The organism is Streptomyces sp. ADMS, assembly GCF_033441795.1.
GTDB lineage: Bacteria > Actinomycetota > Actinomycetes > Streptomycetales > Streptomycetaceae > Streptomyces.
The window spans coordinates 1-55,580 of record NZ_JAVFVX010000047.1 but is presented as its reverse complement, the minus strand read 5'-3'; the positions used below and the strand labels follow the sequence as shown (position 1 = coordinate 55,580).

The window sequence follows — 55,580 nt, the reverse complement described above, 5'->3', positions numbered from 1 at the left end:
GTCGTACCGGCCTACCAGCTCCGGGTGGACGATCAGCTGCGTGAACCGGTCGAAGGCCGCCACCTCCACGGTGCACTCGCCGGCAAGCTGCTCTTCGATGGCGTGCAGTTCCTCCGTAGGGACCGCACCCCGGTACGGGGCCATCACACGCTCGCGGTAGGCGGCCGCCGCTGCGTCGGGGTCGAGGTTCATCGCCTCCAGCCCAGGCACACCCGGCACCGGGCCTGGCGCCGGACCCACCGCCGTGCCGAACAGGTCACCCAGATTCGAAGCTGGATCGGTGCTCACCACCAGCACGCGCCGGCCGGCATCGGCCAGCGCCACGGACACGGCGCTGGCCACCGTCGTCTTGCCCACACCGCCCTTGCCGGTGAAGAAGACGAACGGTGTGTGCCACGAACCCCACTCCAGCATCGGCAGCGCGGGCACGCGCGCCGCCAGGCCGCGCGGCAGGTGCGGGCTGCCGTTGGGTTCCCTCATGGGTAGCGTCTCCGTTCGCCTGTCCGGCGCGGCGAACCCGCCGGTGGGTGTCTCAGCTCGCGGGCGAGGGCCGGTGACGGCCTGCCGTGCCTAGACTGGGACTTGACGAGTCTTCCGGCGACACTCGACTGCCGTCGTCCGGTTCTCACTGCGGGGTGGGGACGATCACGACGGGGCAGCGAGCATGGTGGGCGACGCGCTGGCTGACCGAGCCCAGCAGGGTCCCCGCGAAGCTGCCGTGGCCGTGGGAGCCCACAACGATCAGGGCGGCACCTTCCGACGCCTCGATCAGCACAGCGGACGGATGGCCCTTTGCCGCCCTCCTGTCGATGCCCGCCTCTTCCGGCCCGGCCTCGAGATCGGCCACCGCATGGTCGACGACAGCTCTGGCAGCGGGCTCGAACATCTCATCCGGGTAGGGCGGGGATACGCCTGGCAGACCCAATGAGGGGATCTGCCAGGCATGGATGACCTCCAGACGGGCGCTGCGGAGACGTGCCTCCTGTGCCGCCCAACGCAGGGCCCGGGTCGAGGAATCCGATCCGTGGACGCCCACGACGATGCGGGCCGCGCCCTTGTTGCCGACAGGAACCGTGCTCACGTTTCCTCCCCTGATGGCCGGCTCTGTGCCTCCGAGGCACCCGGTGCCGGCTCAGTCACGATGTGCCCTTGGACGTCGCAGACTGCGGCGATGTTGTAGATGGTGCCGAAGTTGCGCAGGTTGCGGCGAAGCAGGTCCACCCTGTGCTGCGGTTCGTCGGTCACCAGCCGTAGCTCGTAGTTGATCGCGATGAACCGGGACGGGCTGTTCTGCCGCTCGGCTCGCACTTCGACCTTCTGGTAGCGGAAGGGCAGCAGCCGGCCGGATCGTTCGACGTTCTTGAGCAAGCAGGCGGCGAACGCCGAGACCAGCAGATCGGCAGGCCCCGGCAGCCCGGACGGGACGGCGGCGGCCCAGGAGGCGTCGAAGGCGATGGTCTCGGTCCCGGCGTCGATCCGTGCCTCACCGCCCGGGGTGCTGTGGGCCTGCACCCGGTAGGTGGTGGGAGCGCTCATCATGTACTCCGTTCGGGAGGGCCGCCGGCGGTGATGGGGTGGCCGCTCATGGCACGCACAGGGCAAGACCGGCCGGTGGAGGCCGCCTCACCCATTCCACACTCCCGCTGGCGTTCCCGCAGCAGCACGGAATTTGATTCGAGAAGCAGCCGCTCGGCGGAGGCGCAACAGGGCAGCACGTCCCGTTTGCGGGACCGGCCGGGTACCAACCAGTGCAGCGCACCCGGCGATGGGCGTCGGGTCCGGCCAGCGCGCTGTCAGTGTGCGGCGAGGTCGTCGGCGATGGTACGGGCGGATCGCAGGCGACGGCCGACGCCGATAAGGCTGGCGGAGGCGAGGTCGGTCCCGCAGCCGGGGAGGAACTGCCGCCGTTCGGCCCGTGTGCGGGTGCCGGGTTCGCCGGTTTCCGCGTCGGCGGATACGACCGGGATGCCGCCGCCGACTCTGGCCCCCTCGACGAGGGCGAGCCCCTTCCCGATCTTCTCGGCCGGATACCGGCGTCCACGGCACGGCGAGGAGAACGCCATGACCGCCGCCGTAGCCATCGGGATCGGAGCGCTGATCCTGGCCGCCATGGCCTATGACATCGCACGCCTGATCACGTCGGCAGAGAGCCGCTGCCCACCCCTGGCACGCCTTCGGGGTCGGCGCGCGGCCCTGGAACACGCTGAACAGTGGTGTGTCGGCCCGCGCCTGCACGACCTGCTCGACACGGCCACCTATCAGCACTGGATGAACAGCCTGGCCCACGGCCGGCGTCGGCCGACCGAGAAGCCTCAAGGAGTACGTGATGGCTGACGCCGCATACGGCCTGTGGCCACTGGTGGTGCTCAACACCCTGCTGTTCATCGTGTTCGCCGCTTCTGTACAGGAGCGCGGAGGCCCCAACGTGCGGCATGCATCCACCCTTGAGGGTGCGCGGGTTCGCTGTGAGTGGCCGGGTGGCCGGGTGGCCGGGTGGCCGAAACGCCGATGCTGATACGCGTGTGACAGATGAGGTTTCGCGGCGATCCAGTCCTCGCCGCTGCTCAAATGGCTCAGCAGATGATCAGCGCGTCGGCATCAACTCGGGTCGGGCGGCGACGGCATCGCGCAGGAAGCTGAGCTTGGAGTAGAAGGTGCGTTCCTTCGCCAGGCCACGGGCCGCGAGGTAGGAGAGGAGCCAGCGGTCGATGCGCTCCATCTCCCGCAGCATCGCTTCCTCGTCGTGGTCGAGGAGGCTGCGCGACCGCCGATACTCCATCTCGCACTGCGAGAGCACGACGTCCGGTGCGGCCAGGAGCGAGCAGCGGTCGAAGAAGATGCCGAAGACGTGGCCGGTGCGCATCGATTCGCACTGGCTGTCGTAGCGGACGCGCCGGAACGGCGGCAGCGCCTGCACTTGGAGGCCCAGCTCGGAGCGTAGGTACGCACCGAAGCTGTCCGGGGAGATCTCGATGTCGGTGGAGATCTGCTCGCGGCGGGCGAAGGTGTCCTCCGCGAACCACTTGCGCTTGAGCACATGGGTTCCGTTGACCGTGGGGATGAAGGAGGCGTAGCCGCGCTCCTCGTCGGGACCGACGACGTCGAACATGTGGTTGTCGAAGTAGTGGATCTCGAATTCGTTCCGGTATTCCGGGCGGCAGTCGGCCAGTTCGCCGTGGCGAAGGGCTTTGAGCAGCTCCATGGAGACGGGCCAGATATCGGGGGCGGGCTGGAGGTTGTACTTGTACTCCAGCTCTGTCCCGGCGAAGTGGGTGCGGAAGTACCGCAAGTGGTTGTTGAGCCGCAGCGCCGACTCGGCGTGCGCGGTCAGCACCGGGTTCAGCCAGCGCAGCGCCTCCACCGGGCCGCTTCCGACAGGTTCGCGGGTGGTGCGGAGGAAGCAGGCGTCGTCGGCGTAGAACCGGATCTGCGCGTACGCGTGGTAGCCGCCGCCGGGGTGCTCGGCCAGGTAGCACAGCGGTACGAGTCCAGAGGTCGCGGCCGTCCCGACCATCTCGCGCAGCGCGGTGCCGGCGGTGGCGTCGGGGAACAGGTCGCTGCCCTCGATCCGGGTATCCGCGAGCCGGCCGCCTGCTGCGGTTAAGGCGGTGGTGAGGCACGTGCCGAGCGTGTCCCACCGTACGACGACGGTAGTGCTGGGGAGACTGACCTCCTGCGGAGTCACCCGGACCAGCACGATCGGGTCGTCCGGGCGGCGACTTACGGTCTGGTTGAGCAGGTGGATTCCGCCCAGGACGATCCAGGCGGCTGCTGCTGTGTCGCTGCTCATGGCTGGTACCCCTCTTCGGAAGCGGACACCGCGACCGTGCCCTCGCTGCTGACCGCCCCCACACCGCCGTCCGCGACACGCCGCCTGCTGGTCAGAATTGACAAGGCTGGGGGGCGTGTTCGGGAGGCAGTGCGCCCTTCCCGGGGCGCCTTCGGCATAGGGTGAGTCAGGTGATCGACCAGGTGACCTTGGAAGCGGCACTCGCCGATGCTCGCCTTGCCGCGCTGGAGTTCGACGGGGCGCGGGCATGGCTGGAGGACGCCCGGCAAGGGCCGATGGAACCGCTCGCGGCCGAGGTCTGGGTTACCGACCCGACCTTCAGTCACGTCCTGCTCGTGGAGCACCGGGTGCGTGGATGGGTACCGCCGGGCGGCAAAGTCGAGTTGGGCGAGACACCGCGGGAGGCCGCTGCCCGCGAGCTGTGGGAGGAGACCGGCCTGCGCGGTGAGCTGCTGCCCGCTCCTGCGGCTGTAGCCGTGCGTTCCTATCGGGCCGACTGGTCGGCGACGCTGGGCTTGTCGTACGCCGCGGTCATCGGCCGCGACGTGCCACTCGGTGGGGAGAGCGGGCAGTCGCCGAGGTGGGTCGTCCTGGACGAGGAGTGGGAGAGCGTCTTCCCCGAGGACCGCGACCGCATCCGCGCGCACGTGCGCCGGCTGGCGTCTGGGCAGTCGGTCGGGGCGTACTGAGCCTCGCTCCAGGCTTGCCCTCAGATGACCCTGTCGATCAGGTTCAGGGCCTCGGGGGTCAGCGTCACGAGCTGCAGGTCGTGCAGGAAGCGGACCCACACCGGCGCAAGACCGGGCTTCGCCGTGAACTCCGATTCGCTGATCCGGCCTTCGGCGTAGGCCGCGGTGCGGCGCGCGTGCTGCTGGAGCTGGTCGGGGTGTATCCATCGGGGGTCGCGCACCTCTCGGTCGGACGGTCTGATCGGCCCGGACACTTGGGCCTGGTAGATCCACCAGCGGTGGCCCGCGGTCTCGTCGGTCGGGCGGCGGCACCGGTTGGGCCGCCACCGCTCCAGCAGCAGATGCAGGTGCGTGACGGCCAGGCCGACTTCCTCAGCGACCTCCGCGCGGGCGGCATGCTCAGGGCCGCCGTGCTGGTCGACATGGCCGGCCACCGGGGCGATGCCGGCCGGGGGCGTCGCACGCTCGAAGACGAGCAGTCCGGCCGGTGAGGAGATGAGCACCCCGACGCTGGTGTGGTCGCAGCACACCGTGCCGCTGTCGTGGCTGGTGGGTGGAGGAAGCGCGGTCAACGCTCGCCCCAGGGCCGCTCGGCGACCACCACGAGCCAGCTCGTCACGGTCGGCGCGTCGGGTGAGGTTAGGGCGTACGCCTTGGACAGGATGTCCATCCGCTGGGTGTGGGTGAAGTCGCCGTCGGGTCGGGCGAAGACGGGAATCGACAGCCACGCTGCCTTCTCCGCCACTGTGCCGTGCTGGGCGACGATCTCGGTGTCCAGCACGGACAGTCCGGCGGCGGACATGTGCTCGGCGACCGCTTCCAGCGGTAGCTTGGGCCCCGTTTCATCGGACGGGGGCGGGGTGTAGCCATAATCCCGGGCGGCGACCTGTTGGATCAAGCTGTTCAGCGACGGCTTGGTGCGCCCGGCCTTCTCGTCGTCGAGACGGACTCCTGCGAACCCCCCGCCCACGTTGAACACGAAGAGCCCGCCCGGCCGCAGGACCTGGCGAACAGCGGCGAACACGTCCGGCACGTGGGTCTTCCAGATTGCGGAGTTGCACACCACGGCGTCGACGCCACCGGCAGGGACATGGTCGGCCAGGTCCTCGGCCGACGCCGTGACCCAGGTCAGACGCGCGTCACTCACGGTGCGGCGGCCGACGCGCTGCATGGCGGCTGCGCTGTCCAGGGAGACGACTCGAGCTTGGGCCGGGGCAAGGGCGAGGATCGCCTCGGCGGTCGCGCCCGCACCGCCGCACAGATCGACCACCAGGCGGCTGCCCGCGAGGTGGGCGCGCTCGGCGAGGTCACGGCTGGTGGCGCTGTACATGGGGTAGTCGCGGGTGAAGGCGGCGTACGCCTCGGCGGTGGAGCCCTCGTCCCAGCCGAGGACGGCGTCATGGGGTGCCATGGTCGGATGCCTCGCTTCGCAGAAGGCCCCGGCCCCGGCCCCGGCCGACCGGGCCAGGGCCGGTCAGGAGTCAGAACAACGCTGATTGGACGGCCGTACCCGGGGAGCTGAACGAGCCGAGCACGATGCTGCGGCCCTTCAGCACGCCGAGGTCGAGCAGGTAGCCCACGTCGTCGCTGTCCAGGGCGGTGAGGACCTGGGAACCGACGCACGAGACGGGCGTGAATCCGTGCTCACCCTCGCGCAGGTCGTGCGGGTACAGCACCCGCTCGGCACTGGGGGCGCGCAGCCGGGCGCCTTGAGCGGGCGGCGTCCACGACTCCAGTACCGAGGGGATGTTCATGTCGGCCAGGGCCTCGGCGGCGCGGGCGATGTCCTTCTCGTGCGCGACGCGGGCCGTGGACAGGTCCGGCAGGGTGGCGAGCGATTGGAGCTTGGCCGCAGCCCGCACGGTCTGCGGCAGATCAAGACGCCTGGTCAAGGCATCTTCGAGATGGCGCACAGCGCGCCCGTCGTCGGCCTTGGCCAGGTAGGTGGCGAACAGGGCGCCCTGTTCATCGAGGCGGGAACGCTTGCGCGGTTCGGCCGCGGTGCCGACCTTGGTGGTTCCGTCCGCGAACGTGGCCGCGTACAGCCAGTGGGGCTGGGCCATGTACTGCACGAGGGCCGCGGGAGCGTGGCCGCCCTGGTGCACCTGGTGGGCGAAGCGGAAGTCGTCCCGGCCGGCGCAGTGGGCGCACTGGCCGCTCTGTTCGGCGGGCGCGCGGTTGGGGCAGGCGACGGCTTCGACGCGGACGGTGTCGGCAAACTCGTACCGGCCGGTGCACCACCGGCCCGTACCAGCCTGGTATCCGAGCCGCCAGTTCATGATCTCGGCGTAGGCCAGCGGCCCGCCGGACAGCGGCGCTAGCAACAGCCGGGGGTCTCCGGTCGCCCAGGTGACGCCGTGGCACACGTACTCGCCATCGCAGGGTGGGGTCACTGGCATGGTGCGTTCCTCGAAGTGGTTGGGGCGGTCAGATGCTGAGCTGGAGACGGTCGGCCAGTGCCTCGACGGCGGCCTTGTAGACCGTGTCGCGGTCCATGTCGGTCACGTCCAGGGACAGCCATCCGCCGCGCTGCTCCTGCTCGCGCAGCTGGACCAGGACGCTGTCCTGGTAGCGAATGAAGTCATCGTCACCGGTGCCGGAGTGGCCGGTCTCCAAGGATGTGAACGAGTCTTTGCGGCGCAGGGCTTCACGGGCTCCGATACGCAGGAAGATCACCAGGTCGGGTTCGGTGAGGTGGGCGAAGACCTGTTCAGCGAGGCGGGTGGGCACATCCGGATTGACCGCGTAACGGGCGAGGATCTTGTGGTGCGCGTTGTCGAGGATCACGTGCGTGCCGGTGGCGAGCGCGGGTTGGATCACGAGCTTGTCCTGGAGCGTGTACCAGGCGGCCAGCGCCAGCAGCCAGTAGTGGTCGCCGCACGCCTGGGCGACGCGGGCGTCTCGCCGGTAGACGAGCGCGTTGAGGCCGTCGACGTAGGCGGACAGATCCTCGTCCATGGGGACGGCGGTGCTGTGCTTGCCGATCAGGATGGCCGGGTGGCCGGCGTCGTTCAGGGCCTGGTGCAGGTGGGTGGCAAGGGTGGACTTGCCGGCCCCGTCGATGCCCGTAACCGTGATTTCCAGGCCCCGCGCGGGGGCGTCTGTGTGTGCTGCGACCGTCATGGTCGTGTTCCTCCGAGGATGTTCAGGTCGGGCGGGTCGCCAGGCGGTTCGCGATGATGTCGCGGATGTGGCCGACCAGGACGGCTCGCCGTCGGATGACGTCACCGTGCCGCTCATTCGACAGGTCAGCGGGGTAGTGGCGGGCGAGGTTGTTGGAAATGACGTGGAGGTAGCCGAATCTGATGCCCGCCTGGCGCGCAGCCGCCCCCATGGGGCCGATCTCCGGATCGACGAAGGCGTGCTCGGCGTGCTCGGCCAGCCAGTCCCGGTCTTCCAGGAGGATTGAGGGCGAGGTGACGTGGACGCCGGTGCGCACAACGAATTGGGCGGCGGCGAAGTCTCCGAAGAAGTCCTCCCACTCCACGGGAGCCCCGCCGACGAGGCTCTCGTTGCCGGTGGCGAGCCAGGCGTTGGGCTCGACCTCGGGGGACAACGCCCCGACCTTGCCGACGTAGACGACTTCTCGGGCGCCGAGTTCGGCCAGGCGCGCGACGACGCGGCCGGCGACGTCACCCCAGATACTGTGCCGGAAGCCGAGGTACACCACCCGGCGGCCGTGTATGACGGCACGCTGCCATGCGTAGCCTGGGCCGCGCCTCCACATGTCGCCAGCAGGGGCGAGGTACTGCAGGCCCCAGCCGACGATCACGAGGTCGCCGTCGAGGCCGAGGTCGATCGGTTCCAAAGCCGCGCGGCACAGCGCTGTCTCCGGCAGCTGGTAGGTGACGGTGTCGGCCGGGCGGCCGGTCATGGCCAGATAGGTGGCGATGATCAGGGCGTAGTGATGGACGTAGTCGTTGCCGGGGAACGCCTTGATCAGCAGGTCATGGCCGTGGACTTCGGCGGTGGGGCGCTCGTAGTTGAACGGTTTGCCGGTCTTCTCGTGCTGGGAGATCGCGGCCCGGCGGTCGTAGCCGCCGACGACGCGGATGCTGTTCCAGCTCCGTTCCTGGATGAGGTGGTGGACCTTGATCTGCAGGTATCGCAGCAGACTGGCCGGGCCCATGGTGTGTCCGGCCACCGCGATCGGAGCCGCACGCAGTGCCGTGCCAGCGCCCTGCGCGAGGACGAGATCGGGTCGCAGGCTCACGCGCGGGCCTCCGGGATCCGCACGCTGCTGCCTGCCGCCTCGCGTACGACCGTGATGTTGCGCCGGATCAGGTCGAACCGGTCCTCGGGGATGGGGCCCAGGTTCTCGATGCGGGGCGTGCTGGGCTTCTCGTACGGGCCGCCGGGCAGCATCGCGATGCCCATGGCGCCGAGGATGACCGGGGCGGCGCCGTCGACGGAGGCGATCCACTCGTGCTCGCGCTGCTCCAGCAGCTCCAGGTGCCCGGTCCGGCCCAGTCCGAGGAGTCGATAGACGATCCGCTCCTCGACCATGCCGTTCCCTTCCAGGTAACGGGTGGCCGTCCAGCGGGTACGACACAGCTGCTCCTCGGGCGCGGGGCGCCGAGAAGCGGGCAGGGCTATCGCGCCGACGTAGTCGCTGGAGGCGAAGTGGTCATAGCAGCGCAGCCACTCCTCGTCGTCCGCGGCGTGCACCACGGCGCACAGGCGGAAGTCGTCGCTCAGGTCGTGGATCTCACGGGCGGCCTCGTCGCTGGCCTTCATGGTGGCGGGTCCGTCCCCCATGACGTCCGGCAGGATGATCTCCCGGGCGCCGACCGCGCGGGCCGCCTCGATCAGATCGGGGGCCGACAAGGCATGGCCGAGGTCGAAGACGCCGTTGTCGACGATGATCTCCGCGCCGCGCTGCGCCTCGTGTCGGAAGAACGACCTGTAGGCCGGGTCGGACAGGACGTGCTGCGCGGCCACGTGGTGGATGAGGGCAGATTCCTGGGCGACGAAGGCATCCAGGTAGGCGGGCGGGGCGATCACGGAGACATCGATGCTCTTGGCCATCACGCGGTCCTCCACTGGTTGGTGACGAGGGTGAGGAACTGCTGGGAGAGGACCGGGTCGCTCTCGAATCGGCCGCCGGCCTGGAGCGTGGAGGTTCGGGCGGGCTCCATGCGCACGCCGCGCATGCTCATGCACAGGTGAGTGCCGCGCACGGCGACAGCCACGTCCTGACTGCCGATCACCCGGGAGATCTCCTCGGCGACCTCCCGGGTGAACCGCTCCTGCACTTGGAGACGACCGGCGTATCGCTGCGCGATCCGCCCGAACTTGGACAGGCCCACGACCTCGCCGTCCGGGACGTACCCGGCGGCGACCTCCAGGTTCATCGGCAGCATGTGGTGCTCGCAGAGCGCCCAGACGCTCATGCCGCCGACCACGACCAGCTGCCCGCTCAGGGGCTTCTCGGCGAAGCACGTCGGCGCGGCTGCCGAGGCCGGAGACTGGAAGTCGCGGTACCAAGCCGCGACGCGGGCCGGAGTGCCTGCCAGTCCCTCCCGGTCGGGGTCCTCGCCGAGCGCGGACAGGAGCTGACGGACCAGGTCTGCGACGCGTTCGGTGTCGACCGGCGTCGGTTGGGCGGGGCTGGGCTGCTCGGGCAGGGCAGGGCTCTCGCCGGCGGCCGGGCTGCAGAGGGCGTGGGTCATGGACTTCGCCTCGCTTCCAGGGACTTGGGAAACATGGGGGGTAAGCAAGGAAGGCATCGGTCAGCGTCCGCGGGCTTCGGCAAACGCGAGGACGTGTAGACGCTGGGTGAAGTGCCAGCGGCGGATCGCGACGGCGTCCGCGAGTGTTCGGGTGGTCTCGATCAGGCCCTCCGGCGTAGTGCCCTCGGGCATCACCCAGACCGGGTCCAGGCCGTACCGGTCCGCCAAGGCGCCGATCTCGTCCAGCTCGGCCACCATGCGGGTGACGAACTTGAACGCCGCCCGGCCGCTCGCCGCGAATGTTTCCAGCGCGGACGGGACGATGCGTTTGGCCTCAGCGGCACCGGAGTTGGCGAGTTTGGGCGAGACGTTGAAGCGGACGCCGTGGACGAGCAGCTCCGGATCGGGAGCGATGGTGCCGTTCGTCTCGAACTCCACCCGCTTACCGGCAGCCAGCAGCCCTTGAACGAGCGGGATCAGCTTCTGCTGCTGGAGCAGGGGCTCGCCGCCGGTGATGACGACCAGCTTCACGGCCGACCCGAGCGCCCACGCGAGCAGGCTCGCGACAGTCCGCCGCTTCGACTCATTACGGGGGTCGAACTGAGTCCAGTCCCATGTGTACTTGGTGTCACACCAGTCACACGTCAGATTGCAGCGCGAGAGACGGATGAACAGTGCCGGCACTCCGCAGCTGGGGCCCTCGCCCTGGAAGGTCGGCTGTTCGACGCCGAAACACTCGGCGACGATCAGCTCGAACTCCTCGTCGATCCCCGCGGGTGCCACCACAGGGGCGTCTGCGGCCGTCATCGCTGCTCCACGTCGAAGCGTGCCCAGCTGCGTTCGGTCTCGCGGACCCGGACGGCGACCAGCCGTCCGGGGGTGGTCGGCTCGACGTTCTGGATGAACCACCCGGCCAGGAATTGGGCCAGGCGCTCCGAGGTCGGCTCGAAGGGGAGGATCTCGTCGAGGTTGCGGTGGTCGAGTTCGGCGTCCAGGAACTTCTTGAACGGGGCGAGGTCACCGAAGTCGGTGACGAAGCCAGGCTCCTCCAAGTCGAATGCGGTGAGGATGACCTCGACCTGGTAGCTGTGGCCGTGCTGTCGCGAGCACTTGTGCTCGGGCGGGAGGCCGGGGAGCCGGTGGCCGGCCTCGAAGCCGAAGGTCTTGCCGATGATGAACGTGCCGGACGGGAGCGGTACGGAGCTGAAATCCATGGGACCTTCCCCTTGGGACTCGGCGTTGCGGGCAGCGTGCGGCAGCCCTGCTGGCGGGCGGATCAAGGCACGTACGCAGGGGCGGCGTTCTTGCACCGCTCGGCTGTCCGGGCCGAGGCGGCTGGACAGCCGAGCGGCCGTCTAAACGGCGGAAACGAGGTCATCCAGGTCGACGACGCTGACGTCTCGTAGCTCGCGCACGAGCTGCGAGGCCAGGAACCACGGGGTCAACCGTCGCTGCTTGTACGGCAGCGGGGAACTTGCAGACTCGCCGTCGAACTCGACGGGCTCAGGTCGTCCGTCGGGACCGGTGCGGTAGAGCGTCCCGATCACTCCGTACAGTCGTGGGACCCTGACCCGGAGCGCGACGGCCCCGGTCCGCACGAGGTGTCCGCACTGCTCGACTGCGGCCTTCGCGTGTTCCAGACACAGGGGTGGTTGAGCCGTGAGGTGCCCCTCCCAGCCGTCCGCCGGCACGTCGGTCTGATGCGTGGCCAGGAACAGGTATCCCAGAGCGGTGCGGCTGGACTGCTGCACGCACACCTGGCACCGCAGTTCCTCCATGCACTCCCGCTGCCGCGAAGGGTGCACGTCCCGCCACCGTGGTCTTCCGATGATCTCGTTGCCATCGCGGGACTGGGAGCAGCGTGCCCAGAGCACGCCTCGCTCGTCGCGGTCGCGCGGCCCTTCGTCCAGGTAGAACAGGCCCTTGCCACCGGGCCGCAGGCTCAGGTTCGACAACGAGCCCGCCTGTTCGCCGTGGCGGGCGGTGATGTAGGGCACGAGGCGACTGGCTGTGACGGGCGTGGTGGTCATGCGGTTGCTTCCCTCGGCGTAGCGCGCGTCATGAGGCGGTATCTCCCATCAGGTCGAGAATCGCGAGGATGGCCAGGGCGAGCCGTCGGAGGTGGGCCGGTGCGTCCTCGGGGTGGGGGTGCTCGGCGCTCAGGTAGATCAAGCGCCGCATCTCGTCGATCGGGTACGGCCGCACGAGGTACGGAACGATCTCCACGAACTTGGTGGTCGCCTTGCGGAACCGCTCCGCGACGGCCGTGACCTCATGCGGGGCGGGGTGTGCGTACTCACCGAGTACGGACTCCAGGTCGTCGTACAGCTGCTCATCGATCGCTTCGCTGGCGAGGGAGCGGCGCAGGGAGTAGAGGAGCGTGCCCAACGTCTCGTGATCGTCGGAGGTTCGTCGACTCAGCAACTGCGTGGCGACGTCGGCCGTCACTGCGACCATCACGATCTCCCTTCGGGGATCGCGAGGGAGCACCACGTCATCCTGCCGTCGTAACTGACCCCCCACTCCTTCGCGAGCGCGGCGATGAGCAACAACCCGCGGCCGTTCTCGGCGGCTTCGCCCGCTTCACGCAGCCGGGCCGGAGTCGGGTTTCCGTCGGTGACCTCGATGCGCAGTTCGCCGTCGGAGCTCGTCACCCTGAGTCCGACCGGATTGCCTTGGCCATGTCGCACGGCATTAGTCACCAGTTCCGAGACGGCAAGCGTGGCCGTGTCGCACAGCGCTGTGAGGTCCCAGAGGCGCAGGTGGGCCGACGTGATCCGCCGCATCTGTCCGACACGGAAGTCAGCCGGGAGGAAGTCCACCTCGAAGCCACGCATGCCCGACTGATCCGAGCGTGAGCCGGGCGGGGCATCGGCCGTGGCGGCCGTCAACTCTCTGGCGGGGACCGTCATGATTCGTTCCGTCGTCATCCCACCTCCGAGAGCATGGGCGGAGGAACCGCCTCTGGGGCAGGCGCGAACCCTCGCGGCATGGGAAAACGGGGATGCCCAAGGGCACGCCAGCAGAGCCGGTCGCCGGTGAAGGCGCGACGCCCGTGCAGCCAGCGTTCGTTGTCCAGCAGATAGCCCTGTCCGGGTGCCAAGGCCAGGGGGATTTGATGGCGTACGGCTGCGGCCCCTAGCTGTGGGAGGTAGGGCAGAACGATCGGGCTCCAGCGTGCTAGCCCGTCAAGCCGTAGGCGTACGGACACCCGCTGGCCGCGGTGGACGGTGAAAACCTGCGTGGTGTGACCGTCTCCGGCTCCGAAGAACGCTGTGCGAGGCTGTGCCAGCGCCGGCCCGGCCTCCCGCCCACCGATGAAAAGGCTGGTGTGGACAGCCTGCCCGTCGGTGAGCAGGGACTCCCCACCCTTCACTGCGGTCTGCCCGCACACGAGAAGCATCAGGCGGGGCGGATTGGGTGTGCCGGAACGTTCGGTGTGGGGATCGAGATTCCCGTTGCCGAATCCGGCGAAGCCTGCCCGGTGCGTGTGGCGGCGGGTGTCCCGGATGGTGGTGAGGCCGTCCGAGTCGCTGTCGCGGTGCGGTACGAGGTTCATGATCCGGTTGGCGAAGGCGAGCACGGCGTTGCGTGAGGTGAGGCCATCGAGAGTGACCAGGCCCACGTCCCGCAGCTGTGCCGCGATCGTCGCCTCTGCCCCCGGCGTCGTGAGGTCGATGCGGTGGTGCGCGAAAGCGTCGGCGTACGGCTGGTGGGCTCGGCGCATCACGGATCTCCTTCGCTGCGATGTGGTGCTCCCACTGTTCGGAGCCGCTGGGCCTGGGGTAAAGCGACAGATTGTCGACTCGGGCAATTCGCCCACGAAGGAGTTCGGTTGGGGCTTGCGTGGTACGTTCCGAGCACCCCTGGCCATCCGCGCATTCCGAGGAGAGCGATGGCGTACACGCCCCCTACCTGGCCCGTCTCCGTCAAAGGTGTGGCAGTGGACAGCCGTCGACGCGTACTGCTGCTGAAGAACGAACGCGAGGAGTGGGAGCTGCCCGGGGGCCGACTCGAAGCAGCCGACCCCACACCGGAGTTGACGGTGGAGAGGGAGGTCGGGGAGGAGACCGGGTGGACGGTGAAAGCTGGCCCTCTCCTGGACGTGTGGATCTACCAGCCCTTGCCCGAGACTCTGCCGGACCGGCGGGTAGTGATCGTCACCTACGGCTGCACCGTGCTCACCCCGGACATGGAGCCCGTAGTGAGTAACGAGCACAAGGAGATTGGCCTGTTCACTGCGGACGAAATGCCCGGCCTGACCATGCCGGACGGGTACAAGCAGTCCATCGCCGCCTGGTACGAGCGGATGTAACCGGCCGTGGCCAGCGGGGAGGTGGCGCGACGGGCGCAGCACGTCCTGTGGCACTGGGCCACGCCACAGGCCGAGGCGATCCTCGCCACGCGCGACCTCGGCTCCATTCTGCGCTTCCACCGCACCGTGCACGGCATGAACCAGACCGAACTCGGCCGCCTTCTGGGCTACGACAAGACGTACATCTCTCATCTCGAACTCGGCAAACGGAGCCTTGATGATCTCGGCTCCCGCCGGCATGTCGCCGACTCCCTGCGGCTTCCCCCGCACGTCCTCGGCGTCACCGACCCCGCCGACACTGACCACCGCGCCATGCTGCAGTTCGGCGAGTCCACCGTCCGCCTCGCCGAGATCGCCCGGCAGTCCGGGCATGCGTCCGAAGCCGTCGCCGAACTGTGGCCGCTGATCGCCCGGCTGGAAGCCCGAGTGGAGGACGGGCACACGGAACGGGATGTCCTCCACCTCCTGGCCCGAGCCCGTGTCGGCCTCGGCGTCGCACTCGGCAATGTCCTGCCGGAGGAGCGACTGAGCACCGCTGCCCGCTGGACCGCGAGAAGCATCGACATCGCTCGATACTTCGACGACCCGACCTTCACCTCCTACGTGCTGCGCATGCACGGCAACGAACTGCGCAAGGCTCGCCTCCACGGAGCCGCCGTCGACCGACTGCTGCACGCGGTTGCCCTCGCGCCGGACCAGGAGGCAAGAGCCGCCGCGCTTCCCCTTCTCGCCCGCGCCGCCGGCACGCTCCGCAACCAGCCCTTGTTCGACGAGGTAATGCGGGAGACCGACCAGCTCCTCGACCAGACCGAACACACGTCGCTGTTCAACCCCTATGCACTGCATGAGATCCGGTTGCGCGGGCTGATCTCCACCGGCCGGATCGATCTCGCCATACAACTGGTCGACCAGGACAGCCCAGTTCCGACGACCACCGTCGCACCGCAGTGGCGCGTGATCGAGCTCATCACGGTGGCCCAGGTGCGGCTGGCCGCCGACGACCGCGGCGGCGGCGCCCAGTCCCTGCACACCGCGGTCGAAGAGGCAGTCCGCCAGCGGCTTCCCCACCAACTGCAACGCATTGTGCGCGCGGCGGAGAACCGGCTGCCGGAGATCAGAGAGGCTGCAGGCCACGCCCTGGACCGGATACGGCAAGAGATGGCTGCCTAACGTGGTCCTGTTCCAGACCATCACCAGCAGGCCCAGGACGACCGCCTCATCTGAACCTGAGCCGGCCGGGACACAGCGGTCGAGATGCCGTCGGCAGCCCTCATGGGAGTGCGCCTTGCGGAACGTGGTCATGGGCCCATCGCACCGCGCGTCCAGGCAGCCTGCCAGGGGAATCTAGAGGGGGAAAAACCTGTCAAGGGGGAAACTACAGGGGGAATTTGGAGCCATGATTGGGTTCAGTCCACCAACAGAGGTCACACTCATGCCAGCAGATCCGTTCGCCGAACTGCTTCTCCGGCTCCGTCAGGAGGCAGGACGCACGCAGGAGCAGCAGGCAGCCGCGATCAACGCTGTCTCCGGCCGGGACACCATGACCCGCCGCGAGATCAACCGCTACGAACACGGTGAGAACATCCCCACCAACCACACGGTTGCGCATATTGCGATGGCCTTCGGCTTGCCCCCTGAACAACTGCGGTGGGAAGCGGCGGCCGCCCGCGCCCGGCGGAGGAAGGGGTGCCGCCGTGAAGGGGAGGACCTGGACGACGTGAAACGCCGCACGCTGATCGGGGGCGCCGTCCTCGGCGCAGCCGCCGCTGCCGAGCCATGGGGGCGCCTTGCGTATGCCATCGGCAGGGGAACCAAGCTCGATTCGGTCGCAGTGGACGCTCTCATAGATCGCGCCTGTGCCCTTCATGTGACCGAGCAGCGCCTCACGGCCCACCGGCTACAGGGCATGGTTGAGACGCACCTTGACGCTGTCACTGCCGTGCTACCGCGCGCCGGCGAGCACGCGCGGGCTCTGACTATTGCCGCCGGAGAAACAGCTGCCTTGGCCGGATGGGTTGCTTGGGACTTGGGCGACTACCAAAGGGCACGCGCCTACTACGAGGTCACGAGGGACTGTGCAGAGGCCGCCGGGCACCCGCCGCTGCGGGCACTGGCACTGACCTATGCAAGCTACGGAGCTACTACGCCTGAGAAGGCGGTAGAGCTTCTGGCCCAAGCTGCCCAGGATGTGCGGGGCCACGGTAATGCCACCGCTGCTGCGTGGGTCAACGGCCGCTACGCGGAGGAAGCAGCGAATGCCGGAGACGACACGGGTGCTCTGCGCGCTCTGGACCGTGCCCGCCTCGTGTACGACTTCGCCGACCACACCGAGGAACAGGCATGGGTGCGTTTCATGACCCCATACCGCCTCGACTCGCTCTCGCTGTCGGTATATGGGCAGCTCGGGCGGCAGGAGTTGACCGAGACCGCAGACAACGCGGTAAGTCGTCTCGGCGAGTCCCTACCAGACTCAGGCGTTGTCGTCCTGGGTGACCTGGCCTCAGCGCTGTTGCGCGGAGGAGACATCGATCAAGGTGTCTACGTATCACGCCAGTTCGCAGCTGCGGCAGAGACCCGGCCGAACACCATGGGTAGGGCTCGCGCCCAGAGTGTCGCTGCCCGGCTCCCCGACAGTGAGCGGGAACTCGCTCGGCACCTGGAACAGTTCGCTGCGTGAACTCTGACGCTTTGCCGTAGGTGAGCGTCCGTGCCGCAAACGCGACCGGACGCTCACTCCCCTGGATTTACTGCGCGGTCGATTCTTCGACCACCCACGACAGGTACGCCTCGGACCCGCCGGTAACCGGGAGGGTGATCCACTCCGGAACCTCGTAGCTGTGCTCCTTGGCCACCCACGCTGCAAGCTCCGGAAGCCGGTCCGTGGTCGTCTTGTACGAGATCCGCCATTCCTGGGCGGTCTCGATGGCGCCCTTCCACCGGTAGACCGCTGTGAACGGCTGGTCGATGTGGGCGCAGGCGGCCAGCCGGTTCTCAACCGCGCCCCGCGCCAGCGCCTTCGCCTGGTCCTCGTCGTCGATGGTCGTCTGCGCGATCACGATCTCGCTCGCCATGCAACTGCCTCTCCTGGTTGATGTACTACGACCCTACCCAGCCGACTGCAGGTCCTCGAAGCCCTCCGGCCGTCGCTGGACAGCGATGCGAGTCCGCAACTCCACGGGACCGGTTGATCTCCCTCTCGGTCCGGCATTCGCCCACAGCAGACGAGGAAGAGCCCCAAGGGACTGGAACCTCTTCCAGGACCATGTCAACGTACAACGTCCCGGAAAACACCAGGTCAGTGAGGGGATGTGGGCTTCGCGGCCGACCAGCAGACAGGTCGGCCGCGGCGGGATCCTGTACCTCCTGCTGCTCGGTCTCGTCGCCGAGGCCCCAACCCAAGGAGTCCCACCTGTCGAATGCCGCTCGCCGATCCGTCTGCTGCACGGCACTGCGCCTCTGCGTCTGTATGGCCGCGCTGTTCGGTGAGGACCTGCTGCAACGCGGCTACCGCCGTGACCGAGCGGTCCTCGCGCACATCGCAGTGCACCCCGGAGCCTCAACTCCCCACGTTGCCCGAGTCGTTGGCGCCTCCGAGCGCGTCGTGGCCCGGAACCTCGACCGACTCACCGACGACGGACTGCTGGTGCTCGTCATGGACGGTGCGACCCCCGCTCTCCGGTCCTACCGGTTGGCTTCCTGACCGAGGCCGACGCAGGGGGCGACGGGCAAGGGCTCATCGTGCAGCGCGATACATAGCAGACGATCCCCGGTTACCGAAACCGGGGATTCTCCAGAGCATTGATGGTGTTCGCACTCGGCTGTGCTTGGCGGTGGAGCCGTAGCGAATAGTGCCGCCAGTTTGCCTCCCCGATCGGTAGACGCGGCGTTGTGAAGTTATGTCCGCCTGTTCGAGGAGAGTGAGTATTCTGCCCGATCCCATCAAGAAACTTCCGCCGAACTCGAAGGGGAAGGTTCGATACCGGTTTGTTGTCGACGCAGGAATCGACCCCGAAACTGGAAAGCGTAAGCAGTTGAGGCGCACCTTCGACTCGTTGAAGGAAGCTAGGGCTGAGTACGCGAACATAACTAATCGGCGGCATGATGGGTCGCTTGTACCGCCCAACAAGATCACCGTGAATGAGTGGCTCGACCGATGGCTGGCCATGAAAGCGGAGGACCTCGAAGAAACCACCATCTACAACTACGGGATTACCCTGGACCGAGTTCGGGGGAGGCTCGGCAATATCCGTCTCCAGGACCTTACTGAAGAGCACGTGGAAGAGTGGAGGGACTGGGCGCTGGCGCATGGCCGCGTGCGCGGTAAAAGGGCCGGGACGCCACTCAGTGTCACGAGTGTGGATATGAGCCTCGGTCGGCTGAAGGAGGCGCTGGGAAGAGCCGTTACCCGGCGGTTGGTGTACGTCAATGTCGCTGCGTACGTGACCATTCCCCGGAGAGCGCGCAAGGAAGAGCGGAAGACTAAAGAGGAGGTGCCGCCCTGGAATGTCCAGGAGGTTCAGAAATTCATACAAGGAATTAGGAGTGAGCGTCTCTATGCTGCGCTTCTTCTTTCGCTGATGGGGCTTCGTCCAGCTGAAGTCTGCGGCCTCCGGTGGGAAGACGTTGACTTGGAGAACGCCACGATCGTCATTGCCAACACGCGCACGATGATGGGCAACCGGTACGTGGTGGAGAAGGACACCAAGTCTCTTGCGGGTGAGCGGGATCTGCCGCTGCCGGCGCTGGTGCTGGGAGCCCTCAAGACATTCCGAGCTCTCCAAGCCGAGGAGAGGCTCGCTCTGGGGGAGGCGTACACGGTGTCGGGCTACGTGCTGGTGCACGAGGCGGGCGACGCCTTCACGATCAAGCAACTTCGCCGACGCGCGTACCGGCTTATGGAGCTTCTCGGGCTCCGTCGCGTCAGGCTCTACGACGCACGCTCGTCGTGCTTCACCTTCCTGGCCAACAACGGTGTCCCGGACCACATCCTCGCGCGATGGGCCGGACATACGAACGTAAAGACGACCAAGCGGTGGTACGTCAAGCCGGATGTAGAAGATCTTCGCGGAGCCGCTACCACTTGGGATGGCCTGCACGGGGGTGCGGCGGAGGGGCAAGAGTGAGTCACGCGGACGATCAGCCGAGCGACTTGCGAGCCGTATGGCCAGCAGGATTGGGGCGAGGTGGATTCGGAGTCCGCTTGCTGGTTTTGGACCGGTGGCTGTAACTGAGAGCATCCGACTACGGCCAAGCCTTCTACCAAGCGTTCACCGTGTGGTGTTCAAGCTGCTGTTGGGCGGGATTTCGGAAGGTTTCCAGGTGAGTCACGCCGAGCCTCGTCCGTGCCACCACACTCGATGCTGCAACCCGAACCGCCTGGAGGCCGTGATCAAAGAGGAAAGCGTTGCTCGTAGCGACTGAAGGCGGCACGCGCCCGGAGGGCCCACTGCCGACACGGCCACGAGTACATGCCGGAGAAGGTATACCTGGGTTCTCGTCGGCAGGTCCGGCACTGCCGGAGCGGGGCAAGGCCCGCCAGGTCCACCCCGGCGATGTGACATCTCGTGACAGATGAGAGGCTCAGACGGGTGAGCGAGACATCACCGAACACCCTGCAATACCGCTTTGACGGGCCAGAAGAGGCTCCGGTCCTGATCTTGGGGCCCTCCCTGGGTACCACATGGCACATGTGGGACCGCCAGGTGCCGGAACTGGTGAAGCAGTGGCGGGTCTTCCGCTTCGACCTTCCCGGGCACGGCGGAGCCCCCGCGCACCCCGCAGGGTCGGTAGCCGACCTGGCAGGCCGCCTGCTCGCCACGCTCGACGCGGTCGGCGTGCACCGCTTCGGCTACGCGGGCTGCGCGCTCGGCGGCGCGATCGGCGTCGAACTCGCGCTGCGCCACCCGGCGCGGCTCGCCTCGCTCGCGCTCATCGCCGCCTCGCCCCGGTTCGGGACGGCCGACGAGTTCCGTCAGCGCGGGGTGATCGTCCGGACGAACGGGCTGGACCCCATCGCCCGTACCTCCCCCGACCGCTGGTTCACCAGCGGCTTCGCCGCCACGCAGCCCGCGATCACCGAGTGGGCCGTACAGATGGTCCGCACCACCGATCCCGGCTGCTACATCGCGGCCTGCGAATCGCTCGCCTCCTTCGACGTACGGGGCGAACTGGCCCGCGTCGGCGTGCCGACCCTCGTCCTCGTCGGCTCCGACGACCAGGTGACCGGCCCGGCCGAGGCCCGCACCCTGGTCGCCGGGATACCCGACGCCCGCCTCGCGGTGGTCCCCGGCGCCTCCCACCTGGTCCCGGTCGAGCAGCCCGCGGCCGTGACCGACCTCCTCGTACGTCACTTCTCGACGGCCTGGCAGCCCGCGTACGACACCGGCACCGGGCAGACGGCCATCCCGCCGGCCCCGCTCCGGCCGGTCCTGACCGCAGCCCAGCCGATCACCCCCATCGCCGAGATCGCGCCGCCCGCCGTACAGCCCGATGCGCAGGGCCGCCCGGATCAGTACGACGCCGGTATGAAGGTCCGGCGTGAGGTGCTCGGCGACGCGCACGTCGACCGGGCACTGACCCAGGCGGACGAGTTCTCCGGGGACTTCCAGGACTTCATCACCAGATACGCGTGGGGCGAGATCTGGAACCGGCCCGGCCTCGACCGGCGCTCCCGCAGCTGCGTCACCCTCACCGCCCTGGTCGCGGGCGGCCACCTCGACGAGCTCGCCTTCCACACCCGTGCCGCGCTGCGCAACGGCCTGACCCCGGTCGAGATCAAGGAAGTGCTGCTCCAGGCCGCCGTCTACTGCGGGGTACCGGCCGCGAACAGCGCGTTCAAGGTGGCCCAGCAGGTCATCCGCGAGGAGACGACGCCCGAGGGATGACCGCTGAGCCGGGTGGCGAAGGCAATGGCCTGGGCCGCTCACAGCCCGGGCCCGCGCGGCAGGATGGACCCATGAAACTCACGAAGAAGTCGCACGCCTGCGTCCGCCTGGAGAAGAACGGGCAGACGCTCGTCCTCGACCCCGGGGGATTCAGCGAGGAGGACGCCGCCGCCGGCGCCGACGCGATCCTGGTCACCCACGAACACGCCGACCACTTCGATGAGGGCCGGCTGCGTGCCGCTCTGGACGCAAACCCGGCCGCCGAGCTCTGGACCCTCGCCTCGGTCGCGGAGCAGCTCTCCGCGGCTTTCCCGGGCCGCGTCCACACCGTCGGCCACGGCGAGAGGTTCACCGCCGCGGGCTTCGACGTCCAGGTCCACGGCGAACTGCACGCCGTGATCCACCCGGACATCCCGCGCATCACGAACGTCGGCTACCTGGTCGACGGCGCCGTCTTCCACCCCGGCGACGCACTCACCGTCCCCGACCATCCGGTCGACACCCTGCTGCTTCCGGTCATGGCCCCCTGGAGCAAGCTCTCCGAGGTCGTCGACTATGTCCGCGAGGTCAAGCCGCAGCGCGCGTACGACATCCACGACGCCCTCCTCACGGACCTCGCCCGCCCGATCTACGACCGGCTGGTCGGCGGCCTGGGCGGCTCCGAGCACCTGCGGCTGACGCCGGGGACGTCGGCGGAGGTCTGAGACGCGTTGTCAGACCCGGCGGGTAGGTTGTGGGGCATGCGTATCGCGACCTGGAACGTGAACTCGATCACCGCCCGCCTGCCAAGGCTGGTGGCCTGGCTGGAGAGCAGTGGCACGGATGTGCTGTGCCTCCAGGAGGCGAAGGTCGCCGCCGAGCAGTTCCCGTCCGACCAGCTGCGCGAGCTGGGCTACGAGGTGGCGGTCAACGCGACCGGCAGGTGGAACGGCGTCGCGGTGATCTCCCGCGTGGGCCTGGAGGACGTGGTGCGGGGTCTGCCCGGCGACCCCGGCTACGAGGGCGTCGAGGAACCCCGGGCCGTCTCCGCGACCTGCGGCCCGGTCCGCGTCTGGTCGGTGTACGTGCCGAACGGCCGCGAGGTGGCCCACCCCCACTACGCCTACAAGCTCGGTTGGTTCGAGGCACTCAGAGCGGCGGTCGCGGGCGATGCCGCGGGCAGCCGCCCGTTCGCGGCCCTGGGGGACTTCAACGTGGCCCCGACGGACGAGGACGTCTACGACCTGGCCGCCTTCGAGGGCCTCACCCACGTCACCCCGGCGGAGCGCGCGGCCCTGGCCGCCCTGCGTGAGACGGGTCTTACGGACGTGGTGCCCCGGCCTTTGAAGTACGACCGTCCGTACACGTACTGGGACTACCGGCAGCTCTGCTTCCCCAAGAACCGCGGCATGCGCATCGACCTGGTCTACGGCAACGAGCCGTTCGCCCAGGCGGTGAAGGACGCGTATGTCGACCGGGAGGAGCGGAAGGGGAAGGGCGCGTCGGATCACGCGCCTGTGGTGGTGGATCTGGAGGTGTAGGGGGACATGTTCGTGGGGCGTGGGAGACCTCTTCGGTACAGGACGCGCATCTCCGGCCCGTCCGGCGACTGAGGACGAGCGAGTGCAGCGCGAACGAGGGGTCCGGGGGCGGAGCCCCCAGGGCCGGCGGCCACACCCACGGTGCCTACGGAACCAACGCTCCCAGTTCCACTGCCCCAGCCAGCGCAGCGAGCCCCGCATCGCCGGGATGCAGATGATCCCCGCTGTCATGGGCGGCCAGCAACCGTGCCGGCTGTGCCGGATCCCGTAGCGCCGCATCGAAGTCCAGGACCCCGTCGAACCCGGAGTCGGGGTCGGCGTCGGGCACCGCCTCCTCCCGGATCCAGGTGTTCACGGCCACCCGTTGCCCGTCGACCGCCGAAGTGCACCGCGCCTCGCCCCCGCACGGCCCGATCGTCGCGACCAGCACCCGCGTCCCGCGCGCCCGCACCCGCTCCGCCAGCTCCCGCAGACCGGCGATGACGTCCTCCGCCGACGCCCCCGTCCGCAGGTCGTTCACGCCCTGGAAGACGATCGCAGTACGTGCCGACGTCTGGGCGAGGACGTCCCGGTCCAGGCGGTGCAGGGCGCTCACCCCGCCCGAGTCGGCGGAGACGCCGTCGCCCGGGTAGCGGTCGGTGAGGACGCGGTTCGCGGCGATGCCCTGGTTGAGGACGCCGTAGCGGGGAACCGCGCTCTGGGCCAGCAGCCGGTCGGCGAGCACATCGGGCCAGCGCCGGTTGGCGTCCAGGGTCGAACGCTCGCCGTCGGTGATCGAGTCGCCGAGCACCACGACCGACCCGGGTCCGTCACCGACGTCCACCCCGGTCAGCAGCGGCCATGTCGTCAGCGTCGAGGTGTACGGCGCCGGGGAGCCGTCCGCCGTGTGGTCGCCCGGCTCGCTGACGTACGAGCGTTGCTGTGCGAGCCGGTGCAGAGGCGCCGCCGTCACCGTGCCAGGCAGATGGAAACTCACCAGCAGATTGGCGTCCGCAGGCACCACGAAGTCCAGCGGGTCGCTGAACGCCTGTGCCCCGGCCGGTAGTTCGGTTCCGCGCGCGCCGCGGAACGCCAGCGGCACGGGCGTACCGCTCGCCGTGGCGCCCGCCGCCTGCACGGCCACCGTCGCGCTGCCGATCCGTACCGGTGCCGACGCGAAGGTGTTGTCGAAGCGGACCCGTACCCGCGGCCCGCCGGCCGACGTGTGCACCACCAGTCGCAGCGTCCGGTCGGTCCATGGGCCGACGGTCGCGTACGTCGAGGTCGGCGCTGCCCAACTGCCCGTCCAGCCAGCCGGGTCGGGCCGTACCGAGAGGGCGAACACATGCAGGTCGGGCGCGTAGGGCAGCCGGACGGAATCGACCTGGTGGCCTCGCGCGATCGGCACGGTGACGACGTACAGCCGTGCCTTCTCGGCGAGTTGCCCGGCGGGGGTGTTCACGTGCGGCAGCGCGACCGTCTTGGCGCCCAGGGAGCCGGTGCGCCAGTCGGGGGCGGACAGCCGGTACGAGGACTGGGTGCCGTCCGTGTACGAGACGGTGCCCGCGCCGCTCACGTCGGCGCCACCGGTGCCGGCGACGAGGAACGCGAGGGCGTCGCCCTGGCCGCGGACGCGTACCGGCTGGCCGGCGGCGCGGACGTTGTCCGGCTCGCCCGGTTCCCGGAAGGGCCAGGTCAGCCGGGCGCCCTGGACGGTGAGGGTACGTCCCCTGGTCCAGCCGGCGGCCGTCAGGTCCTGGGCCGAGACCGAGGCGCCCGAGCCGTCGAAGTCGGCGTCGCCGGGGTGGGCGTCGTCGCTGACCGCCGTGTTGTCGAAGTACCGGGTGAGGGGGAGCGGCTCGGTGGCCTGGGCCGTGGACGACAGGGGGACGAGTGTCGCGCACAGGGCGAGAACGAGGGCGGGCCCCCAGCAGCGTCGGACTCCCGCCCCTCGTTCGACTCGGCGCATGTACGTTCCCCCCCCCGGTCGACTCGGCCCGCCGCTCAACGCAGTGTGAAGCTAAAGAGGTACCAGGAGCCCGTCAATGCGGTGGGTGTGCCGCGCATGGACGCGCGGGGAACTTGGCCGGAACCGGCGGCCCCGCGCGCCCTGTGGTGCGGTCGGCGGTGTGAATGACACGCTGGACGTATGAACATCCCTTTCCTGGGCAACTGGCGCAAGAAGCATGGACTGGCCCGAGGCGTGGCGGTGTTCTCCGAGGGGGAGCACGATCCCGAAGCGGTCGCCGGGCTCCTCTCCGAGTGTGAGCTGCTCCGCTCCCAGGCCGGCCAGGCGGGCGTCGAACTCGACGACTCCGCCGCCTCGTTGGAGGCGCTGGACCAGCTGCTGCCGCGCTGGCGGGACGACGAGGAGTCGCTGGCGTGGCTGGGCAACGACGCCGGCCTCTATCTCGGCACGGTCATCGTGCGGACCGTCCCCGGTGCCACCTGGGACTTCTGGCCGAACGGCCAGCCCATCGTCCGGCTGTCGTCGGGCCGTGAGTTCGATGTCGCCGCCTCCGGTCACGAGTGGGCGTCCAGCGGTGTTCCGGAGCTGTCGCAGCTGTACGCGGAGGTCGCGGAGGCGTAGGCACGGGACCGCGTCTGACGTAAATACGGCTAATACCCGAAAAGTGCGTGTCGTGTATTAACCCCACCCTTATCTGGATAGTTTGCGGCAACCACGACACAGCTGAGAGTGAGTAGGGCTGGGCATGGCTGTCGATCCGCTGATCGAGCTGCATGAAGTCAACAAGCACTTCGGTGAGCTGCATGTTCTCCAGGACATCAACCTCACCGTCGGCAGGGGGGAGGTGGTCGTCGTCATCGGCCCGTCCGGGTCGGGCAAGTCCACGCTGTGCAGGGCGATCAACCGGCTGGAGTCGATCGAGTCCGGGACCATCAGGCTCGACGGACAACTGCTGCCCGAGGAGGGCAAGCCTCTCGCGCGGCTCCGTGCCGAAGTCGGGATGGTCTTCCAGTCGTTCAACCTCTTCGCCCACAAGACCGTCCTCCAGAACGTCTCGCTGGGCCAGATCAAGGTGCGCGGGCGCAAGAAGGAGGAGGCCGACAGGCGCTCCCGTGAACTCCTGGACCGGGTCGGCCTCGCCTCGCAGGCGCCGAAGTACCCGGCCCAGCTCTCCGGCGGCCAGCAGCAGCGCGTGGCCATCGCCCGCGCCCTGGCCATGGACCCCAAGGTCATGCTCTTCGACGAGCCGACGTCGGCTCTCGACCCGGAGATGATCAACGAGGTTCTGGAGGTCATGCAGCAACTGGTCCGTGAGGGTATGACGATGGTTGTCGTCACCCACGAGATGGGGTTCGCCCGCTCGGCCGCCAACCGGGTCGTCTTCATGGCCGACGGCCGCATCGTCGAGGACCGCAGCCCCGACGAGTTCTTCACCGACCCGCGCAGCGACCGGGCCAAGGACTTCCTGTCCAAGATTCTCCGGCACTGAGGTCAACTTCGTTGGTGTTCAAGGGAGTTGAGGGCGCCGCAAATCCGCTGACGGACAACCTCACGACGTCGGCGCAGGCCGGGAATCCGGCCGCGCCGAACCTCGACTACGATTTGCCGTTCATCCCCACCGGGATGTGGACCGAGGTCGGGCAACGGCCGAATCAGGGACGCTGCTGCCAGGCGGGCAGTAGTAGAAGGGCATGCGCTCGCCCGGCGGCAGCCGGAGATCACTGCTCGCGCAGGGGCACCGCCACATACGTGGGGTCGTGCTCCGGCGAGGAGAAGGTCAGCTGCGCCGGTCGGGTTGTGCTCGATGCAGAGCGGGTCGACAGTGTCGACGACCAGGGCCAGACGGTGTCCTGCCGGGACGTCGCAGGCCGTGGAGAACCACTCCAGGTCGACGCCGAACGGCTTGCCGGGCGTCTGTCCGTGGGAGGTGTACGGCGCGTGGCCGACCAGCTTTCCGAGGCCGGGCGGGCCCACGTCGTAGAGGTACGCGACGAGGGTGCCGCTCTCCTTGGTTCCGGTGGCGGCCGTGAGCGGCGTGGCCGTCCCGCGCACGTGGTGGGTTCGGGACCCTGGTCGTGCCGGCGGCTCGGGTGCACGCCAAGGGGCCCGGCCATGTATGCCGGGCCCGAAACCGCGTTGGTCCGTTCAGCAGGTTGTGCCTGTCGGGCGACGACCCCTCCGGCCGCCGGAGCAACTACGGGAGTCACCCGGTGTGTTCACGGCTTGGCTGTCGCTGTCGGCTTCGCGGGAGTTGCAGCTCAGTATCACCGCGCATCCGCCCAACTCGTCCGAGCCGTGTGCCGGAACCTAGGAGGCGCGGTGGGAGCTGCGTGGAGCAATGGCTGGTGGAGGGGTCTGTGCGGCCCGCGTGATGTCCGTGACGACCTCGACGACATCGGGTCCGTACGCCTGCGAGTTGACGACTTTCAGGAGCAGGGCGAAGGAGTTGTCCCCGTGTTTGCGGGCCAGCCGTTCGTGGTTGCGGGCGAGATAGCGCGTCGCCGCCTGGTTGGTGATCGCGCGCTGGCCGCAGAAGAGGAAGACCGGCCGGGCCTCATGGCTCTGGCCGGCGGTGAGCCGCGCGAGGATCACGTACTCGCCCTTGCCCGCCTCCAGCCGGTAGCGCTCGGTGCCGATCTGGAAGGCGCCGCGGTCCGGGCCCGGTTCGGCGTCGACGTTGACGCGGACGCCGGGGAGCAGGGAGTACAGATGTGCCGCCATACGGCGGTTGGAGGCCGGGCCGCCCACGCAGAACTCGGTGCGCTCCCCGAACCCCTGTTGTGCGGCGTCGTGGGCGACGACCTGGGCATGGGCGTTGCAGTCCTTGATGAGCGCGGAGAGTTCCAGCAGCGCGAACACGTCATGGCGCATCACCGTCAACTCGGGGCCACCGGCCTCGCGGTTCACCACGAGCAGCGACTCGGAGTTGTCCGGCAGCCCGAAGAAGGCCTGCTTGCGGCGGAGTTTGCGTTTCCACAGATAGGTGCGGGCCAGCCAGCCGAGGGCTGCGCTGATGCCGGCCGCGACCACACCGAGGACGATATTGCGCACGTCGTCAGTCATGGGCGCGCATGGTATCGGTCAACCGCAACGGTGTTCGAGGTGCCCTTACGGGGCTGTCGGGATGAAGTTACGCTGCGCGGACGGTCATTGACTGGAGGTATTGATGCGTCGTCGCTCTGTCACACGGAGTCTGGCGGTTATGGCGGTGTCCGCCACGGTGGTGTCGGTGGGGGCGGCTGCGCCGCCCTCCGGCGCCCCTTCGGCGGCTACGGCTGTGGAGAAGGTCCCGGTCGCCGTCGGATACGGCGGTGCCGTCGCGAGCGTGGACGCAGATGCCTCGGCCGCCGGGATCGAGATCCTGCGCAAGGGTGGCAACGCGGTGGACGCCGCCGTCGCCACGGCCGCCGCGCTCGGGGTCACGGAGCCCTACTCCAACGGCATCGGCGGAGGCGGCTACTTCGTCTACTACGACGCCAAGTCCCGTACGGTGCAGACGATCGACGGCCGCGAGACGGCACCCCTGACGGCCGACTCGGGCCTGTTCCTGGAGAACGGGCAGCCGATCGCCTTCGCCGACGCCGTCACGAGCGGGCTGGGCGTCGGTACGCCGGGTACGCCCGCGACCTGGCAGGCGGCGCTGGACAGTTGGGGCAGCAAACGGCTCGGTACGCTGCTGAAGCCGGCGGAACGGCTCGCGCGCGACGGGTTCACGGTGGACGCCACGTTCCGGTCGCAGACCGCTTCCAACGAGGCGCGGTTCAGGAACTTCCCGGACACGGCGGAGCTGTTCCTGCCGGGCGGTGCGCTGCCGGTGGTCGGGTCGACCTTCAAGAACCCCGATCTGGCCGGAACGTACGCGGAGTTGAGCCGCAAGGGTGTCGGGGCCCTGTACCGGGGCCGGTTGGCACAGGAGATCGTCGACACGGTCAACAATCCGCCGGTGGACCCGGGTTCGGGCTACAACGCGCGCCCCGGCAAGCTGTCGCTGACGGACCTGGCGAAGTACCGGGCCAAGCGCCAGGCGCCCACGAAGACTTCGTACCGCGGCCTGGGTGTCTACTCGATGGCACCCTCCTCGTCGGGCGGTACGACGGTCGGCGAGGCCCTCAACATCCTTGAGCGGACGGACCTCTCGAAGGCGAGCGAGGTCCAGTTCCTGCACCGCTACATCGAGGCGAGCCGGATCGCCTTCGCGGACCGGGGGCGCTGGGTGGGTGACCCGGCCTTCGAGGACGTACCGACGAAGGAACTGCTGTCGCAGTCGTACGCCGACTCGCGGGAGTGCCTGATCAAGGACGACGCGGTACTGACGAGCCCGGTCGCACCCGGGGACCCGCGCAACCCCGATGCCTGCACGAGCACAGGCATCGCGGCGCCGACGACGTACGAGGGTGAGAACACGACGCATCTGACGGTGGCCGACAAGTGGGGCAACGTCGTGTCCTACACGCTGACGATCGAGCAGACCGGCGGCAGCGGCATCACGGTCCCGGGCCGCGGTTTCATCCTGAACAACGAGCTGACGGACTTCTCCTTCGCCCCGGCCAGCCCGGCCGTCCACGACCCGAACCTGCCGGGGCCGGGCAAGCGGCCGCGCTCGTCCATGTCCCCGACGATCGTCCTGGACGCGCACAACAAGCCGGTGGTGGCCCTCGGCTCACCCGGCGGCGCGACCATCATCACGACCGTTCTGCAGACTCTGACCAGCTTCGTCGACCGCGGGCTCCCGCTGGTCGACGCGATCGCCGCACCGCGCGCGAGCCAGCGCAACCAGACGACCACCGAGCTCGAACCGGGGCTGTGGAACAGCGGGTCGAGGACCGGGCTGGAGGCGATCGGACACGGTTTCCGGCTCAATCCCGAGATCGGCGCGGCGACCGGCGTACAGCGCCTGCCGAACGGGAAGTGGCTGGCGGCAGCGGAGGCGGTACGACGGGGTGGCGGATCGGCGATGGTGGTGCGGCCCGCGTCGTGAGCCGGCCGAGGACGGGCGGCGGCACGGTGTTCGAGACCGGCCGCCCGTCCTCGTAGCGGCGGACCTCCGCCGCCGGCCAGGTGTACTCGATCTCCTCCAGGGTGAAGCCCGCGGCCATCCGCAGCGGGCGCCCGGCTGTGCGCAGGCCGCCCGCCCGCTCGTGGAACGCGATCGCGCGGGCGTTGCCGCGCAGGACCTCCAGGCAGACGTCCTGACCGGGGTGTGCCGGGCCGACCAGGCGAAGCCGTGGCGCAGCAGGCCGCGGCCGATTCCGGTACCGGTGTGGCCCGGCCGGGCATGCAGGTTGTCCACGTGGACCCGGCCGTCCCCGGCCGCGTCCGGACGGATGCGGCGCGCAGTTCGCCGTCCTGCTCGGCGAGCGGCGGACACCGGCCGGCGGACAGCGCAGCCGTGCGGGCCCGCCACTTCGCGAGGTGCTCCGCGGCCGGCGGGCCGTCCAGGTACGCGGCGGGCATGAGCGCGCTGTACGCGCTGCGCCAACTGGCCGTGTACAGGGCCGCGATGCTCTCCGCGTCGGCGGAGGTGCCGCCTGATGCGCATGGAGCCGAAGGTCACCTGCTGCTCGTGCGCGCCTCCTGGCGCGCCGTGAGCACCCGCGGTCCCGACTCCGTGATCGCCACCGTGTGCTCCGCGTGGGCCGCGCGGGAGCCGTCGTTCGTGCGGAGGGTCCAGCCGTCCGGGGCCTCGTGGTAGCCGTCCTTGCCGCTGCCGATCAGCATCGGCTCGATCGCCAGGACGAGGCCGTGACGCAGCGGCATGCCCCGGCCGGGGCGGCCCTCGTTCGGGACCGGGGGGTCCTCGTGCATACGCCGGCCGATGCCGTGGCCGCCGAAGCCGTCCGGGATGCCGTATCCCGCCGTACGGCACACCTCGCCGACGGCGTGCGCGATGTCGCCGATGCGGTTGCCGACGACCGCCGCCGCGATGCCCGCCGCGAGGGCCCGCTCGGCGGTTTCGACGAGCCGTACGTCGGCCGGGCGCGGCTCGCCCACGATGAAGCTGATGGCCGAGTCGCCGGCCCAGCCACCCAGTTCGGCACCGAAGTCGATGGAGACGAGGTCGCCGTCGCGCAGCCGGTAGCCGTCCGGGATGCCGTGCACGATCGCGTCGTTCACCGAGGCGCAGATCACCGCCGGGAACGGGGTGGGCGCGAAGGAGGGGCGGTAGCCGAGGAAGGGGGAGGTCGCCCCGGCCGCGCGCAGCACGTCGTGCGCCACCTCGTCCAGCTCCAGGAGGGAAACGCCCACGTCAGCGGCTTTCCGGACGGCGGTCAGGGCTCTGCCGACCACCTGGCCCGTCTCGTACATGGCATCGATCGCTGTGTCCGTCTTCAGTTCCACCATGCCAATTACTATACCGGTATTAGAATGGCGTCATGGTACGCACTCCTCTCACCCCCGAAGAGCGTGAACGCGGCGAGCGGCTCGGCCGGTTGCTGCGTGCGGCGCGTGGTGGCCGCAGCATGGCGGAGATCGCGGCCCGCGCCGGTATCTCTCCCGAGACGCTCCGCAAGATCGAGACCGGTCGGGCGCCGACCCCTGCCTTCTTCACGGTCGCGGCGCTCGCGAAGGTCCTCGGACTGTCCATGGACGAACTGGTCGGGCAGTGCACGCCGCTCGCCCCGGTGGCGGCGTGAACTCCGGGGCGCGGTTTTGGCCATAGTGACCGTGGTTCACATCACGTTGCGCTGGGTGCGCGGTACTCTGCGTCCGGTCCGAAAATCCCGCGTAGCGCATCCGTAACACGACTGGTGTTTTCTACGGGGCGGAGACTCCGGTCGGGCATGGGGTGAACGTCATGGCGTTGGAACAACTCCCGGGGCAGGTGCGGGAGTTCGCGCAGTATCTGAGCGGCCTGCTGGCCCGCCTCGACCAGGGTGCGGGCTGGTGCGGCGTGTTCTGGCAGCGCGACCCCGACGGCATGCGTGCCTGTCTGGAGGGGTACGAAGTTCCGCCCTGGGACGTCGTGGAGGCGCTGTTCCAGGACCTCGCGACCGAGTACGGAACCGGCGCGGTCACCCCCGAGGCCGAGCGGGCACGTGCCCTGCATCAGGCGTCGCTCACCGCGTTCGACACCCGCCCCGGCGCCCGTGACACCCTCGGCGACCGGCTCGACGTCATGCTCCGCGAACAGAAGTACGCCGCCGAACGGCTCGCCGAACTGGGGCGGTTGCTCGCCTCCGCCGCCACCCACGAGGAGGCCCAGGGTCTCCGCCTCGACCTCGCGTGGGCCCGCGACGATCACGAACGCGCTTCTGCCCGCTGCGTCGAACTCCGTTCCAGGCTGGAGCAGTTGGCCCGCCGGGCGGTGAGCGGAGCGGCCGGTCCGCGCCGCGACCGCGACGAGGAGGCGGACCTGTTCGCAGGCCGCGTCCAGAACGCCCCGCACCCCGTCGACCCACTGCTCCTGCCGAGGCAGCGCACCGAGACCGAAGAGCAGCGTCGGGACGACGGCACGGCGGCCGGGTACGACGACGAGCGCACCGCCGGTCGGCAGGGGGCGGACGGCCGTCCGCACACCGGATACGAGGACGGCCGCGGCTCACCCCGGCAGGCCCCGGACGGCCCCACTCCCGCCCGCCACGGACACGACCCCGGCCGCCAGGGCGCCGACGGCGATGGGTCCGCTTGGCGTGACGGTAGTCGGCGTTCAGTCCACCGGGAGGCTCTCGACGGCGCCCGTCACGGGGACGACCGCAGTTCCGGCGGGCAGGGTGGCGATGGCGATGGGTCCGCTTGGCGTGACGGCAGTCGGCCTTCCGCCCGTCCGGACGCTTACGACGGCACCCGCCCCGCCGCCCGCCAGGCCGGTGCTCCGGGCACCCCCGAGCACCCAGCCGAGCGCACGGCACCGCAGATCCCCGCCGACTGGTACGAGCCTCCGGCTTCCGTCGTCGCCCCCGAGCCCGAACCCGAGCGCGCCCCCAAACAGCGCTCCAGGCGCCGCAACCGTGGCGGTGCCCGTTTCGCCGGGATGACGGACGACGCGGACACCGGTGCCACGCCCACCGTCGCCCCCGCCCCCGCCCCCGCCCCCGCACCGGCTGCGGCCGCGCCCGCCGCCGCGGGCCGTCGTACCCCGCGCGGGGCGCGGTTCGCCGGGGCCGCCGCTGCCGCGCAGCCCGCTGCGCCCAAGCGGGAGGCGCTGGACGACGACGCCCGGCACGACACCATCGACGCCGTCCGCACCCTCGTACGCCTGCGGAGCGAGGGACACAGCGGTGAGGCGCACGCGCTGCTCGTCGAGGCCGCCCACTGGCCCGCCGCCCGTTTCCCGCTGCTCGCCGCCGAGCTGCACCGCGCGGGGCTCGGCGCCGACTGGGCCACCCTGCTCTGGGAGGCAGCCTCCCTGCCGGCCGACCGGCTGGTCGCCGCCGCCGACGCGCTCGTCGCGGCGGGGCGGGGGACCGACGGCCAGCAGATTCTGCGGCAGGGCATGGCACGGCCGGCCCAGGAGGTGGGCGATGCCGTGCTCGGGCTCGTCGAGGAGGGCAGACAGCGTGAGGTGCGTGCGCTGCTGGATGCGTACGTCCGGGTCCGCACTCCCGAGGAGGCCGCCCGCAGTGTCGCCGCCGACCCCCAGCGCCTCGTACCGCTGCTCCTGGAGGCGGCCCGGGGCGCCTCCGAGGACCGGTACTGGGATCTGGTGCACGCCCTCCGCGTCGCCGGGCACAGCGCTTGATCCGGCCGGCCCCGACTCGCCCACAGGAGTGTGAAACGTGATCGACTCCGCGGGTTAACGGCGATGGTCTTGGCAAGGCTCTTCCGGAGGCTTACTTTCAAGCCCCTACGACCTTTGTCTACGGGCGTAGAGGCTTCTGACGTCCAGCCGAAGGAGCAGGTCATGGCCAACGTCGTACGTGCCGCTCTGGTCCAGGCAACCTGGACCGGCGACACCGAGTCCATGGTCGCCAAACATGTGGAGCACGCCCGTGAGGCCGCCCGGCAGGGCGCCAAGGTCATCGGATTCCAGGAAGTCTTCAACGCCCCCTACTTCTGCCAGGTCCAGGAGCCCGAGCACTACAGGTGGGCCGAGCCTGTCCCCGACGGACCGACGGTCACCCGTATGCAGGAGCTGGCCCGGGAGACCGGCATGGTCATCGTCGTTCCCGTGTTCGAAATCGAGCAGTCCGGGTTCTACTACAACACCGCGGCTGTGATCGACGCCGACGGGACCTACCTCGGCAAGTACCGCAAGCACCACATTCCGCAGGTCAAGGGGTTCTGGGAGAAGTACTACTTCAAACCCGGCAACCTTGGCTGGCCCGTCTTCGAGACGGCCGTGGGGAAGGTCGGCGTCTACATCTGCTACGACCGGCACTTCCCGGAGGGCTGGCGTCAGCTCGGTCTGAACGGCGCGCAGCTCGTCTACAACCCGTCCGCGACCCACCGGGGCCTCTCCTCCCACCTGTGGCAGCTGGAGCAGCCCGCGGCCGCCGTCGCCAACGAGTACTTCGTCGCCGCCATCAACCGGGTCGGCCAGGAGGAGTACGGGGACAACGACTTCTACGGCACCTCGTACTTCGTGAACCCGCGTGGCCAGTTCGTCGGCGAGGTCGCCAGCGACAAGGACGAGGAACTCGTCGTCCGTGATCTTGACTTCGATCTCATCGAGGAAGTCCGGCAGCAGTGGGCCTTCTACCGGGACCGGCGGCCGGACGCGTACGAAGGGCTGGTGCAGCCGTGAGTGATCTGTACGGGCGTCACCAGGCGGTGCTGCCGGACTGGCTCGCCCTCTACTACGCGGATCCGATCGAGATCACGCACGGCGAGGGCCGGTACGTGTGGGACGCGGACGGGAAGCAGTACCTCGACTTCTTCGGCGGCATCCTCACCACGATGACCGCGCACGCGCTGCCCGAGATCACCAAGGCGGTGAGCGAACAGGCAGGGCGGATCATCCACTCGTCCACGCTCTACCTCAACCGGCCGATGGTCGAACTCGCCGAGCGGATCGCCCAGTTGTCAGGCATCCCGGACGCGCGCGTCTTCTTCACCACCTCCGGCACGGAAGCCAACGACACCGCTCTCCTCCTTGCCACCTCCTACCGGCGCAGCAACCAGATCCTGGCGATGCGCAACAGCTACCACGGCCGTTCCTTCAGCACGGTCGGCATCACCGGCAACAAGGGCTGGTCACCGACCTCCCTGTCCCCGCTCCAGACCCTGTACGTCCACGGCGGCGTCCGCACCCGTGGTCCGTACGCCGATCTGAGCGACGACGAGTTCATCGCCGCCTGCGTCGCCGACCTGGAGGACCTGCTCGGACACGTCCGTCCGCCCGCCGCCCTGATCGCGGAGCCCATCCAGGGCGTCGGCGGCTTCACCTCGCCGCCCGACGGGCTGTACGCCGCCTTCCGTCGAGTGCTCCAGGAACGCGGCATCCTCTGGATCGCCGACGAGGTACAGACCGGCTGGGGCCGCACCGGCGAGCACTTCTGGGGCTGGCAGGCGCACGCGGAGAACGGTCCGCCGGACATCCTCACCTTCGCCAAGGGCATCGGCAACGGCATGTCCATCGGCGGGGTCGTGGCCCGCGCCGAAGTCATGAACTGCCTCGACTCCAACTCCATCTCGACCTTCGGCGGCACCCAGATCACCATGGCGGCCGGCCTCGCCAACCTCAACTACCTCCTGGAACACGATCTCCAGGGCAACGCCCGGCGCGTCGGCGGGCTGCTCATCGAACGGCTGCGGGCCGTCGCCGCGCAGCTTCCGGGCGTACGGGAGGTCCGTGGTCGCGGGTTGATGATCGGCATCGAGCTGGTGAAGCCGGGTACGGACACCGCCGATCCGGAGACCGCCGCAGCCGTGCTCGAGGCAGCCCGGGAGGAAGGGCTGCTCCTCGGCAAGGGCGGCGGCCACAACACCAGCGCGCTGCGCGTCGCCCCGCCGCTGTCGCTCACCGTCGCGGAGGCCGAGGAGGGCGCCGCGATCCTCGAACGTGCTCTGAGGAGCTGCGTCCAGTAACACCACAGCAAGGGAAGCACCGTATGACCACCACCCTGGAACCCGCCCTGTCGGTCCGTCGGGTCCTCGGCCTGGAACGGGTGCTCGCGGGCGAGCCCGAGGTGGTGGCCGGCGCCGGCCAGCTCGACCGGCCCGTGCGCTGGGTGCATGTCGCCGAGGCCGCCGATGTCGGCGTGATGCTCAGCGGCGGCGAGATGGTGCTCACGACCGGGGTGCTGCTCGCCGGGGACGAGGAGGCCCAGGCCGAGTACATCCGCTCGCTGCACCGGGCGGAGGCGGCCGCCGTCGTGCTCGGGCTCGGCCGCGCCTTCCCGGCGCCGCCGGACGTCATGCGGCGCGCGGCCGAAAGGTGCGGGCTGCCGATGGTGGTGCTCCATCGGCCGTTCCCCTTCGCGGAGTTGACGGAGGAGGTCCAGTCCCGGCTCGTACGGCGGAAGTTCGCCGCGGTGAGCCTGTCCGAAGCGGTACGGACCGCTCTCACGGGGCTCATCACCTCCGGCGCCCCGCTGCAACTCCTCCTCGACGAGATCGCCTCGCACAGCGCCTGTCCTGTCGTCGTCACCAACCTCGCGCACCGCGTCCTCGCCACGTCGGGGGAGCGGTCGGCCGTCGACGACGTGCTGCGGGACTGGGAGCGTATCTCCCGGCAGGCCGGCGGGAGCGAGGGCGACGGGTGGATCCGGGCCGAGCTGGGCGGGCGCGGGGAACGCTGGGGGCGGATCGTGCTGTGCGGGTACCGGGGTGACGCCGCGACCGGACGGCTGCTGGCCGACCGGGCCGCCGAGGCACTCGTGCTCCACCGCATGCTCGGGGGCTCGGTGCGCACCTGGGAGGAGCAGTCCGCGCAGAGTCTGCTGACGGATCTGGTGAGCGGAGTGGTACCGGCGCGGCAACTGCTTCCGCGGGCGCGGGCGGCCGGACTGCCCGTCAACCGGCGGACCTTCGTGCCGCTCGTCGTACGGGACGGCGATCCCGCCGAACTCGACCGAGTACTGCGCCTGCTGGGGCTGCCGGGGCTGGTCGCCGAGCTCGCCGACGACGCCACCGCCGTCCTGCTGAGCCTCGCCCGGGACCAGGACGCCAAGGCACTGGCGGCGCACTTCGCGCTCCGGCTGCGCACCGAGACAGGAGGGGGCCGGACCGTCGTGGCCGCCGCCGACGCGCTGGTGTCCTGGGACGACGTACCCACCGGACTGCGCGAGGCGCTGCACGTCGCCGCGGCCGTCGCGGAAACTCCGGCGGGGCAGGAACTGCCGGTGCTGGTGCACCTGAGGGACGTACGGCTGCGCGGCCTTGTCCGGCTGCTGCGGGACGATCCGCATGTGCAGTCGTTCGCCGAGCGGGAGCTGGACGGGCTGCTGTGCGGGGCCGAGGGCGAGTCCGAGCTGCTCCCCGTGCTGCGGACCTATCTCGCCACCGGGCGCAACAAGTCACGTACCGCGCAACTGCATCATGTCTCGCGGCCCGCGCTCTACCGGCGGCTGGAAGCGATACAGGCGCGGCTCGGGCTCGATCTCGACGACTTCGAGCAGGCCGCCTCCGTGCATATCGCGCTTCTCGCGCACGATGCTCAGCAAAACCGATGACCGCTTCCTCCAACGCTCCGTCTTACCGCTCCGAAACATCAGAGGACCTGCGAAAACAGTGGTGAAACATGGGCCGACGCCAGGGTGACACCGTGGAACGCCGAACGCCCGCAGGCGTGACACCGTGCAACTCAAACCCGCTCTCCGGGCTTCCTAGGCTCGCCGTACACCGAGTGACCGGAGGTCCCGATGAGCAGGGTGATTCGCGCCGCCATTTTCCAGACCGCCTGGACGGGCGACAAGGAGTCGATGATCCAGGTCCACGAGCAGGCGGTCCGCGACGCCGCGGCCCAGGGTGCTCAAGTCATGTGCTTCCAGGAGCTGTTCTACGGACCGTACTTCTGCCAGGTCCAGGACAAGGCGTTCTACGAGTACGCCGAGCAGATCCCCGACGGCCCGATCGTCAAGCGCTTCCAGGCGCTCGCCAGGGAACTGGGCATCGTCCTCGTTCTGCCGATGTACGAGGAGGAACAGCCCGGAGTCCTCTACAACACGGCCGCCGTGATCGACGCGGACGGCTCGTACCTCGGCAAGTACCGCAAGCACCACATCCCGCAGGTCGCCGGGTTCTGGGAGAAGTTCTACTTCCGCCCGGGGAACGCGGGCTGGCCGGTCTTCGAGACCGCCGTGGGCAAGATCGGCGTGTACATCTGCTACGACCGGCACTTCCCGGAGGGCTGGCGTGCGCTGGGCCTCGAAGGCGCCGAGATCGTCTTCAACCCGTCGGCCACCTCGCGCGGCCTGTCCGCCTATCTGTGGCAGCTGGAGCAGCCGGCGGCGGCCGTCGCCAACGAGTACTTCGTCGGCGCGATCAACCGGGTCGGAGTCGAGGAACTGGGCGACAACGACTTCTACGGGACCTCGTACTTCGTGGACCCGGAGGCGCAGTTCGTCGGCGAGGTGGCGAGCGACAAGGAGACCGAACTCGTCGTCCGCGACCTGGATTTGGCCAAGCTGCGCGAGGTCCGCGACCGCTGGCAGTTCTTCCGCGACCGCCGCCCCGACGCGTACGGCCCGCTGACCGCTCCCTGACGGCGATTCCCTGTCGTCCGTGGGCCCGGTCACGGGGGCCGGGCCCACGGCGTCGTCCTCCGGGAGGGATCGCAGGGATCCGCAGGGAAACACCAGTGCACGTACGACCGGAAGGAGAGGGAGCATGAGCAGCCGTACCGTCATCCGGGGTGGCCTCGTCATCACCGCGTCCGACGAGATCCATGCCGACGTCCTGATCGAGGACGGCCGCATCGCCGCCCTTGCCGCGAGCGGCACCGCGGCCGCCGAGGCCTGGACGGCCGAGCGGACCATAGACGCCACCGGGAAGTACGTCATCCCCGGCGGCGTCGACGCGCACACCCACATGGAACTGCCGTTCGGCGGCACCGCGGCCTCGGACACCTTCGAGACCGGCACCCGGGCCGCCGCCTGGGGCGGTACGACCACGATCATCGACTTTGCCGTGCAGAGCGTCGGCCAGTCGCTGCGCGACGGCCTCGACACCTGGAACGCCAAGGCCGACGGCAACTGCGCCATCGACTACGGCTTCCACATGATCGTCTCCGATGTGAACCCGGACACGCTCAAGGAGATGGACCTGCTGGTCGAGGAGGGCGTCACCTCCTTCAAGCAGTTCATGGCCTACCCGGGCGTCTTCTACAGCGACGACGGCCAGATCCTGCGCGCCATGCAGCGCTCCGCCGAGAACGGCGGCCTGATCATGATGCACGCCGAGAACGGCATCGCGATCGACGTCCTCGTCGAGCAGGCCCTGGCCCGTGGCGAGACCGACCCCCGCTACCACGGCGAGGTCCGCAAGGCCCTCCTCGAAGCCGAGGCCACACACCGCGCCATCAAGCTCGCGCAGGTCGCCGGCGCACCCCTGTACGTCGTCCACGTCTCGGCGCAGGAGGCAGTCGCCGAGCTGGCACGGGCGCGCGACGAGGGGCTCAACGTCTTCGGCGAGACCTGCCCGCAGTACCTGTTCCTGTCCACCGACAACCTCGCCGAGCCGGACTTCGAGGGCGCGAAGTACGTGTGCAGCACGCCCCTTCGGCCCAAGGACCACCAGGCCGCGCTGTGGCGGGGCCTCCGGACGAACGACCTCCAGGTCGTCTCCACGGACCACTGCCCGTTCTGCTTCGAGGGGCAGAAGGAACTGGGCCGCGGCGACTTCTCGAAGATCCCCAACGGCCTTCCCGGCGTCGAGAACCGCATGGACCTCCTCCACCAGGCCGTCGTCGACGGGCACATCAGCCGACGCCGCTGGATCGAGATCGCCTGCGCCACCCCGGCCCGGATGTTCGGCCTCTACCCGAAGAAGGGCACCATCGCCCCGGGCGCCGACGCCGACGTCGTCATCTACGACCCGGCGGCCGAGCAGACCGTCTCCGCCGAGACGCACCACATGAACGTCGACTACTCGGCGTACGAGGGCAAGCGGATCACCGGCCGCGTCGAGACCGTCCTCTCGCGGGGCGAACTCGTCATCAATGAGCGGGAGTTTGCGGGGCGTGCCGGCCACGGTCAGTACACGCCCCGCTCAACTTGCCAGTACCTCCAGTGAGGTTCCGCCGCAGCAAGTAGGAGCAGTGCTCGTGACTCCGCCCCGTCGATGAGGGGGCTTCCAATCCGAAGACTGCGGTCCAGCCCGAACCGGCCCTTTGCGGGGCGAACGAAACCTACCAGATCTTTGCAAGGAGACCGATGGACTTCGGACTTGTCCTCCAAACCGATCCTCCTGCCTCACGGGTCGTCAGCCTGATGCAGCGCGCCGAGGGCAACGGCTTCACGTACGGCTGGACCTTCGACTCCGCCGTGCTGTGGCAGGAACCGTTCGTGATCTACAGTCAGATCCTCTCCAGCACGGAGAAGTTGACGGTCGGCCCGATGGTCACCAATCCGGGCACCCGCACCTGGGAGGTCACCGCCTCCACCTTCGCCACCCTCAACGACATGTTCGGCAACCGCACGGTGTGCGGCATCGGCCGCGGCGACTCCGCGATGCGCGTCGCAGGCCGCACGCCCAACACCCTGGCCCGGATCAGTGGCGCGATGAAGGTCATCCGCTCGCTCGGCCGCGGCGACGAGGCCGACCTCGGCGGCACCGTCATCAAGTTCCCGTGGGTGCGGCCGGGCGCCGAACTCCCCGTCTGGATGGCCGCGTACGGCCCCAAGGCGCTCAAGATGACCGGCGAGGAGGCCGACGGGTTCATCCTCCAGCTCTCCGACCTCTATCTGACCGAGTACATGGTCAAGACGGTCAAGGACGCGGCCGTCGCCGCCGGACGCGACCCGTCCGAGGTGAAGATCTGCGTCGCCGCCCCCGCGTACATCACCGAGGACGACTCGCCCGAGGCGCTCGCCCACGCCCGCGACCAGTGCCGCTGGTTCGGCGGGATGGTCGGCAACCACGTCGCCGACCTGGTTTCGAAGTACGGCGAACACTCCGCCGCCGTACCCGAGGAACTCACCGACTACATCAAGGCCCGCGAGGGCTACGACTACTCCCACCACGGACGGGCCGACAACCCCGACACCCAGTTCGTGCCCGACGAGATCGTCGACCGGTTCTGCGTCATCGGCACCCCGGAGATGCACATCGAGAAGCTCAACAAGCTGCGTGAACTGGGCGTCGACCAGTTCGCCGTCTACGACATGCACGACGCCCAGGAAAAGGTCATCGACGCCTACGGGTCGACGGTGATCCCGGCCGTCAACGCCTGACCCACCCGAACTCCCCGCTGTGTTACGCACCCGTCAACTCCTCCTCCCCGGCGTTCAGGTTGCCGGGGAGGAGGTCAGGACGCCTCCGGGTGTCCTGTGCGCGTCCCCCAACGCGCCACCCGCACGGCCTTTCCCGACCCATCTCTTTGATTGGCCTGCCCATGACCGACACCGCTCCCACGGCCATACCGCCGTCCTCCCAAGTCACCCTCCCCGACGGCCGGGTGGAGATCTCCCCCGACGCGCCTGCTCCCAGCGGGCCGTACGCCAACGAGGACCTGCTGCCGGTTCCGGTCGAGAAGCGCACCTGGAACACGTACAACTTCTCGGCTCTCTGGGTGGGCATGGCCCACAACACGGCCTCCTGGACCCTCGCCTCGGGTCTGATCGCCGTGGGCATGGACTGGAAGCAGGCCGTGCTCACGATCGCCCTGGCGAACGTGATCGTGCTGATCCCGATGCTGCTCACCGGGCATGCCGGGCCCAAGTACGGCATCCCCTTCCCCGTCTTCGCCCGCGCCTCCTTCGGCATCCGAGGCGCCAACCTTCCCGCTGTCGTGCGGGCACTGGTGGCCTGCGGCTGGTTCGGCATCCAGACCTGGATCGGCGGCGAGGCGATCTACTTTCTCGCCGGCAAGCTCATCGGCAACGGCTGGAGCGACGCCGGGAAGATCGGCGGCTACGCCTGGACCATGTGGCTGTCCTTCGCCATCTTCTGGGTGATCCAGGTCGCCATCATCTACCGGGGCATGGAGACGATCCGCCGCTTCGAGAACTGGGCCGCGCCCTTCGTCCTCGTCGGCGCCGGCGTGATGCTGTGGTGGATGGCCGACAAGGCCGGCGGCTTCGGTCCGCTGCTCGACCAGCCCTCCAAGCTGGGCTATGGCGCGGACTTCTGGAAGATCTTCGCGCCCGCCCTCATGGGCATGATCGGCTTCTGGTCCACGCTGTCCCTGAACATCCCGGACTTCACGCGGTACGGGAAGAGCCAGAAGGCCCAGACGTGGGGACAGGCTCTTGGTCTGCCCACCACGATGACGTTGTTCGCGTTCCTGTCCGTGATGGTCACCTCGGGCTCGCAGGCCGTGTACGGCGAGGCCATCTGGGACCCGGTACAGCTCGCCGCCAAGACCGACAACGTCTTCGGGCTGCTGTTCGCCCTGGTCACCGTGCTGGTGGCGACCCTGTCCGTGAACGTCGCGGCCAACCTGGTCTCCCCGGCCTTCGACTTCTCCAACATCGCGCCCCGGAAGATCAGCTTCCGGGCCGGTGCGCTCGCCACCTGCGTCCTCGGCGTCCTGATCTTCCCGTGGAAGCTGTACTCCGACCCGCAGGGCTACATCTTCACCTGGCTCGGCCTGGTCGGCGGTCTCCTCGGCACGGTCGCCGGCATCCTCATCGCCGACTACTGGATCCTGCGCCGCGGCAAGCTCGACCTCGCCGACCTCTACCGCACGGGCGGACGCTACTGGTACGACAGCGGCTGGAACTGGCGTGCGGTCGTCGCCTTCGTGGTCGGCGGTGTGCTGGCCGTCGGCGGCGCCAACTTCGCGCCGCTGATCGACGGGAGGCCCATCCCGGCACTGTCAGCACTGGCGGACTACGGCTGGGCCGTGGGCCTGGGTACCTCGATGGTGCTCTACCTGGTGCTGATGCTGGCGAGCGGGAAGGGGAAGGCGGAGGTCTGACCCTGTGTGACGTGTGACGGAGGGCGGCCGGTTCTACCGGCCGCCCTCCAGTGCTGCCACCGCGTCCCGGGCCGCCTTGATGGCACCCTTGTTGATCACATCCGTGCTGGGCGCCTTCTTCGACTCGAAGTCACTGCCGTTGTACGTGATCACCACCAGCGCGTTCGACGCGCGGACCAGTACCACGCCCTCGCGTGTCTGCTGCTTGTCCTCGGTGGTGAGGTTCACGACGGAGTAGGCGGCGTCACCGAGACCCGGCACCACCCCGCCACCGCTCTTCTCCGTCAGGCGCGCCTTGTACGTCTTCTCCGCCGCCGCGTCCGTGTCGGACAGCTCGAACGACACGTCGAGCCAGCGGTAGTCGTACTCCTTGAGCGCGTTCCAGGAGCAGGTGCGGCGCGCCGCCGCGTCCGTCGAGGGGATCTCCTTGCCGGCCGCCTTGGCGCCGGGTACAAGGGACTTGACCGTCCCCGGGGTAACGGCCGAGCAGGGCGCGGGCGCGGCGGTGAACGTCTTCGTGGCCGCCGACGTGGAGGGCGCGGTGGGCGAAGCGGTCGCGCCCCTGGTGGCCGACTCGTGGTCGTCGGCCGGTGCCGCGGAGAGCGGCCCCGAGGACAGAGCCCAGCCGGCCGTGGCGAGCACGGCGACCGGTGCCAGGCGGGTGGTGAGTGCGAGCGGCAGAGGAAGGCTCAAGGCGCACTTCTCGTGGGGGACGGTGCGGAGGGGGGTCCGCACTCCGGACGGGACGCCAGTGTCACATGACTGCCTGTGGGGCGGAAGTAAGAACTCGCTCCGTGGCTGTGCGATGACTGTCCTTCGCGGTCGGCCGTCCGTACTGTCCGCCAGAATGCGCAAATCGGCGTCGATAGCGCTCAATTCGCCTTCAATGAGATCAACTGCGGCGAAAACCACATATGTGGTGAGCCGGACCAGCTGGCCGTCGGTGTGCCGTGGTGTGCGCCAGGCCGCCACGTCCTCGTCGGTGATCCGGCGCATCGCGCCCATACGGACGAGGCCGGCCACCGGACGACACGCCGACGACGGGGGCCTGTTCGCGACCTCCTGCTGCGCCGAACCGACCGAGGTCCCGGCCGAGTTCAGCGAGGCCGGACTCGTCCCGGAAGGTCAGTACGGGCTGGCGGGCGTGGCCTGGCTCATGGGCGGGGCCGAGCAGTGGCTGGACGCCCCGTGAACGCCGCGAGACCGTCATGTCCACGACCCGCCGCATCAAGTCCGAACCGGCGCTTCTCGGTGCGGGCACGTGCTGACGGCCGGACGGCGTCGGCCGTAGCCGAGAGGAGAGGGGCGAGCCTGCGCCGGCGGTGTACCGGGGGCGCGGCGCGGGGTACGTACGATCACCGGAGTCAACGGATCGTATGCCCCAGCGAAGGAGTCGCCCGTGTTCACCACCCGACCCACGCTCCAGGGCACCTTCGGGATGGTGTCCTCCACGCACTGGCTGGCCTCGCAGTCGGCGATGGCCGTGCTGGAGGACGGCGGCAACGCGTACGACGCCGCCGTCGCCGCGGGGTTCGTCCTGCATGTCGTCGAACCGCACCTCAACGGGCCCGCCGGTGAGGTACCGGTCATCCTGGCCCCGGCAGGCGGCGAGGTGCGGGTGCTGTGCGGGCAGGGCGTCGCGCCCGCCGGGGCCACGGTCGAGCACTACCGGGGACTGGGGCTCGATCTCGTACCCGGCACCGGGCCCCTCGCCGCCGCCGTTCCGGGCGCGTTCGACGCCTGGATGCTTCTGCTCCGCGACCACGGCACCAAGCGTCTCGCCGACGTTCTCCAGTACGCCATCGGGTACGCCGAACACGGGCACGCGCCCGTGGAGAACGTCGGCGCGAACGTCGAAACCGTGCGCGAGCTGTTCGAGACGGAGTGGACCTCGTCCGCGGACGTGTACCTGCCCGGCGGACAGGCGCCCCGGCCCGGCGAACTGTTCCGCAATCCCGCCCTCGCAGCCACCTGGAAGCGCCTGCTGGCCGAGGTCGCCGGGGCAGGGGACCGCGTCGCCCAGATCGAGGCGGCACGTGAGGTGTGGCGTGCCGGTTTCATCGCCGAGGCTCTCGTGCGACAGTCCGCGCGGCCCACCCTCGACACCAGCGGCGAGCACCACACCGGCACGCTGACGGCCGCCGACCTGGCCTCCTGGTCCGCGACCTACGAGGCGCCGGCGACGTACGACTGGCACGGCTGGACCCTCTGCAAGGCCGGCCCCTGGAGCCAGGGCCCGGTCCTCCTCCAGCAGCTCGCACTCCTCCCTCCGGAGCTGCCCGCGTACGAGTCCGCCGACTACGTCCACCTGGTGATCGAGGGCTGCAAGCTCGCCATGGCGGACCGGGAGGCCTGGTACGGGGACGCGTCCGGCGGAGCCGATGTGCCGCTCGACGAACTGATGTCCGACACCTACAACGCCGCCCGGCGGACCCTTGTCGGGGACCAGGCATCGTACGAGCTGCGGCCCGGCAGCCCCAACGGGCGCACCCCGCGACTGTGCGCGCACGCGCGCGTGGTGGCCACGGGCGCGCCGGGATCCAGCCTCCTGGGGGCCGGGGAGCCGACGGTCGCGGCCGGTGGCGTTCCGGGTGCCGGTGAGCCCACGGTGGCCAAGCCGCCCACCTCGACCGTGCCGGGCGAACCCGTCGTCGCCGCCGACGGCCTCACCCGGGGCGACACCTGCCATCTCGGCGTCGTCGACCGCTGGGGCAACATGGTCGCGGCCACGCCCAGCGGCGGGTGGCTCCAGTCCAACCCCGTCGTGCCCGAACTGGGCTTTCCCCTCGGCACCCGGCTCCAGATGACCTGGCTGGAGGAGGGCCTGCCGAACTCCCTCACCCCGGGCCGCCGCCCCCGCACCACCCTCACGCCCTCGATCGCGCTGCGCGACGGAGTGCCGGTGCTGGCGTTCGGTACGCCTGGCGGGGACCAGCAGGACCAGTGGCAGCTGCACTTCTTCCTCGCCGTCGCCCTGCGCCCGAAGGCGCGCGGCGGCCTGGACCTGCAGGGCGCGATCGACGCCCCGAACTGGCACAACGACAGCTTCCCGGGCTCCTTCCACCCGCGTGGCATGCGCCCGGGCAGCGTCACCGTGGAGTCCCGAATGCCGGGCGCGGTGGTCGAGGAGCTGCGCCGCCGGGGGCACGACGTGGTGATCGGCGACGACTGGTCCGAGGGCCGGCTGTGCGCGGTCGCGCGGGACCCGGAGACGGGAGTGCTGTCGGCGGCGGCGAATCCCCGGGGGATGCAGGGGTACGCGGTGGGGCGCTGAGGCGCCTGAGGCGTCCGGGACATCTGCGTCTATGTCCGAATCCCGGTGTTCAGGCCGATTCCATCGCATGTCCACCGGGCGGGTGGGGATTGTCAGTGGCGCGTGCTCTCATGGGGTCATGATCGAAGACAACGAAACCATCGAAGAGTTTCTCGCCCGGTACGCGTCCGACGTCGAAGAAGCGGTCCGCGAGGCGGCGGCCGCGGAGATCATGCCGCGCTTCCGTCAGCTCGCCGCCCACGAGGTCGACCAGAAGAGTGGCCCGCACGACCTGGTGACGGACGCCGACCGCAAGGCCGAGCTGTATCTCACCGAGGTGCTGCCCAAGCTGCTGCCCGGCTCCGTCGTGGTCGGCGAGGAGGCCGTGCACGCCAACCCCGCCTCGTACGAGGCGATACAGGGCGAGGCGCCGGTCTGGATCGTCGACCCCGTGGACGGCACCCGGCAGTTCGTCCACGGCGACCCCGGCTTCTGCACACTCGTCGCGCTCGCACACCGTGGGGTCGTCCGCGCGTCGTGGACGTTCGCCCCGGCCCGCGACCAGCTCGCCACCGCGATCCGCGGAGAGGGCGCCTTCCTCGACGGCAGGCGCCTGCACGCGGGCCTGCCCGAGGCCGGCCGCGACCTCCAAGTGGCCACCTCCCACCCGGACTACACGACGGACGAGCAGAAGCGCTCGCTCCTCGGACTGTGGACGGACGGCGTCCGACCGCGTGCCTGCGGTTCGGCAGGCCTGGAGTATCTGGCCATCGCGCGGGGCGAGTTGGACGCCACCGCGTTCTCCTGGGAGGCCGCCTGGGACCACGCCGCGGGCATCCTCCTCGTCGAGGAGGCGGGTGGCGCCCATCTGACCCGCGCGGGCGAGCCGTTCCGGATAACCGGCGGCAACGTGCTGCCGTTCACCGCGGCGCGCGATGCGGCCACGGCTCGCCGGGTGGCGGAACTGCTGTCGGGCGGAGCCTGATCTGCGGGCGGGCCGAGCTGAACCGCAGGGTGACGACCTCGAACTCGGCCACGGTGCCGACCACCGGCCAGTCCGCGGGGTCGAAGGGCAGCCAGGCGATGTCCACGAAGGCGTCGACCGGCAGGTTGACGTCGACGAACAGACCCGTCCGGCCCGGCCCCCACGGCAGCGCGCACACCATCCCGGTGAGCAGGGAGCCCTCCGGCAGCGGGCCGGTGTCGTAGTGGCTCAGGTGCCGATGCCGCAGGGCTGTGGACCACGCCCGCTCGAACTCCGACTCCGTCACGTCCACCGCCTCCGGCGGTACCTCCACGGCGCCCTCGGTGAACGCCCCGTAGACGGTCTGGTAGAGCTGGACGCCCAGGCGCCCGAACCGTTCGCGCACCAGCGCCAGTTGAGCCTGTGCGGCGGCCATCGAGGCGCCGCCAGAGGTGGTGCCGTCGGAGTTCTGGAGGGGCTCGCAGGAACGCGGGACCTCCAGTGCCGCCTCGAACACCGCCTGCCGCAGCACCCAGCCGTCCTCCTCGACCTCGAACCAGTACCAGGCGGTGTCGTCGGCGTCATCGCCGGGCGATTGGATGCGGAAGCGGCGCGTCATCCGGCCGAGGTTACCCGTGCCGGGCCGTGTCGGTGTCCCGGCATATCCTGATCTCAAGTGGCCGTCGGCTGACAAAGGAGTCCGAAGGTGCCGTCAATGCTCGATGTGGTCGTGGTGGGAGCGGGGCCCAACGGGCTGACGGCTGCCGTGGAACTGGCCAGGCGCGGATTCTCCGTGGCCGTCTTCGAGGCGCGCGGCACCGTCGGCGGCGGCGCCCGTACGGAGGAACTGACGCTCCCCGGTTTCCGGCACGACCCGTGTTCGGCGGCGCACCCCCTCGGCGTCAACTCCCCGGCGTTCAGGGCGATGCCGCTGGCGAGGTACGGGCTGGAGTGGCTGCACGCCGACCTGCCCATGGCGCACCCCTTCCCGGACGGCTCGGCCGCGGTCCTGTCCCGTTCCGTGGCAGAGACGGCCGCCTCCTTCGGGCCGCGTGACGCGGGCGCCTACCGCAGGCTGGTGGAGCCGTTCCTCAGCAGGTGGGACACCCTGGCCCACGACTTCATGTCCCTGCCCCTGACCGCGCTGCCCCGCGACCCGGTCACCCTCGCCCGCTTCGGAGTGGCCGGTCTGCCACCCTCGACCTGGCTGATGCGCCGCTTCCGTGACGAGCGGGCGAAGGCCCTGTTCGCAGGCCTCGTCGGCCACGTCATGGCCCCGCTGGGCGGGGTCGCCACCAGCGCCGTGGGCCTGGTCTTCGCCCTGGCCGCGCACGCCCGCGGCTGGCCCGTCGCCCGCGGCGGCTCCCAGTCGATCTCCGACGCGCTCACGGTGTATCTGACCGACCTCGGCGGCACCGTCCACACCGACTACGAGGTCAAGCGGCTGGACGACCTGCCACCCGCGCGTGCGTACGTCTTCGACACCTCACCCACCGCACTGGCCCGCATCGCGGGCTTCGGCGGCTACTACGAGCGCTATCGCTACGGCGCCGGCGTCTTCAAGATCGACTATGCCCTGGACGGCCCCGTTCCCTGGACGGCGAAGGAGGCCCACCGGGCGACCACCGTCCAGGTCGGCGCGGACAGCACCGAGATCGGCACCGCCCTGCGCGCCGCCTCCCGCGAGGGCCGGGCACCCGACACCCCCTTCCTGATCACCGTGCAACCGAGCGTCGTCGACCCCGCCCGCGCACCCGAGGGCAAGCAGGTCTTCTGGGCCTACGGACATGTCCCCAACGGCTGGACGGGCGACCTCACCGACGCCATCGAGCGCCAGCTGGAGCGCTTCGCCCCCGGTTTCCGCGACCGGGTCCTCGCCCGCGCCACCGCCGGCCCGCCCAAAATCGCGGCCCGCAACGCCAACTACGTCGGCGGGGACATCGGGTCCGGCGCGGCCAGCGGCCTCCAGCTCATGCTGCGCCCCAGGCTCTCCCTGTACCCGTACGCCACCCCGCACCCGGCCGTCTTCATCTGCTCCTCGGCCACCCCACCGGGACCCGGCGTGCACGGAATGTCGGGACACAACGCCGCGAAGGCCGTCTGGAGAAGGCTGAAACAGTCATGACCGCCATCACGTGCGTCAAGGGCGACATCACCCGACAGAGTGCCGACGCGATCGTCAACGCGGCGAACTCGTCACTCCTGGGCGGGGGAGGAGTTGACGGAGCGATCCACCGCAGAGGCGGCCCCGAGATCCTCGCCGCCTGCCGGGCGCTGCGCGCCTCGCACTACGGCAAGGGTTTGGCCACCGGCAAGGCGGTCGCCACGACCGCGGGCAACCTGGACGCGCGCTGGGTGATCCACACGGTGGGCCCTGTGTTCGGAGCTGCTGCGGAGGACCGTTCGGAGCAACTGGCCTCCTGCTACCGGGAGTCCCTGCGCGTCGCCGACGAACTGGGCGCGCGGACGGTCGCGTTCCCCGCCATCTCCACGGGCGTCTACCGCTGGCCGATGGAGGACGCGGCGCGGATCGCGGTGGCGACCGTGCGGGAAGCGGAAACCGCCGTTGCGGAGGTGAGGTTCGTGCTCTTCGACGAGACGGCGTACGAGGCCTTCGCGGCGCAACTACGCTGAGGGGACCGGGGTTTCGTCCTCTGCGGTCGGCCTGGGCGACACAGGAGACCGGACGGCGAACTGGCGAGCCACCAGCGGACAGAGGCAACCCCCTTCCCTGCGGCGCAGCGCTGTCAGACTCCGGGCTCGGGAGACGGCCACCGACCGCGGGCACCGCCGCGATGCTACGACGCCGGTTTCGCCTCCCCCTGCGCTGCCTGGAGGTCGGCCAGCAGTTCCGCCTGTCCGGCCAGCACACCGGACAGGATGATCCGCGCGACCCGGAGCAGTTCGGCCACATGCGGGCTGGTCAGCGAGTAGTACACGGTCGAGCCCTCCTTGCGGGTGACGACCAGGTTGGCCCGGCGCAACACGGCCAGTTGCTGCGACAGATGCGCGGGTTCGATGCCCACCTCGGGCAGCATCTCGGCAACCGCGTGCTCACGCTCGCTCAGCAGTTCCAGGACGCGGATACGGGCCGGATGCCCGAGAGTCTTGAAGAACTCGGCCTTGAGTTGGTAGAGCGGTGTGCTCATCGTGCCGTCGCCTCCCCGGGACAGCGGTACGCCCGCACCGGCCGGTCCTCGGCGCATCGCACCCACCCATTCATGAACACCATGGCGCTCATCCTCGCCCGCGACGCCCGCCGGACCGAATCCGGCCGGGGAAACCGGGTCGCACGGACCCCGGCCGTACCGTCGCGGGGTCTGGACGGCGTCTGGTTCCTGCACTCCGCCTGCTGCCTCGGGAGTCGCCCGGACATCAGCCCTCCCTCCCTCGGGCCGACCGGAACCCGGAGACGGTCCGGGGACGGACGCGCACGGTCGCCCCATGAGGGCCGTACGTCCGGCTGGTGCTCGTACGTCGGTGACGCGCCGCCTCGTTCGGGTCGGTGATCACCTCGGCGGGCCCGGCGACAGCCACCGTCCAGCCGGTGCCGGTTGCGGCCCGGACCTCGTCGAGCATCCGCAGCCCGGCGGGTGTGGTGCTCATCGGGGCGCCTCCTCGCTGTGGCCCGTGGGCCCTGCCGTGGTGGTGTTCCCGTCCTTGAGCGTGGGCCTGGGACTGGTCTCCGGGTCGGGCACGGCAGACAGGACCCCGGAGGATTCCAGGTGATCGCGCGCCCCCTGGATCGCCTCAGGAGTGGTGCCGTACTCGCGGCCCCCCAGCCGCAGCAGGTCCAACAGGCCCACGGAGTCGAGGACTTGGCGCTGGCCGGCACGTACGCCTGAGAACATGACGGCGATGCCGCGCCGGTTCAGCTTCTGGACCGCGTCCTTCAGCACCAGCGCACCGGTCGCGTCCATGGTCGACACCCGGGACATCCGCAGGATCACCACCCGTACGTCCGCCACCTCGGTCAGCTCCAGCAGGAAACGGTGTGCGGCGGCGAAGAACAGCGGCCCGTCGATGCGATAGGCGACGATGTGCTCGGCCAGCAGGGCGTGTTCCTCGGCGCTGTGGTCGCCCCGGTCCAGCGGCACCTCGTCCAGGCGGGCCTGCTTGGCCACGGCCCGGAGAGCGAGTGCGCCCGCGACGATGAGGCCGATGATCACCGCGTACACCAGGTCGAGGGCGAGAGTCGCGACGGCGGTCAGGATCAGGATCAGCGCGTCGGAGCGTGTCGCCCCGGCCATCGCCCGCAGCGAGCCGACCTCGACCATATGGATCGCGGTGGCCAGCAGAACACCGGCCAGCGCGGCCAGCGGGATCTTCGAGACCAGTGGCGCCGCCGCGAAGACGATCACCGCGAGGACCACGGCGTGGGTGAGCGCGGCGAGTCGGGAACCGGCGCCCGTACGGACGTTGACGGCGGTCCGTGCGATCGCGGCCGTGGCCGGAACGCCGCCGAACAGCGGGGCGGCGAGGTTGGCGACGCCCTGCCCGAACAGTTCCCGGTCCGGATCGTGCCGCTGGCCTACCGTCATGCCGTCCGCGACGGTCGCCGACAGCAGCGACTCCAGTGCGGCCAGCGCCGCCACCGCCACGGCCGGAGCGAGCAGCGAGGACAGCGACGACAGGTCGAGGAACGCCAGCGAGGGCGCGGGCAGCCCCGCGGGCAGATCCCCGATCGGAGTGGCCGCCGTCAGGTGGAGGAGCTGCGCCAGTACCGTGGCGACGATCACCCCGACGATCGAGAACGGAACGGTCGGCCGCCACCGCGCACCCAGCAGCATGACCGCCGCGACACCCGCCGCCAGTGCCGGCGCCGTCCAGTCGGGATGGCGGACGAAGGTCTCGACGGCACGCCAGGCGACCACGAGAACCCTGTCACCCTCGGGCCCCGCCACCCCCAGCGCGTTCGGGAGCTGCTGGAGTCCGATGACGCAGGCGATGCCGAGCGTGAAGCCCTCGACCACGGGGGCGGGCACGTACCGCATGTACTTGCCGGCCCGGGCCAGGGCGAGGCCGATCAGCAGCAGCCCGGCCAGCAGTCCGACGGTCAGTACACCGCCGGGCCCGTACTGGGCGACGATCGGCACCAGGACGACGGTCATCGCCCCGGTCGGCCCCGACACCTGCAGGTTCGATCCGCCGAACACCGCCGCCAGCGCGCCCGCGACCACCGCGGTCGCCAGTCCCGCCGCCGCGCCGAGGCCGGAGGAGACTCCGAAACCGAGCGCGAGGGGGAGCGCCACGATCGCGACGGTCAGCCCGGCGAGGAGATCCCGGCGCGGATCGCGGGTCATCGCCTCCACGTCGGCACGCACGGGCAGCAGGGAACGCACCGTGCCCCATGCGCGGCTGATCACCGAACCGCTCACGGACACGACCGGACCTTCTTTCCCCGGACTGGCACTCCGTCCCGGACACGACTGTCTGCTGACCTGGCAAACCAAGCATCTAGCCAATTGCGAAATTATGCAATTCAGCATCCGAGAGCTGCGGTGGTGTCCCGCCGGCCGCCGTCCACCAGTCGTGGATCAGGCCTTCTTGACCACTCCGGACTTGAGCTGCATCGCCCCGAAGCCGTCGATCCTGCAGTCGATGTCGTGACCGTCCACTCCGTCGACCAGTCGGATGCTGCGCACCTTGGTCCCGGCTTTGATACCCGAGGGGCTGCCCTTGACCCTGAGTGCCTTGACGACGACCACGCTGTCGCCGTCCCGCAGCACATTGCCGACAGCGTCCTTGACGATCCGCTCGCCGCCGACGTCACTTCCGTCGGCACCGCTCATGGCCGGAGCCCATTCGTGGCCGCACTCCGGGCACACCACAAGGGCGTTCATCTCGTAGGTGTACTCGCACGAGCACTTCGGGCAAGGGGGAGGATTGTCGATCATCCCGTCAGGGTAACCGCGGCCGGCCTTCGGACGGTCTCCCTGCCGGAGGGGGGCTGTGCTCGCCGGTGGAGTCACCCCAGGGGGCCGGTGTCGGCCTCGCTGTCCGTGTCGCTCAGGCCGAGCCGCAGATGCTCCACGTGGTAGACCGCCTGGTCGAGGAGTTCGGCGACGTGGTGGTCGTGCAGCGCGTACACCACGGAACGGCCCCGGCGCTCGCCGACGACCAGGCCCAGGTTGCGCAGCAGTCGAAGCTGATGCGAGCACGCCGACTGATTCATGCCCACCTCGGCGGCCAACTCGGTCGCCGGAAGCGTACCTTCGCGCAGCCGGGCCAGGATCAGCAGGCGGGACGGCGTGGACAGGGCCTGGAGTGTGGTGGCCACCTTTGCGACATTGTCCGCGTCGAGACGTACGCGCTCGGCGGCGTCCTGCGTGGTGACGACGGCTCCATGACCCATGGCCGTATCTTACTCATCGCACATGAACGAATGAATTAGTGTTCATGTGTTCCTGTATTGTGCTCTGTGTGTCTGTCACTCTTGCCGCTTCCCCACCCCCGTCCACGCCCCCCTCCCGGACCCCGCCGCCCATCGCGCCGACCGCACCCCGCCGCCGCACCCGCGTCCTCGCGCTTCCCGAGGCCCGCTGGGCCACCGCGGCGACCGTCCTCTTCCTGCTCGCACTGCCCCTGCAGCTGACCGGCGCACCCGCCTGGACCTGGGGCACGCTCTACGGTCTGGCGTACGTCACCGGCGGCTGGGAGCCCGGCTGGGAAGGCCTGAAGGCACTCCGGGAACGGACCCTCGACGTCGACCTGCTGATGATCGTCGCCGCGCTCGGCGCCGCCGCGATCGGTCAGGTCATGGACGGCGCCCTGCTGATCGTCATCTTCGCGACCTCCGGCGCCCTGGAGGCCCTGGCCACCGCCCGCACTGCCGACTCGGTTCGCGGCCTCCTCGACCTGGCCCCCGCAACGGCGACGCGGCTGGATACCGATGGCCGCGAACTCGCCGTCCCTGTAGAGGAGTTGACCGTCGGTGACACCATCCTCGTACGCCCCGGAGAACGCGTCGGCGCGGACGGCCGCGTACTGGACGGCGCGAGCGAGGTCGACCAGGCGACCATCACCGGCGAACCGCTGCCCGCACCGAAGGAACCCGGCGACGAGGTCTTCGCCGGCACCCTCAACGGCACCGGAGCCCTGCGTGTACGGGTCGAACGCGATGCCTCCGACTCGGTGATCGCCCGGATCGTCCGCATGGTCGAGGAGGCGTCCGAGACCAAGGCGCCCACACAGCTGTTCATCGAGAAGGTCGAGCAGTGCTACTCGCTGGGAATGGTCGCCGCGACCCTCGCCGTGTTCGCCCTGCCGCTCGCCTTCGGAACGGACCTCGCCGACGCCCTGCTGCGCGCCATGACCTTCATGATCGTGGCCTCGCCCTGCGCGGTGGTGCTCGCCACCATGCCGCCGCTGCTCTCGGCCATCGCCAACGCCGGTCGGCATGGCGTCCTGGTCAAGTCGGCGGTGGTGATGGAACGCCTCGGGCAGGTCGACGCCGTCGCCCTCGACAAGACCGGCACGCTCACCGAGGGCACGCCGAGGGTGACGGACGTACGGTCGCTGCCCGGATCCGGCCTGGGCGAGGACGCCCTGCTGGCACTCGCGGCGGCGGCCGAGCACCCGAGCGAACACCCGCTGGCCCGGGCCGTGGTGGAGGCGGCACATGAGCGTGGACTCGCACTGTCCGTGGCGGAGGACTTCGAGTCGAGGCCCGGAGTGGGCGTGACGGTGACCGTGGACGGGCGCGGGGTCGCCGTGGGAGCGCCGGGACGGCTGCTGGACGGAGCGGGGGGCGCCGGATGGATCGGCAACTCGGCTGCTGGTCAACGAGGTTGAGGCGTCCGGCCGTACGGCGATCCTTGTCGTGGCCGACAACGCACCGGTCGGTGTGCTCGGACTCGCCGACCGGCTGCGCCCTGGTGCCGCCGCGACCGTCGCCCTCGCTCACCGAACTCACCGGCACCGCACCGGTGTTGCTGACCGGGGACAAACCGCGGGCCGCCGCCCGACTGGCTCGCCGAGGTCGGGATCGAGGACGTACGGGCTGGGCTGCTTCCCCAGCAGAAACTGGACGCGGTAAGGGAGTTGGAGGCGGCCGGGCGCAAGGTCATGGTCGTCGGGGACGGGGTCAACGACGCCCCGGCGCTGGCCGCCGCCCACACCGGCGTGGCCATGGGCCGGGCGGGTTCCGACCTCGCGCTGGAGACCGCGGACGCGGTGATCGTGCGGGACGAGCTCACCACCGTGCCCGCCGTGATCGCCCTGTCCCGGCGCGCCGGACGCCTGGTCGTGCAGAATCTGGTGATCGCCGGGGTGTTCATCACGGGCCTCGTCGCCTGGGACCTGATCGGCACGCTGCCGCTGCCGCTCGGCGTCGCGGGGCATGAGGGGTCGACCGTCCTTGTGGGCCTCAACGGGCTGCGGTTGCTGAGGGAGGCGGCGTGGCGGGATGCGGTGAGTGGGTGAGCGGGTGCCCGGGCGGGTTGGGGGTACCGACGAAACTTGCTTGCACCCTCGGCGAGTTGGTGGCCGGGGCACCTCTTCCGCAGGCTCGGCCGGCTTCGCACGGTGGGGAAACGATCTGTGACAGCGTGGGAGACGATCTCCCCGGAGGGGGTCATAGTC

General features: G+C 69.8%; 57 protein-coding genes and 2 pseudogenes (1 of these 59 running past the window's edge). 29 read left to right on the top strand and 30 right to left on the bottom strand.

What is annotated here, in order from left to right:
- The 4 genes from arsA to RB628_RS21340 all read right to left on the bottom strand — a co-directional run.
- Positions 1-480 carry the beginning of an arsenical pump-driving ATPase gene (gene arsA / locus RB628_RS21355; protein WP_318322106.1) on the bottom strand. The gene continues 1,374 nt to the left of window position 1, outside the view, so the window shows 480 of its 1,854 coding nt (coding positions 1-480); its start codon is at positions 478-480; its stop codon lies beyond the left edge, outside the window.
- Between the two features lie 145 nt (positions 481-625).
- Positions 626-1,081 carry a universal stress protein gene (locus RB628_RS21350; protein WP_318322105.1) on the bottom strand — a complete coding sequence of 152 codons (456 nt, stop codon included), beginning with the start codon at positions 1,079-1,081 and terminating at the stop codon, positions 626-628.
- Positions 1,078-1,536, bottom strand: coding sequence for a hypothetical protein (locus RB628_RS21345; RefSeq protein WP_318322104.1), 459 nt, complete (start codon positions 1,534-1,536; stop codon positions 1,078-1,080). The genes RB628_RS21350 and RB628_RS21345 overlap by 4 nt, the downstream gene beginning before the upstream one ends.
- 257 nt (positions 1,537-1,793) lie before the next feature.
- Positions 1,794-2,063, bottom strand: coding sequence for a hypothetical protein (locus RB628_RS21340; RefSeq protein WP_318322103.1), 270 nt, complete (start codon positions 2,061-2,063; stop codon positions 1,794-1,796).
- On the opposite strand from RB628_RS21340, the gene RB628_RS21335 reads away from it, so the two are divergent.
- Both RB628_RS21335 and RB628_RS21330 read left to right on the top strand, forming a co-directional pair.
- On the top strand, positions 2,062-2,334 hold the full coding sequence (locus tag RB628_RS21335; RefSeq protein WP_318322102.1) for a hypothetical protein: 273 nt from the start codon (positions 2,062-2,064) through the stop codon (positions 2,332-2,334). The genes RB628_RS21340 and RB628_RS21335 overlap by 2 nt on opposite strands.
- On the top strand, positions 2,327-2,515 hold the full coding sequence (locus tag RB628_RS21330) for a hypothetical protein (protein ID WP_318322101.1): 189 nt from the start codon (positions 2,327-2,329) through the stop codon (positions 2,513-2,515). Before RB628_RS21335 ends, RB628_RS21330 begins: the two co-directional genes overlap by 8 nt.
- A gap of 69 nt (positions 2,516-2,584) precedes the next feature.
- Here RB628_RS21330 and RB628_RS21325 read toward each other — a convergent pair whose 3' ends face one another.
- Entirely contained in the window at positions 2,585-3,790 is a 1,206-nt protein-coding gene (locus tag RB628_RS21325) for a hypothetical protein (RefSeq protein ID WP_318322100.1), read from the bottom strand.
- Positions 3,791-3,960: 170 nt separating this feature from the next.
- Between RB628_RS21325 and RB628_RS21320 the strand changes: the two genes are divergently transcribed.
- A complete protein-coding gene (locus RB628_RS21320) occupies positions 3,961-4,479 on the top strand; it encodes an NUDIX domain-containing protein (protein WP_412180698.1) in 519 nt (172 codons plus the stop codon).
- 20 nt (positions 4,480-4,499) lie between these two features.
- Here the strand turns inward: RB628_RS21320 and RB628_RS21315 are convergent, their stop codons facing one another.
- The 13 genes from RB628_RS21315 to RB628_RS21255 form a co-directional block, all read right to left on the bottom strand.
- Complete coding sequence (locus RB628_RS21315) at positions 4,500-5,051, bottom strand: NUDIX hydrolase (RefSeq protein WP_318322099.1); 552 nt, start codon at positions 5,049-5,051, stop codon at positions 4,500-4,502.
- Positions 5,048-5,890, bottom strand: a complete 843-nt coding sequence (locus RB628_RS21310; RefSeq protein WP_318322098.1) for a class I SAM-dependent methyltransferase — start codon at positions 5,888-5,890, stop codon at positions 5,048-5,050. Before RB628_RS21310 ends, RB628_RS21315 begins: the two co-directional genes overlap by 4 nt.
- Positions 5,891-5,960: 70 nt before the next feature.
- Positions 5,961-6,878: a DUF2797 domain-containing protein gene (locus RB628_RS21305; RefSeq protein WP_318322097.1), complete on the bottom strand. Its 918-nt coding sequence runs from the start codon at positions 6,876-6,878 to the stop codon at positions 5,961-5,963.
- A 28-nt stretch (positions 6,879-6,906) separates the two neighbouring features.
- The gene (locus RB628_RS21300; RefSeq protein ID WP_318322096.1) at positions 6,907-7,602 is read right to left on the bottom strand and encodes a thymidylate kinase; all 696 of its coding nucleotides are present in this window, start codon (positions 7,600-7,602) and stop codon (positions 6,907-6,909) included.
- Between the two features lie 22 nt (positions 7,603-7,624).
- The gene (locus tag RB628_RS21295; RefSeq protein WP_318322095.1) at positions 7,625-8,692 is read right to left on the bottom strand and encodes a hypothetical protein; all 1,068 of its coding nucleotides are present in this window, start codon (positions 8,690-8,692) and stop codon (positions 7,625-7,627) included.
- A complete protein-coding gene (locus RB628_RS21290) occupies positions 8,689-9,507 on the bottom strand; it encodes a hypothetical protein (RefSeq protein ID WP_318322094.1) in 819 nt (272 codons plus the stop codon). The genes RB628_RS21295 and RB628_RS21290 overlap by 4 nt, the downstream gene beginning before the upstream one ends.
- A complete protein-coding gene (gene folE / locus RB628_RS21285; RefSeq protein ID WP_318322093.1) occupies positions 9,507-10,151 on the bottom strand; it encodes a GTP cyclohydrolase I in 645 nt (214 codons plus the stop codon). Before folE ends, RB628_RS21290 begins: the two co-directional genes overlap by 1 nt.
- 60 nt (positions 10,152-10,211) lie before the next feature.
- Complete coding sequence (locus RB628_RS21280) at positions 10,212-10,958, bottom strand: 7-carboxy-7-deazaguanine synthase QueE (RefSeq protein WP_318322092.1); 747 nt, start codon at positions 10,956-10,958, stop codon at positions 10,212-10,214.
- Positions 10,955-11,365, bottom strand: a complete 411-nt coding sequence (locus RB628_RS21275) for a 6-carboxytetrahydropterin synthase (RefSeq protein WP_318322091.1) — start codon at positions 11,363-11,365, stop codon at positions 10,955-10,957. Before RB628_RS21275 ends, RB628_RS21280 begins: the two co-directional genes overlap by 4 nt.
- A gap of 141 nt (positions 11,366-11,506) precedes the next feature.
- Positions 11,507-12,181 carry a hypothetical protein gene (locus tag RB628_RS21270; protein WP_318322090.1) on the bottom strand — a complete coding sequence of 225 codons (675 nt, stop codon included), beginning with the start codon at positions 12,179-12,181 and terminating at the stop codon, positions 11,507-11,509.
- A gap of 28 nt (positions 12,182-12,209) precedes the next feature.
- A complete protein-coding gene (locus RB628_RS21265) occupies positions 12,210-12,608 on the bottom strand; it encodes a DUF6415 family natural product biosynthesis protein (RefSeq protein ID WP_318322089.1) in 399 nt (132 codons plus the stop codon).
- Positions 12,608-13,081 (bottom strand): ATP-binding protein, encoded by a 474-nt coding sequence (locus RB628_RS21260; protein WP_318322088.1) that lies wholly within the window; start codon positions 13,079-13,081, stop codon positions 12,608-12,610. Before RB628_RS21260 ends, RB628_RS21265 begins: the two co-directional genes overlap by 1 nt.
- Entirely contained in the window at positions 13,078-13,878 is an 801-nt protein-coding gene (locus tag RB628_RS21255; protein WP_318322087.1) for a TauD/TfdA family dioxygenase, read from the bottom strand. Before RB628_RS21255 ends, RB628_RS21260 begins: the two co-directional genes overlap by 4 nt.
- A 168-nt stretch (positions 13,879-14,046) precedes the next feature.
- On the opposite strand from RB628_RS21255, the gene RB628_RS21250 reads away from it, so the two are divergent.
- From RB628_RS21250 to RB628_RS21240, 3 genes are all read left to right on the top strand, one after another.
- Complete coding sequence (locus RB628_RS21250) at positions 14,047-14,466, top strand: NUDIX hydrolase (RefSeq protein ID WP_318322086.1); 420 nt, start codon at positions 14,047-14,049, stop codon at positions 14,464-14,466.
- A 6-nt stretch (positions 14,467-14,472) separates the two neighbouring features.
- Complete coding sequence (locus RB628_RS21245; RefSeq protein ID WP_318322085.1) at positions 14,473-15,636, top strand: helix-turn-helix transcriptional regulator; 1,164 nt, start codon at positions 14,473-14,475, stop codon at positions 15,634-15,636.
- A 226-nt stretch (positions 15,637-15,862) separates the two neighbouring features.
- Positions 15,863-17,143, top strand: a complete 1,281-nt coding sequence (locus RB628_RS21240; RefSeq protein WP_412180697.1) for a helix-turn-helix domain-containing protein — start codon at positions 15,863-15,865, stop codon at positions 17,141-17,143.
- Between the two features lie 67 nt (positions 17,144-17,210).
- Here the strand turns inward: RB628_RS21240 and cutA are convergent, their stop codons facing one another.
- Positions 17,211-17,537 (bottom strand): divalent-cation tolerance protein CutA, encoded by a 327-nt coding sequence (gene cutA / locus RB628_RS21235; protein ID WP_318322084.1) that lies wholly within the window; start codon positions 17,535-17,537, stop codon positions 17,211-17,213.
- 395 nt (positions 17,538-17,932) lie between these two features.
- Between cutA and RB628_RS21230 the strand changes: the two genes are divergently transcribed.
- The 5 genes from RB628_RS21230 to RB628_RS21210 all read left to right on the top strand — a co-directional run bounded on the left by RB628_RS21230 (position 17,933) and on the right by RB628_RS21210 (position 22,870).
- Positions 17,933-18,166 (top strand): winged helix-turn-helix transcriptional regulator, encoded by a 234-nt coding sequence (locus RB628_RS21230; protein WP_318322083.1) that lies wholly within the window; start codon positions 17,933-17,935, stop codon positions 18,164-18,166.
- A gap of 217 nt (positions 18,167-18,383) precedes the next feature.
- Positions 18,384-19,589, top strand: a complete 1,206-nt coding sequence (locus RB628_RS21225; protein ID WP_318322082.1) for a tyrosine-type recombinase/integrase — start codon at positions 18,384-18,386, stop codon at positions 19,587-19,589.
- 465 nt (positions 19,590-20,054) lie between these two features.
- Positions 20,055-21,350, top strand: a complete 1,296-nt coding sequence (pcaC, locus tag RB628_RS21220) for a 4-carboxymuconolactone decarboxylase (RefSeq protein ID WP_318322081.1) — start codon at positions 20,055-20,057, stop codon at positions 21,348-21,350.
- Positions 21,351-21,421: 71 nt separating this feature from the next.
- A complete protein-coding gene (locus RB628_RS21215) occupies positions 21,422-22,054 on the top strand; it encodes an MBL fold metallo-hydrolase (protein ID WP_318322080.1) in 633 nt (210 codons plus the stop codon).
- Positions 22,055-22,090: 36 nt separating this feature from the next.
- Entirely contained in the window at positions 22,091-22,870 is a 780-nt protein-coding gene (locus tag RB628_RS21210; protein WP_318322079.1) for an exodeoxyribonuclease III, read from the top strand.
- 145 nt (positions 22,871-23,015) lie between these two features.
- Here RB628_RS21210 and RB628_RS21205 read toward each other — a convergent pair whose 3' ends face one another.
- Complete coding sequence (locus RB628_RS21205) at positions 23,016-24,818, bottom strand: SGNH/GDSL hydrolase family protein (protein ID WP_318322078.1); 1,803 nt, start codon at positions 24,816-24,818, stop codon at positions 23,016-23,018.
- Between the two features lie 180 nt (positions 24,819-24,998).
- On the opposite strand from RB628_RS21205, the gene RB628_RS21200 reads away from it, so the two are divergent.
- Together RB628_RS21200 and RB628_RS21195 are read left to right on the top strand one after the other, a co-directional pair.
- The gene (locus tag RB628_RS21200) at positions 24,999-25,439 is read left to right on the top strand and encodes a DUF6278 family protein (protein WP_318322077.1); all 441 of its coding nucleotides are present in this window, start codon (positions 24,999-25,001) and stop codon (positions 25,437-25,439) included.
- A gap of 124 nt (positions 25,440-25,563) precedes the next feature.
- The gene (locus RB628_RS21195) at positions 25,564-26,307 is read left to right on the top strand and encodes an amino acid ABC transporter ATP-binding protein (protein ID WP_318322076.1); all 744 of its coding nucleotides are present in this window, start codon (positions 25,564-25,566) and stop codon (positions 26,305-26,307) included.
- 229 nt (positions 26,308-26,536) lie between these two features.
- On the opposite strand, the pseudogene RB628_RS21190 reads toward RB628_RS21195, so the two are convergent.
- A pseudogene (locus tag RB628_RS21190) lies at positions 26,537-26,873 on the bottom strand (CocE/NonD family hydrolase C-terminal non-catalytic domain-containing protein); the annotation flags it as partial.
- A gap of 252 nt (positions 26,874-27,125) precedes the next feature.
- Complete coding sequence (locus RB628_RS21185; RefSeq protein ID WP_318322075.1) at positions 27,126-27,881, bottom strand: hypothetical protein; 756 nt, start codon at positions 27,879-27,881, stop codon at positions 27,126-27,128.
- A gap of 139 nt (positions 27,882-28,020) precedes the next feature.
- Between RB628_RS21185 and ggt the strand changes: the two genes are divergently transcribed.
- Positions 28,021-29,796, top strand: coding sequence for a gamma-glutamyltransferase (ggt, locus tag RB628_RS21180; RefSeq protein ID WP_318322074.1), 1,776 nt, complete (start codon positions 28,021-28,023; stop codon positions 29,794-29,796).
- A gap of 572 nt (positions 29,797-30,368) precedes the next feature.
- Here the strand turns inward: ggt and map are convergent.
- Positions 30,369-31,160, bottom strand: a complete 792-nt coding sequence (gene map, locus RB628_RS21175; RefSeq protein ID WP_318322073.1) for a type I methionyl aminopeptidase — start codon at positions 31,158-31,160, stop codon at positions 30,369-30,371.
- Between the two features lie 32 nt (positions 31,161-31,192).
- Between map and RB628_RS21170 the strand changes: the two genes are divergently transcribed.
- The 9 genes from RB628_RS21170 (at position 31,193) to RB628_RS21130 (ending at position 42,780) form a co-directional block, all read left to right on the top strand.
- The gene (locus RB628_RS21170; protein WP_318322072.1) at positions 31,193-31,453 is read left to right on the top strand and encodes a helix-turn-helix transcriptional regulator; all 261 of its coding nucleotides are present in this window, start codon (positions 31,193-31,195) and stop codon (positions 31,451-31,453) included.
- Between the two features lie 161 nt (positions 31,454-31,614).
- Positions 31,615-33,498 (top strand): hypothetical protein, encoded by a 1,884-nt coding sequence (locus tag RB628_RS21165; protein WP_318322071.1) that lies wholly within the window; start codon positions 31,615-31,617, stop codon positions 33,496-33,498.
- Positions 33,499-33,660: 162 nt separating this feature from the next.
- Positions 33,661-34,503: a nitrilase-related carbon-nitrogen hydrolase gene (locus RB628_RS21160; protein WP_318322070.1), complete on the top strand. Its 843-nt coding sequence runs from the start codon at positions 33,661-33,663 to the stop codon at positions 34,501-34,503.
- Positions 34,500-35,786, top strand: a complete 1,287-nt coding sequence (locus RB628_RS21155) for an aspartate aminotransferase family protein (protein ID WP_318322069.1) — start codon at positions 34,500-34,502, stop codon at positions 35,784-35,786. Before RB628_RS21160 ends, RB628_RS21155 begins: the two co-directional genes overlap by 4 nt.
- Positions 35,787-35,809: 23 nt before the next feature.
- Positions 35,810-37,372: a PucR family transcriptional regulator gene (locus RB628_RS21150; RefSeq protein ID WP_318322068.1), complete on the top strand. Its 1,563-nt coding sequence runs from the start codon at positions 35,810-35,812 to the stop codon at positions 37,370-37,372.
- A gap of 189 nt (positions 37,373-37,561) precedes the next feature.
- The gene (locus tag RB628_RS21145; RefSeq protein WP_318322067.1) at positions 37,562-38,404 is read left to right on the top strand and encodes a nitrilase-related carbon-nitrogen hydrolase; all 843 of its coding nucleotides are present in this window, start codon (positions 37,562-37,564) and stop codon (positions 38,402-38,404) included.
- A 124-nt stretch (positions 38,405-38,528) separates the two neighbouring features.
- Positions 38,529-39,932, top strand: a complete 1,404-nt coding sequence (hydA, locus tag RB628_RS21140) for a dihydropyrimidinase (RefSeq protein ID WP_318322066.1) — start codon at positions 38,529-38,531, stop codon at positions 39,930-39,932.
- Positions 39,933-40,072: 140 nt separating this feature from the next.
- On the top strand, positions 40,073-41,092 hold the full coding sequence (locus tag RB628_RS21135) for a TIGR03842 family LLM class F420-dependent oxidoreductase (protein ID WP_318322065.1): 1,020 nt from the start codon (positions 40,073-40,075) through the stop codon (positions 41,090-41,092).
- A 161-nt stretch (positions 41,093-41,253) separates the two neighbouring features.
- A complete protein-coding gene (locus RB628_RS21130) occupies positions 41,254-42,780 on the top strand; it encodes an NCS1 family nucleobase:cation symporter-1 (protein ID WP_318322064.1) in 1,527 nt (508 codons plus the stop codon).
- Between the two features lie 33 nt (positions 42,781-42,813).
- On the opposite strand, the gene RB628_RS21125 is transcribed toward RB628_RS21130, so the two are convergent.
- Entirely contained in the window at positions 42,814-43,473 is a 660-nt protein-coding gene (locus RB628_RS21125; RefSeq protein WP_318322063.1) for a hypothetical protein, read from the bottom strand.
- 226 nt (positions 43,474-43,699) lie between these two features.
- On the opposite strand from RB628_RS21125, the gene RB628_RS21120 reads away from it, so the two are divergent.
- From RB628_RS21120 to RB628_RS21110, 3 genes are all read left to right on the top strand, one after another.
- Entirely contained in the window at positions 43,700-43,972 is a 273-nt protein-coding gene (locus RB628_RS21120) for a hypothetical protein (protein ID WP_318322062.1), read from the top strand.
- Between the two features lie 207 nt (positions 43,973-44,179).
- Complete coding sequence (locus RB628_RS21115) at positions 44,180-46,054, top strand: gamma-glutamyltransferase family protein (protein ID WP_318322061.1); 1,875 nt, start codon at positions 44,180-44,182, stop codon at positions 46,052-46,054.
- 118 nt (positions 46,055-46,172) lie between these two features.
- On the top strand, positions 46,173-47,018 hold the full coding sequence (locus tag RB628_RS21110) for an inositol monophosphatase family protein (protein ID WP_318322060.1): 846 nt from the start codon (positions 46,173-46,175) through the stop codon (positions 47,016-47,018).
- Here RB628_RS21110 and RB628_RS21105 read toward each other — a convergent pair.
- The gene (locus RB628_RS21105; RefSeq protein WP_318322059.1) at positions 46,954-47,616 is read right to left on the bottom strand and encodes a hypothetical protein; all 663 of its coding nucleotides are present in this window, start codon (positions 47,614-47,616) and stop codon (positions 46,954-46,956) included. The genes RB628_RS21110 and RB628_RS21105 overlap by 65 nt on opposite strands.
- A 96-nt stretch (positions 47,617-47,712) precedes the next feature.
- Here RB628_RS21105 and RB628_RS21100 point away from each other — a divergent pair, with 96 nt between their 5' ends.
- Positions 47,713-49,122, top strand: coding sequence for an NAD(P)/FAD-dependent oxidoreductase (locus tag RB628_RS21100; protein WP_318322058.1), 1,410 nt, complete (start codon positions 47,713-47,715; stop codon positions 49,120-49,122).
- A complete protein-coding gene (locus tag RB628_RS21095; RefSeq protein WP_318322057.1) occupies positions 49,119-49,631 on the top strand; it encodes an O-acetyl-ADP-ribose deacetylase in 513 nt (170 codons plus the stop codon). Before RB628_RS21100 ends, RB628_RS21095 begins: the two co-directional genes overlap by 4 nt.
- A 164-nt stretch (positions 49,632-49,795) precedes the next feature.
- On the opposite strand, the gene RB628_RS21090 is transcribed toward RB628_RS21095, so the two are convergent.
- From RB628_RS21090 to RB628_RS21070, 5 genes are all read right to left on the bottom strand, one after another.
- Positions 49,796-50,146 carry a metalloregulator ArsR/SmtB family transcription factor gene (locus tag RB628_RS21090; RefSeq protein WP_318322056.1) on the bottom strand — a complete coding sequence of 117 codons (351 nt, stop codon included), beginning with the start codon at positions 50,144-50,146 and terminating at the stop codon, positions 49,796-49,798.
- 226 nt (positions 50,147-50,372) lie between these two features.
- The gene (locus RB628_RS21085; protein ID WP_318322055.1) at positions 50,373-50,603 is read right to left on the bottom strand and encodes a hypothetical protein; all 231 of its coding nucleotides are present in this window, start codon (positions 50,601-50,603) and stop codon (positions 50,373-50,375) included.
- Positions 50,600-52,300 (bottom strand): SulP family inorganic anion transporter, encoded by a 1,701-nt coding sequence (locus RB628_RS21080; RefSeq protein ID WP_318322113.1) that lies wholly within the window; start codon positions 52,298-52,300, stop codon positions 50,600-50,602. Before RB628_RS21080 ends, RB628_RS21085 begins: the two co-directional genes overlap by 4 nt.
- 234 nt (positions 52,301-52,534) lie before the next feature.
- Complete coding sequence (locus RB628_RS21075; protein WP_318322054.1) at positions 52,535-52,894, bottom strand: zinc ribbon domain-containing protein YjdM; 360 nt, start codon at positions 52,892-52,894, stop codon at positions 52,535-52,537.
- Positions 52,895-52,965: 71 nt separating this feature from the next.
- Positions 52,966-53,352, bottom strand: coding sequence for a metalloregulator ArsR/SmtB family transcription factor (locus tag RB628_RS21070; protein ID WP_318322053.1), 387 nt, complete (start codon positions 53,350-53,352; stop codon positions 52,966-52,968).
- A 68-nt stretch (positions 53,353-53,420) separates the two neighbouring features.
- Between RB628_RS21070 and RB628_RS21065 the strand changes: the two are divergent.
- Positions 53,421-55,421 (top strand): annotated as a pseudogene (locus RB628_RS21065) (heavy metal translocating P-type ATPase).
- The last annotated feature ends 159 nt before the right edge of the window (positions 55,422-55,580 follow it).

Bases quoted from the DNA above. Each gene is read 5' to 3' on its own strand.
- RB628_RS21345 (WP_318322104.1), bottom strand. From the start codon at position 1,536: ATGAGCGCTCCCACCACCTACCGGGTGCAGGCCCACAGCACCCCGGGC.
- RB628_RS21335 (WP_318322102.1), top strand. From the start codon at position 2,062: ATGACCGCCGCCGTAGCCATCGGGATCGGAGCGCTGATCCTGGCCGCC.
- RB628_RS21340 (WP_318322103.1), bottom strand. From the start codon at position 2,063: ATGGCGTTCTCCTCGCCGTGCCGTGGACGCCGGTATCCGGCCGAGAAG.
- RB628_RS21330 (WP_318322101.1), top strand. From the start codon at position 2,327: ATGGCTGACGCCGCATACGGCCTGTGGCCACTGGTGGTGCTCAACACC.
- RB628_RS21325 (WP_318322100.1), bottom strand. From the start codon at position 3,790: ATGAGCAGCGACACAGCAGCAGCCGCCTGGATCGTCCTGGGCGGAATC.
- RB628_RS21310 (WP_318322098.1), bottom strand. From the start codon at position 5,890: ATGGCACCCCATGACGCCGTCCTCGGCTGGGACGAGGGCTCCACCGCC.
- RB628_RS21305 (WP_318322097.1), bottom strand. From the start codon at position 6,878: ATGCCAGTGACCCCACCCTGCGATGGCGAGTACGTGTGCCACGGCGTC.
- RB628_RS21300 (WP_318322096.1), bottom strand. From the start codon at position 7,602: ATGACGGTCGCAGCACACACAGACGCCCCCGCGCGGGGCCTGGAAATC.
- RB628_RS21290 (WP_318322094.1), bottom strand. From the start codon at position 9,507: ATGGCCAAGAGCATCGATGTCTCCGTGATCGCCCCGCCCGCCTACCTG.
- folE (WP_318322093.1), bottom strand. From the start codon at position 10,151: ATGACCCACGCCCTCTGCAGCCCGGCCGCCGGCGAGAGCCCTGCCCTG.
- RB628_RS21280 (WP_318322092.1), bottom strand. From the start codon at position 10,958: ATGACGGCCGCAGACGCCCCTGTGGTGGCACCCGCGGGGATCGACGAG.
- RB628_RS21275 (WP_318322091.1), bottom strand. From the start codon at position 11,365: ATGGATTTCAGCTCCGTACCGCTCCCGTCCGGCACGTTCATCATCGGC.
- RB628_RS21270 (WP_318322090.1), bottom strand. From the start codon at position 12,181: ATGACCACCACGCCCGTCACAGCCAGTCGCCTCGTGCCCTACATCACC.
- RB628_RS21265 (WP_318322089.1), bottom strand. From the start codon at position 12,608: ATGGTCGCAGTGACGGCCGACGTCGCCACGCAGTTGCTGAGTCGACGA.
- RB628_RS21260 (WP_318322088.1), bottom strand. From the start codon at position 13,081: ATGACGACGGAACGAATCATGACGGTCCCCGCCAGAGAGTTGACGGCC.
- RB628_RS21255 (WP_318322087.1), bottom strand. From the start codon at position 13,878: ATGCGCCGAGCCCACCAGCCGTACGCCGACGCTTTCGCGCACCACCGC.
- RB628_RS21250 (WP_318322086.1), top strand. From the start codon at position 14,047: ATGGCGTACACGCCCCCTACCTGGCCCGTCTCCGTCAAAGGTGTGGCA.
- RB628_RS21240 (WP_412180697.1), top strand. From the start codon at position 15,863: ATGATTGGGTTCAGTCCACCAACAGAGGTCACACTCATGCCAGCAGAT.
- cutA (WP_318322084.1), bottom strand. From the start codon at position 17,537: ATGGCGAGCGAGATCGTGATCGCGCAGACGACCATCGACGACGAGGAC.
- RB628_RS21230 (WP_318322083.1), top strand. From the start codon at position 17,933: ATGGCCGCGCTGTTCGGTGAGGACCTGCTGCAACGCGGCTACCGCCGT.
- RB628_RS21215 (WP_318322080.1), top strand. From the start codon at position 21,422: ATGAAACTCACGAAGAAGTCGCACGCCTGCGTCCGCCTGGAGAAGAAC.
- RB628_RS21210 (WP_318322079.1), top strand. From the start codon at position 22,091: ATGCGTATCGCGACCTGGAACGTGAACTCGATCACCGCCCGCCTGCCA.
- RB628_RS21205 (WP_318322078.1), bottom strand. From the start codon at position 24,818: ATGCGCCGAGTCGAACGAGGGGCGGGAGTCCGACGCTGCTGGGGGCCC.
- RB628_RS21200 (WP_318322077.1), top strand. From the start codon at position 24,999: ATGAACATCCCTTTCCTGGGCAACTGGCGCAAGAAGCATGGACTGGCC.
- RB628_RS21195 (WP_318322076.1), top strand. From the start codon at position 25,564: ATGGCTGTCGATCCGCTGATCGAGCTGCATGAAGTCAACAAGCACTTC.
- RB628_RS21185 (WP_318322075.1), bottom strand. From the start codon at position 27,881: ATGACTGACGACGTGCGCAATATCGTCCTCGGTGTGGTCGCGGCCGGC.
- ggt (WP_318322074.1), top strand. From the start codon at position 28,021: ATGGCGGTGTCCGCCACGGTGGTGTCGGTGGGGGCGGCTGCGCCGCCC.
- map (WP_318322073.1), bottom strand. From the start codon at position 31,160: ATGGTGGAACTGAAGACGGACACAGCGATCGATGCCATGTACGAGACG.
- RB628_RS21170 (WP_318322072.1), top strand. From the start codon at position 31,193: ATGGTACGCACTCCTCTCACCCCCGAAGAGCGTGAACGCGGCGAGCGG.
- RB628_RS21165 (WP_318322071.1), top strand. From the start codon at position 31,615: ATGGCGTTGGAACAACTCCCGGGGCAGGTGCGGGAGTTCGCGCAGTAT.
- RB628_RS21160 (WP_318322070.1), top strand. From the start codon at position 33,661: ATGGCCAACGTCGTACGTGCCGCTCTGGTCCAGGCAACCTGGACCGGC.
- RB628_RS21150 (WP_318322068.1), top strand. From the start codon at position 35,810: ATGACCACCACCCTGGAACCCGCCCTGTCGGTCCGTCGGGTCCTCGGC.
- RB628_RS21145 (WP_318322067.1), top strand. From the start codon at position 37,562: ATGAGCAGGGTGATTCGCGCCGCCATTTTCCAGACCGCCTGGACGGGC.
- hydA (WP_318322066.1), top strand. From the start codon at position 38,529: ATGAGCAGCCGTACCGTCATCCGGGGTGGCCTCGTCATCACCGCGTCC.
- RB628_RS21135 (WP_318322065.1), top strand. From the start codon at position 40,073: ATGGACTTCGGACTTGTCCTCCAAACCGATCCTCCTGCCTCACGGGTC.
- RB628_RS21130 (WP_318322064.1), top strand. From the start codon at position 41,254: ATGACCGACACCGCTCCCACGGCCATACCGCCGTCCTCCCAAGTCACC.
- RB628_RS21110 (WP_318322060.1), top strand. From the start codon at position 46,173: ATGATCGAAGACAACGAAACCATCGAAGAGTTTCTCGCCCGGTACGCG.
- RB628_RS21105 (WP_318322059.1), bottom strand. From the start codon at position 47,616: ATGACGCGCCGCTTCCGCATCCAATCGCCCGGCGATGACGCCGACGAC.
- RB628_RS21100 (WP_318322058.1), top strand. From the start codon at position 47,713: ATGCTCGATGTGGTCGTGGTGGGAGCGGGGCCCAACGGGCTGACGGCT.
- RB628_RS21095 (WP_318322057.1), top strand. From the start codon at position 49,119: ATGACCGCCATCACGTGCGTCAAGGGCGACATCACCCGACAGAGTGCC.
- RB628_RS21090 (WP_318322056.1), bottom strand. From the start codon at position 50,146: ATGAGCACACCGCTCTACCAACTCAAGGCCGAGTTCTTCAAGACTCTC.
- RB628_RS21085 (WP_318322055.1), bottom strand. From the start codon at position 50,603: ATGAGCACCACACCCGCCGGGCTGCGGATGCTCGACGAGGTCCGGGCC.
- RB628_RS21080 (WP_318322113.1), bottom strand. From the start codon at position 52,300: ATGACCCGCGATCCGCGCCGGGATCTCCTCGCCGGGCTGACCGTCGCG.
- RB628_RS21075 (WP_318322054.1), bottom strand. From the start codon at position 52,894: ATGATCGACAATCCTCCCCCTTGCCCGAAGTGCTCGTGCGAGTACACC.
- RB628_RS21070 (WP_318322053.1), bottom strand. From the start codon at position 53,352: ATGGGTCATGGAGCCGTCGTCACCACGCAGGACGCCGCCGAGCGCGTA.